Origin of the sequence: Paraburkholderia sp. J63 (assembly GCF_905220245.1) — a bacterium.
Classification (GTDB): Bacteria; Pseudomonadota; Gammaproteobacteria; order Burkholderiales; family Burkholderiaceae; genus Paraburkholderia.
On record NZ_CAJMZF010000026.1, the window covers coordinates 1 to 57,671 of the forward strand.

The window sequence follows — 57,671 nt, forward strand, 5'->3', positions numbered from 1 at the left end:
AGGTGTAGCCAGATACCGGCTTTCCTCAGAGCACCTTCTGGATACTGAAGACACCACCGATGCTGCGAGATCGGCGTCAAGCAGGTCGCGAATATGTGTTCCGATGCCCTTCACCTGACGTGTGGCGCAACGGACGTAAATATCGCGCCAGTCAGGTATGGATGGCGCCTTTGCAGCAAACGCAGGGGGGCGCTGGCCCACTCACGAGCATGCAGTGCAGCGTCGACGCGAGGCATCCAAAAAATCCGAAACGGCTCCCCGGCGTAGGTTTATGCGGAAAAAACGCGCCGCGCAGGTTTTCTCGCAACGGGAGAAAAACCTACGCCGAGATAGCAAGCCCGGATGGCGAAACGTGAAGTGAGACCCATTTGTCAAGCGTTCTCAGATGAGAAATAAATCCATTTAAACCAATACATTACAAACAAATAATTCAAATCCAGACCGCATCTGGTGAAGCCTTATATTTCATTTCCTTCATTCGCTCATTATTTTTAGCGATTCGAAAAATTCTGGCTATAGCGTCACTCAACACCCACATAAATTGTTATAAATCAATCACTTGCCCCTCCTAAATCAGGACAGCGTATCTCTATGCAATCCTAAACTACTCATTCTCTTCGAAGTAATGCCCGAACTTAACCTGCTTCGTGCGGATATAGCGCTCGTTTTCCTCGCGCATCGGAATCGCCAGCGCAACGCGCTCGATCACCGGAATACCGTGCTTCGAGAGCGTGTCGAACTTCTTCGGGTTATTGCTCATCAGCCGCACCGACGTGACCTTCAAAAGACGCAGGATCGCCGCCGCCGAATCGTATTCGCGCGCGTCGTCGGGCAGGCCGAGGTCGAGATTCGCCTCGACGGTGTCGCGGCCCTGCTGCTGCAACTGATAGGCGCGAATCTTGTTGGACAGGCCGATGCCACGGCCCTCGTGGCCGCGCAGATAGAGCAGCACGCCGCGCCCCTCGGCCGCGATGTAGCGCAGCGCGAGGTCGAGCTGCTCGCCGCAGTCGCAGCGGTACGAGCCGAACACGTCGCCGGTCAGGCATTCGGAATGCAGGCGCGCGAGTACCGGCTCGCCGCTCCCCACGTCGCCCATCACGAGCGCGACGTGCTCGGCGCCGCCGTCCTTGACCCGATAGACATAGGACTCGAACGTGCCGTAACGGGTGGGCAGCGTGGCGGCCGCGTCAAGCACGACGCATTCGTTGGCGTTATCGCCGTCCGCGCAGGACGACTCTTGAAGCGTAGGCATGATCTGGAACAAATGACTGGCATAAACCGGCCAACGGCCGGATCGAAGTTTGGAACCGGAGTGTACCGCCATTTGGCCCATCCCGCCCCGGTCCCCCCGGTTCTGCGTGCCGTCGCGCGCATATCCGCACGCCGCATCCGCCCCCATCCGCCTATACTGGTATGGCTTTCATGGCTTACTGAATGGCTGACTGAACGGGCACGAACGGCGCGCACCCCGCCCGTGCCACATCACGCAATGTCCGAACGACAAGAAGGACGAACAGGAGTCGCCCTATGACGAGCGTTGCCCAGGTACTCAAATCCAAGCCGGAACAGGTGGTCCATACGATCGCCGCAAGCGATTCCGTGTTCAACGCCATTCGCCTGATGGCCGACAAGCAGATCGGCGCGCTGGTGGTCACCGACGGCGAGGCGATCGTCGGCATCGTCACCGAGCGCGACTACGCGCGCAAGATCGTGCTGATGGACCGATCGTCCAAGACGACCGCCGTGCGCGACATCATGAGCCCGCACGTGCGCTTCGTGCAGCTCGATCAGACCACCTACGACTGCATGGCGCTCATGACCGAACGGCGCATGCGGCACCTTCCCGTCATCGAGGAAGGCAAGCTCGTGGGCATGGTGTCGATCGGCGACCTCGTGAAGGAGATCATCGCCGAACAGCAATTCACGATCTCGCAGCTCGAGCACTACATCACCGGTGGCCCCGGCACCTGACGGCGCGCGGCGCGCAAGGCGGCTTCCGGGCCAGGAGCGCCCGCCGATGCCTCGCATCGGCGTTTTGCTCGCTCAGCAAAAAAAGCCCAATCCGGGGCGGGTTGGGCGAAGCCACCTTCCGGCGGCGGAGGTTCCACGCATGAAAATCGTGCGGGCGCCTGCGAACCGGCGAGCTGTCAGGCGGGCATCGCCCGGCTGACAGCTCGCCGGTTCGAGGCGGGGGCGCAAGCTGCGCGCCCATCCGGGCTGGCTGAATCAGCGCTGACTAGCTAGCGCGCGAGGAATACTGGACACGAGGCGTCGGACGCGAAGCGCCAGCCGCATCGCGGCTGGCCTGCGCGCCGTGCCGGAACGCCGGGGTCAGTGACCGAAATAGACTGCCTGCGAAGGAGCCACGCGCATCTCCGGCTGGCCCGATTGCATCGTGCCTGCGGGCGCGCCGCCGTAGCCGGTGGTGTCGGCGGCCGGCAATTGCGTCTGGGCCATGCCTTCTTGCTGCGTCGCGCGCGCTTCGGCGGCCTGGATGTCACGCGGATAGGTGGCGTCGTCGGCGGTTGCCGGGTTGTAGCCGGCCTGCTCGAGCTGGATGAGTTCCTGACGCACTTCGGCGCGGGTCTTCGGTGCGTTCGTCTGGTCCTGCGCGAACGAGAGCGCCGGGGCGGCAAGGAGCGCCGCAACGGCTGCGGCTTGAATCAGGGTACGGGTCTTCATGATCACTTACCTCCATTGCTTGTTGTGGCCGGCCTGCAACGCCTGGCTGCGAACCGACAATTTCAGTTTATTGAGCCCGGAGATAAGGGCAAATACCTATTTCTCAAAAATACAGTTCCCACCCTCGCAACAATGCAATATGCAAAAAACCGGCCTCAGACGCCGCTCGTCAGCAGCTTGCGCGGGCCGCTGACGAAGGAGCTGCCCAGCTCGTAGAAGCGCAGCAGCCGGTGCGTTTCGCGCGAGAGGCCGATGCGCGTCGTTACGCCCACGGCGCGAGTCGTTTCCTGCTGTGGCGCGATTTGCAGGGGTTCTTGCACCGTTTTTTGCGGCGCTTTTCGCACCGCCTTTTGCCCCGTTTCGTCGAGGCGTCCGATCCATAGCCCTTGCCCGCTGCAAAGGTCGACGCCATCGAATGACGCGCCGATGCCATACGCCTGCGTGAGCCGCCCCGGTCCGCGCGCGAGGTCGCGCAGCGGCGCGCCACCGCGCCGCTGCGCCATGACCGCCAGCCCTTCGAGCGGCTCGACGGCGCGAAACAGCACGCCCGCGCCCACCTCCTCCGCCTCGCTCGACATGTTGAGCATCCAGGCGCTGCCGTAAGTGAGCCGCACGTAGGCATGGCCGCGCGCGAGGAACATCGACGCGTTCCAGGCGCGCCGGCCGATAAACGCGTGACTCGTCGAATCGCCAACCGGATAGGCTTCCATTTCGACGATGCGTCCCGCTAGGCGCGCGTCGTCGGCGCCTTCGCCGGAGTCGCGAACCAGATACTTGCCGACCATGAAGCGCGCGAGCTCGACGGTATCGACGGGCAGTTCCTCGCGGCGCAGCGCCACGATGGGCAATGCAACGGACGCGTCGATGGACGGCGTCCTCGCGCGGCTGGCTAACGTCGACATGGGGCAGCTCTCCGAGGTGGGCACGAGGTGGGCATTGTTCGGACGTGCCCGATCAATCGAAGGCCATACGCGATCGTTGTTCCGGCTCACGGCGCCTGGACGCATGCGGCGGCACGGTTACGGCCTTTCGGGGACCGGCCGAGTGTAGCGCCGCCGTCCGGCGCACGCACGCTAAGCCGCCGCCACACCCACACCGCATCAGAACCACGCGCGCCGCCTCGTTGCGCTACCATCGTCGGCATGGGCGCGCGCCATGCGGCCGCGCGATCTCCAACCCAATCCCGGAGCCGCCACAATGGATGAAACACGCGCAATCCAGTTTCTCTCCGAAGTCCGCAAACCGCTGCTCACTCTGCACAAGGCGATCCTCGACCACGAGCGCGCCGAGTACGAACGCGAGTTCGGGCCCACCACGCCGGCCGCCTTCCTGCAGGTGCTGATCAATGGCTCGGGGTTCCGCTGGCTCATGCCGCTCTCGACGGTGATCGCGAACGTCGACGAAACGCTCGACGCCAAGGACGCGAAAGCCGAAGACCGCGTGGGCGCCGCCGAAGGCGTGGCGGAGCTCTTCGCGGGCGAGGAATCGGTGGAGTTCTTCGAGCGTTATCAGGCTCTTTTGCAAAAGAGTCCCGAAGTGCTGCATCAGCACGGCGTGGTCGCGAAGCTGCTGAACGGGATCAAAAACTGAGGGCGCGATGAGGCCGGCGGCGCCTGCTTGCGCGTTATTCGTGCGCTATGCCTGACGCGCCGGCTTGCGCCGCGCAGATCCGCCGCCTTCCCCATTTCCGCCACCCCCGGCCGGGTTCGCCTTGGCGGCGTTCAGGCGCCGCCAAAGCGTCGTCTTGCTGATGCCGAGCTGCGCGCACACGCGGTCGCGGTCGCCGCCATGCGCTTCGAGTGCCGCGCGGATCTCGTCGGCTTCCACGGTCAGGCTGCGCTCGCGCAAGGTGAGCGGCTGATCGGCCAGGTCAGGCGCATCGGTCGCATCGTCCTGTAATGCCCCAGCGGCCCGCGCAATCATCGCCCGCGCCGCGCCGCCGCGCACCTCGAACACCTCCGGCGCGATCGCACGCAGCACCTCGGGCGTGAGCACGTCCACGTCCGAATCCGCGAGCTCCACCACCATCCGCTCCACCACGTTCTGCAATTCGCGCACGTTGCCGGGCCACGCGTGCCGAGCCAGCGCGTCGCCCACGGGCGCGAGCGCGCGCATCGCGTCGTCCTGGGTCCGGATGCGCAGCGCCACGCGCGGCTCGCGGCGCGCCGACTGCAGCAGCAGTTCGGCCGCGAGCGGCACGATGTCGGCGCCGCGTTCGCGCAGCGGCGGAATCGCCAGATTCAGAATGTTCAGGCGGTAGAACAGGTCCGCGCGGAACTCGCCCGACTCGATCTGCTCGGTGAGCGCACGGTGCGTGGCCGCCACCACGCGCACGTCCACGCGCGTGGGCTCGGTGGCGCCCAGACGCACCACCTCGCGTTCCTGGAGCACGCGCAAAAGGCGGCTTTGCAGCGGCAGCGGCATCTCGCCGATCTCGTCGAGAAAAAGCGTGCCGCGGTGCGCCGCCTCGATCAGCCCGACCTTGCCGCCACGCCGCGCGCCCGTGAACGCGCCTTCCTCGTAGCCGAACAGCTCGCTCTCGAGCAGCGCCTCGGGAAACGCGCCGCAATTGATCGCGACGAACGGGAAATCGCGCCGCGCGCTCTCGCGGTGGATGCCCTGCGCGACCATCTCCTTACCGGTGCCGCTTTCGCCGCGGATCAGTACGGTGGCGTCCGAGCGCGCGTAGCGCTGCGCGAGCTGGCGCACGCGCGCGATGCCCGGCGTCGCGCCGCTCAGGTCGGTGAGCCGGTAGCGCGCCACGAACTGCTGGGAGCGCTGGCGCGAGCGCAAGGTGCGATCGAGCCGTTCCACCGCGCGCGATTCCTGGAACGTGAGCACGGCGCCCGAGGTCACGCCGTTGTCGACGAGCGGTCCGCGATGCACGACATAGCTCACGCCGCGCACGGTTTCGAGCGATTCGCCGTCGGTGTCGGGCAGCGTGAAGGCGATGTCGGGAGCGATGTCTTCGAGCGAACGGCCCGACGCCATGGCCGGATCGATGCCGAGCACGGCGGCGAGGCGCTGGTTGATCGCCTCCACGCGCCCGTTGGCGTCGAGCGCCACCACTCCGTCGCGCAGATGCTGGAGCACGCTGTCGAGGCGCTGGCGCCGCTGCGTCTCGCGCCACGTGGCCTGCACGACTTCGAGCGCGTTGTCGAAGGCGAGACGCACCGAGGAGCGCGAGTAGACGAAAAACGGCGCGAGCCCGAGCCGCGCCGCGAGATCGTTCACATGACCCGGCCCCACGACCGCGCCCACGCCCCGGTCGCGCAGATCCAGCACGCAGGCCTCGGCGTCCTGCACGGTGCGGTATGAGGCGAACACCACGTCGATCCCATAGGCGCTCGCGAAGCGCCGCACTTCCGAGGGCGTCTCGCCATAGGTCACGAGCGCGACGAGATCGGCCTCGCGGCGCGCGCGCGCGAGCGCCTGCATCACGTCGAAGCCCGTGGGCTGCACGAGCACCACGGGCAGGTCGATGCGCGCCTTCAGCCAGGTGCCGTTCGAGCCCGCCGCCACGACCACGTCGGGCCGCTGATTCGGCCCCGCGGCGGCGATTTCGGCCGCGGCTTCCTCGAAGCCGCGCGGGACCACGCGCAGGTCGGCGAGGCCGTCGTATTCGCCGGCGATGTCGCGAAACAGGTCGCGCAGGCGGCTGATGCCCATGGCCCAGACGCGCGGGCGAAATTCGGAGGTAGAGGGAAAGCGGTTCATGGGACGTCGGTCCGTCGTTTCATCGTCGTTTCATTATCGCGCCTGGATTTCAGTTTTGAAATCGCAATTTCACGAGAGAAATCGGGGCCGAAGCGTCCCGCGGTCTATCCGACGCAAAATCAACGCATTAGCGACCGGCCTCCGCGCTGGCACGGTATCTGCAGTATTAGCGCCGATTCCTTCGGAGACTTCACGCATGAATACGAAATCCCCCGCAAGCGCCGGCGCGAAATTCCGCGCGGCCGTGGCCGCCGAACAACCGCTGCAGGTCGTGGGCGCCATCACCGCCTACGCCGCCAAGCTCGCCGAGCAGACCGGCTTCAAGGCCGTGTACCTCTCGGGCGGCGGCGTGGCCGCGAACTCGCTCGGTGTGCCGGACCTCGGCATCAGCACCATGGACGACGTGCTGATCGACGCGCGCCGCATCACCGACGCCGTCGACATCCCGCTGATGGTCGACATCGACACCGGCTGGGGCGGCGCCTTCAACATCGCGCGCACGATCAAGTCGTTCATCAAGGCCGGCGTCGCGGCCGTGCACATGGAAGACCAGGTGGGCCAGAAGCGCTGCGGCCATCGTCCGGGCAAGGAAGTCGTGCCCACCGACGAGATGGTGGACCGCGTGAAGGCCGCCGTGGACGCGCGCACCGACGAGAACTTCGTGATCATGGCGCGCACCGACGCGGCGGCCGTGGAAGGTATCGACGCGGCCATCGAGCGGGCGGTCGCCTACGTGGAAGCCGGCGCCGACATGATCTTCCCCGAAGCCATGAAGACGCTCGACGACTACCGCCGCTTCCGTGCCGCGGTGAAGGTGCCGATCCTCGCGAACCTGACCGAGTTCGGCTCCACGCCGTTCTTCACGACCGAAGAACTGAAGAGCGCCAACGTCGACATCGCGCTCTACTGCTGCGGCGCATACCGCGCGATGAACGCGGCGGCGCTGAACTTCTACGAGACGGTCAAGCGCGACGGCACGCAGAAGGCCGCCGTCTCGACGATGCAGTCGCGCGAGGACCTCTACAAGTACCTCGGCTATCACGCCTACGAAGACAAGCTCGACGCACTGTTCGCCGCGAAGAAGTAACGCTGCGCAACCATTCAATCATCTGCCAGATTAGAGAGAGGAAGGACGACACCATGAGCGAAACCGACAACACCACGCAAACCGCAGGCGGCTTCAAGCCGAAGAAGTCCGTCGCGCTGTCCGGCGTGGCGGCGGGCAACACCGCGCTGTGCACGGTGGGCCGCACCGGCAACGATCTGCACTACCGCGGCTACGACATTCTCGACCTCGCCACCGCGTGCGAATTCGAAGAAGTCGCCTACCTGCTCGTGCACGGCAAGCTGCCGAACACGGCCGAACTGGCCGCCTACAAGACCAAACTGAAGGCGCTTCGCGGCCTGCCCGCGAACGTGAAGGCAGCGCTCGAATGGGTGCCCGCTTCGGCGCACCCGATGGACGTGATGCGCACCGGCGTGTCGGTGCTCGGCACCGTGCTGCCGGAGAAGGACGACCACAACCTGCCCGGCGCGCGCGATATCGCCGACCGCCTGATGGCTTCGCTCGGCTCGATGCTGCTCTACTGGTATCACTACTCGCACAACGGCAAGCGCATCGAAGTGGAAACCGACGACGACTCGATCGGCGGCCACTTCCTGCATCTGCTGCATGGCCGCGAGCCGTCGAAGTCGTGGGTCGACGCGATGCACGTGTCGCTCAACCTCTACGCCGAGCACGAGTTCAACGCCTCGACCTTCACGGGCCGCGTGATCGCGGGCACGGGCTCGGACATCTACTCTGCCATCACGGGCGCGATCGGCGCGCTGCGCGGTCCGAAGCACGGCGGCGCCAATGAAGTCGCGTTCGAGATCCAGTCGCGCTATGAAACGCCGGACCAGGCGGAAGCCGACATCCGCCGCCGCGTGGAAGCGAAAGAAGTCGTGATCGGCTTCGGCCACCCGGTCTACACGATTTCGGACCCGCGCAACAAGGTCATCAAGGAAGTCGCGAAGAAGCTCTCGAAGGAACAGTCGAACCTGAAGCTGTTCGACATCGCCGAGCGCCTCGAATCGACGATGTGGGAAGTCAAGAAGATGTTCCCGAACCTCGACTGGTTCAGCGCGGTTTCGTATCACATGATGGGCGTGCCGACGGCCATGTTCACGCCGCTCTTCGTGATCTCGCGCACGGCCGGCTGGAGCGCGCACATCATCGAGCAGCGCATCGACAACAAGATCATCCGCCCGAGCGCCAACTATACGGGTCCGGAGAATCTGAAGTTCGCGCCGATCGGCAAGCGCTGATCTCGCGCGCCTTGCAGCATCGTTAGCCATTCGGCTAATGGGAAACGGAGACGATGCGTCGTAGAGTGACGACATCGTCTCCGGTCCCATGCAGCGCTCCCCGCTTACTACATCATTGGTCCCCACAGCCGTGAATACCGCCTACCGCAAGCCCCTACCCGGCACCCGGCTCGAATACTTCGACGCGCGCGAAGCCGTCGAGGCCATCGAGCCCGGCGCCTGGGACACGTTGCCCTACACCTCGCGCGTGCTCGCCGAAAACCTCGTGCGCCGCTGCGACCCGGCCACGCTCACCGCATCGCTTACGCAGCTCATCAAGCGCAAGCGCGACCTCGACTTCCCGTGGTTCCCGGCGCGCGTCGTGTGCCACGACATCCTCGGGCAAACCGCGCTCGTCGATCTCGCGGGCCTGCGCGACGCCATCGCGGACCAGGGCGGCGACCCCGCCAAGGTGAACCCGGTCGTGCCGGTGCAATTGATCGTCGACCACTCGCTCGCCGTGGAATGCGGCGGCTTCGACCCGGACGCGTTCAAGAAGAACCGCGCGATCGAAGACCGGCGCAACGAGGACCGCTTCGACTTCATCAACTGGACGAAGAAAGCGTTCAAGAACGTCGACGTGATTCCGCCCGGCAACGGCATCATGCATCAGATCAATCTGGAGAAGATGTCGCCCGTGATCCAGGCGCGCGACGGCGTGGCGTTCCCCGACACCTGTGTGGGCACGGACAGCCACACGCCGCACGTGGACGCGCTCGGCGTGATCGCCATCGGCGTGGGCGGCCTCGAAGCCGAGAACGTCATGCTCGGCCGCGCCTCGTGGATGCGCCTGCCCGACATCGTCGGCGTGGAGCTCACGGGCAAGCGCCAGCCCGGCATCACGGCCACCGACATCGTGCTCGCCCTCACCGAGTTCCTGCGCAAGGAAAAGGTCGTGGGCGCGTATCTGGAGTTCCGCGGCGCGGGCGCGTCGAGCCTCACTTTGGGCGACCGCGCGACCATCTCGAACATGGCGCCCGAATACGGCGCCACGGCCGCGATGTTCTTCATCGACAACCAGACGCTCGACTATCTGCGCCTCACGGGCCGCGAGGAAGAGCAGGTCAAGCTCGTCGAAACCTATGCGAAGACCGCGGGCCTCTGGGCCGATACGCTCGCCCATGCGCAATACGAGCGCACGCTGACGTTCGATCTCTCGAGCGTCGTGCGCAACATGGCCGGTCCGTCGAACCCGCACAAGCGCCTGCCCACCTCGGATCTCGCCGAGCGCGGCATCGCGGGCAAGTGGGAAGAAACGCCGGGGCAGATGCCCGATGGCGCGGTCATCATCGCTGCCATCACGAGCTGCACGAACACCAGCAATCCGCGTAACGTGATCGCCGCCGCGCTGCTCGCGCGCAACGCGAACGCGCGCGGCCTCACGCGCAAGCCGTGGGTGAAGAGCTCGCTGGCGCCGGGGTCGAAGGCCGTGGAGCTGTACCTCGAAGAAGCGAAGCTGCTGCCGGATCTGGAGAAACTCGGCTTTGGCATCGTGGCGTTTGCGTGCACGACCTGTAACGGCATGTCGGGGGCGCTCGATCCGAAGATCCAGCAGGAGATCGTCGATCGCGACCTGTACTCGACCGCCGTGCTCTCGGGCAACCGCAACTTCGACGGCCGGATCCATCCGTACGCGAAGCAGGCCTTCCTCGCCTCGCCGCCGCTCGTGGTTGCCTATGCCATCGCGGGCACGATCCGCTTCGACATCGAGCAGGACTCGCTGGGCACGGATCAGAACGGCAAGCCGGTGTACCTCAAGGACATCTGGCCGAGCGACGAGGAAATCGACGCCATCGTCGCGCAGAGCGTGAAGCCCGAGCAGTTCCGCAAGGTCTACGAACCGATGTTCGCGGCCACGGCCGCGAGCGGCGAGACCACGGACCCGCTCTACGACTGGCGCGCGCAAAGCACCTATATCCGCCGTCCGCCGTACTGGGAAGGCGCGCTCGCGGGCGAGCGCACGCTGAAGGGCCTGCGTCCGCTCGCCGTGCTCGGCGACAACATCACGACCGACCACCTCTCGCCGTCCAACGCGATCCTGCTGGACAGCGCGGCCGGTGAATACCTCGCGAAAATGGGCTTGCCCGAAGAGGACTTCAACTCGTACGCGACGCACCGCGGCGACCACCTCACGGCGCAGCGCGCGACCTTCGCGAACCCGACGCTCATCAACGAGATGGCCGTGGTGGACGGCGCCGTGAAGAAGGGTTCGCTCGCGCGTATCGAGCCCGAGGGCAAGGTCACGCGCATGTGGGAAGCCATCGAAACCTACATGGAGCGCAAGCAGCCGCTCATCATCGTCGCGGGTGCCGATTACGGCCAAGGTTCCTCGCGTGACTGGGCGGCCAAGGGCGTGCGGCTTGCGGGCGTGGAGGTGATCGTGGCGGAGGGCTTCGAGCGTATTCACCGCACGAACCTGATCGGCATGGGCGTGCTGCCGCTGGAGTTCAAGGCGGGCACGAACCGCACGACGCTGGGCATCGACGGCACTGAAACGTATGACGTAATCGGCGAGCGCACGCCGCGCGCCGACCTCACGCTCGTGATCCACCGCAGGAACGGCGAGCGCGTGGAAGTGCCGGTGACCTGCCGCCTGGATACGGCCGAAGAAGTGTCGATCTACGAAGCGGGCGGCGTGCTGCAGCGCTTCGCGCAGGACTTCCTGGAGTCCTCGCAAGCGGCATAACCGCGCTAGCCCCTCTCCCCATGGGGGAGAGGGGAAAGGGCAGAGGAAGCACGATGAACCAAACCCAGCGAGCCCGAGCACTACGCCAAAACATGACCGAAGCAGAACGACTGCTCTGGCACCACCTCCGCGCGCATCGTCTGCACGGTCAGAAATTCCGCCGGCAGCAACCCATCGGGCCGTATATCGTTGACTTCGTGCACTTCGGTGCGCGCCTCGTCATCGAAGCCGATGGAGGGCAACACAATGGCAGCGCCAGCGATGCAAGGCGTGACGCGTGGTTGAAGCACCAGGGCTTTACGGTGCTGCGCTTCTGGAACAACGACGTATTGCTGAGCATTGAAGCGGTACTTGAGGCGATCCTTGACGCACTCCCGCTCTCCCCCTCTTCCCTCTCCCCCGGCCCCTCTCCCTCTGGGAGAGGGGAGAATCTAGAGAATTGCATCCATACGGGATTTTCATGAGCCATCAACCCCAGATCAAAATCCCCGCCACCTATATGCGCGGCGGCACCAGCAAAGGCGTGTTCTTCCGACTCCAGGACCTGCCTGAAGCCGCGCAACAACCCGGCGTTGCACGCGACAAGCTGCTCATGCGCGTGATCGGCAGCCCCGACCCGTACGGCAAGCAGATCGACGGCATGGGCAGCGCCACCTCCAGCACGAGCAAAACCGTGATCGTCGCCAAAAGCACCAAGCCCGGTCACGACGTCGACTATCTGTTCGGCCAGGTCGCCATCGATCGCGCATTCGTCGACTGGAGCGGCAACTGCGGCAATCTCTCGGCGGCCGTGGGGCCGTTCGCGATCAGCGGCGGCCTGATCGACGCGAGCCGCATTCCCGACAACGGCGTCGTCACCGTGCGCATCTGGCAGGCCAACATCGGCAAGACCATCGTCGCGCATGTGCCCATCACGAACGGCCAGGTGCAGGAAACCGGCGACTTCGAGCTGGACGGCGTGACCTTCCCCGCCGCCGAAGTGCAGCTCGAATTCCTCGACCCCGCCGCCGAGGAAGAAGGCGCGGGCGGCGCGATGTTCCCCACCGGCCAGCTCGTCGACGACCTCGAAGTGCCGGGCGTCGGCACGCTCAAGGCCACGATGATCAATGCGGGCATCCCGACGATCTTCGTGAACGCCGAGGCCATCGGCTACACGGGCACGGAGCTGCAAGACGCGATCAATAGCGACGCCGAGGCGCTGAAGAAGTTCGAGACCATCCGCGCGTACGGCGCCTTGCGCATGGGCCTCATCAAGAGCCTCGACGAGATCGCCACGCGCCAGCACACGCCCAAGGTCGCCTTCGTGGCGAAGCCGCAGCCCTACACGGCGTCGAGCGGCAAGCGCGTGGAAGCCGGCGACGTCGATCTGCTGGTGCGCGCAATGTCGATGGGCAAGCTCCACCACGCCATGATGGGCACGGCGGCGGTGGCGATCGGCACGGCGGCGGCCATTCCGGGCACGCTCGTGAATCTCGCCGCGGGCGGCGGCGAGCGCAATGCGGTGCGCTTCGGGCATCCGTCGGGCACGCTGCGCGTGGGCGCCGAGGCAAGCGAGGAAAACGGCGAGTGGACGGTCAAGAAGGCCATCATGAGCCGCAGCGCGCGCGTGCTGATGGAAGGCGCGGTGCGAGTGCCGGGGGATGCGTTTTAAAGAAGAAGCAGAAGAAGCGCACTGCTCGCGCTGATTTAAACGACGCCCTGACGCTGCGATGCGTCAGGGCGTTTTACCTTAAGGCAGTGCTTTTTGACCAAACAACTGGACCGATCATGGAAGCATCGAAATCAGCATCACTTGATGCTATATTTTATGCCTCTACACCAAGAGGTAACTGTCATGCGCACCACCCTTGCTCTCGACGACGACTTGATCGCCAAGGCCCAGGCCTATACCGGTCTGGAAGAAAAGACGGCGCTCGTGCGCGAGGCCCTCAAAGCCCTTATCCAGCGCGAGGCAGCGCGACGGCTTGCGAACCTTGGCGGCAGTCAACCCGGCATCGTGGCCGCGCCGCGCCGCCGGACGGATGTCGAATGATTCTCGTCGACACATCGATCTGGATCGACCATTTCAACGCGGCCGATCCCCTGCTGGTCGGCCTGCTCACCGACGAGCGCGTGCTCGCGCATGCTTATGTGATTGGGGAAATCTCGCTAGGCAGCCTGCGCGAGCGCGATATCGTCCTCGGCGCGCTGCGCGACTTGCCGGCGGTGCCCGTCGCCACGCCGGAAGAGACGTTCTATCTGATCGAGCAGGCGAAGCTGGCCAATCGCGGCATTGGCTACGTCGATACCAGTCTGCTTGCGTCGGCCCGTCTGCAGCCCGGCGTCACGATCTGGACGCGGGACAAGCGGCTTGGAAAGGTAGCCGGCGAGTTCGGTCTTGCCGCGCAAGTCGGGCATTAAATCGGGCACTAGAATCGGCCATTAAAAGCGCGACGCCCTTGCGCCGCGATCCGGAACGGCGCGCTCAGCCCTGCGGCGACGACGGCAGATACGGCATCGGATCGACCGGCTTGCCATCGCGGCGCACCTCGAACAGCACCGCCACGCGGTCGTTGTTCTCGCTGCCCATCTCCGCGATCTGCTGGCCCTGGTGGACCATGTCGCCCGTCTTCACGAGCAGGCGCCGGTTGTGCGAATAGGCGGTCAGGAAGTCCTTGTTGTGCTGGACGATGATCAGGCTGCCGTACTCGTTGAGCCCGGTGCCCGCGTACATGACCTTGCCGTCGGCGGCGGCGATCACGGGGTCGCCGGCCTTGCCCGCGATCTCGATGCCGCGCGTCGCGCCCGGCTCGAACGGCTCCACGACCCGGCCCTGCGCCGGCCACACCAGCGCCACGCTGCGTGCATGGCGCTTGACCTCGGCCGCGACCTCGCGGCTCTGCGCGGCATTCGTGTCGGTAGCCGCTGCGGCATTCGCGCCGCCCGTCTGGGCAGGCGCGGCAGCTTGCACCGTGATCGTCTGCTTCGAGACCAGCTTGAGCGACTGGCCGGCGCGCAGGTGGCTGTCGGGCTTGAGGCCGTTCCACGCCGCCAGCTCCTTGACCGGAACCTTGTGGCTCGACGCGATCCGCAGCAGCGAATCTCCGCGGCGCACGCGCACCCAGGTGGTTTTCGTGACGACGCGCGTGACCGGCGCGCTGGCGGCCTGTTGCTGGCTCGCCGCCGCAGCGGCTGCGGCTGCCGTTGCGGCGGCACCCGACGCGGGGCTCACAGCCGCCGACGGGTCGGGCTGGGGCTGCGAAGGCGATGGTTGCTGCTGCTGGCTAACGTTTGCGCAAGCGCCCAGCAAAGCCGCCAGGCCGAGGCCTGCAAGACGCTGCCACACGCGGCGCGTCAGACCGCTGGCGCGTTGACCTGAACGATCCTCGAACATGATTGTTAATCTCCTGTCGACCGGAGTGGGTGCTTCAGCTGTCGGCCGGAGTTAGTGCTTCAGCACTTACTCCGGCCCCACGCAGAGCGCTTACTCCGATCCCATGCAAAGCCGTCCATTGCAGCGGGCTACAGCGCGGCCGGGTCTGCGGCGTCTAAAACGCGCTCCCGCTCCGCTCGCCAGCCGAACGCATGTACGCATCCGGCCCGCCTCCAATTGCATTCAAATTGCACGCTTTGCCTGACAAAATCCGCTACCGTCGCGCAAAAACGGCGACGGCATTTCCGCTTCTATCTCGAAAACGGTCAGGCATTGTAAAACGCAATTCACAAAGATCACGCAGGCAACAACACTTGGATACAAATCTTAAAAAGACGAATCTTCTGTTTTACGTGGAGACCGGCTGCTTGCCGAAATAGAGCCAGATCTACGCCTTATCCATTCGACATATCGGCAGGCTGAACCAGAACTTAAGTCATGCCGTCCACTGAAAGCTCTTTGAAACTCATGTAGTATTCCCCCCGTCAGGCGCAAGGCCCGGCTCCTGGGAACCTTGGCGCGTCAATTCAGGTCATTCCTGGGGCCGCCGTTATCGTTCCCTGCCGTGCTCTTGACGCTACATGCCGCTCCGGCTTTTAGAGGAGGCGGCGCTATCGCGGCCCCGGCGCTTGCGCCACACAGGCTTCATTGGGGCTTAATTCGAAGCTTCATTCAGGGCTTCATCCGTCGCTGCCCGAGGGTTTTGCCCGAACGGCAACGCCAGGCACTGCCGCCGTCGAGCATCGCGCTCCGGCAGCGCGCCATGGCAGCGACTTTTTTGCACGCGCCAGCCCGGCCGTGCGCGCCACCCGGCCGTTTCCGGCCCATCCGGCGCGCCGTCCGGCTGACGCCGGATCCATGTCACAGTCACCCAATCGTCTCGTCGAACTCGACTTTTTTCGTGGCCTTGTCCTGCTGATCATCGTCGTCGATCACATCGGCGGCAGCATCGTCTCGCGCGTCACGCTGCACGCCTACGCGCTGTGCGACGCAGCCGAAGTATTCGTGTTCCTCGGCGGCTTCGCCACGGCCACCGCGTGGGCCGCGCTCTGCGCGCGCCGCACCGAGGCCGCCGCGCGTCAGCGCTTCATCAAGCGCGCGTTCGAGATCTACCGCGCCTTCGTGGTCACCGCGCTGCTCATGCTGCTCGTGACGGCGATCCTCGTCGCCTGCAACGTCGACGCGCCGAACCTCGCCACCACCGATCTCGACGACCTCGCGCTCGCCCCCGCCGCAGCGCTGCGCGACATCGTGCTGCTGCGCCGCCAGCCCTACCTCGCCGGCGTCCTGCCGATGTACGCGTGCTTCGCGCTGGCCGCGCCATTCGCGCTGCCGCTCGCGCGCACGCGACCGTGGCTGCTGGCCGCGATCAGCCTCGCGCTGTGGGGCATCGCTCCGCATCTCGGGCCGTGGCTGCCGCACGTCGCCGACGTCAACTGGGACTTCAATCCGTTCGGCTGGCAGCTGCTGTTCGTGGCGGGCGTGATCGCGCAGACGCAGCCGGTGTTCCAGCGCGTAACCGCGCAGCGCAAGCTCGGCACCTTCGTGACGGCGCTCGCGCTCGCCGTCGTCGTGGCGGCCGCCATCTATCGCCTGCATCTGGGCAACACCGCGCTCGACGGCGAATTCAAGCGCAATCTCGCGTGGTTCCGCGCGATCAACTTCTTCGGCGTCGCGTGGCTCACGGCCCATGTGATCCGGCTCGGCTGGGCCAGGAAACTCGCCGCCGCGCTGCCATGGGTGGGGCTCGTGGGCCGCAAGGGGCTGCTCTCGTTCGTCGCCGGCGCGGTCATTTCGCTGACGGTCGACTCGCTGCTCTACTGGTACACGGACGGCTATCTGAACGTACCGCTCGGCCTCGCCGCCGATGCCTTCGCGCTGACCGCGCTGCTTCTGGTTGCGCGCGCATCCGATCCGCTCAAGCGTCTGCTGCCTTCGCGCGCGAAGGTGTCGGCCTGAGCGGCGCCGCCGCGCTTCCGGCACGCACGGCCCGCTGCTAGCATGATCACCCCGCGCCGCCAACGCGCCTTCCTGACCGGCTCCCCTGCCATGCGCAGACACCCCCGCATCGCGCTGTTCGGCCCGCCCTTCGCTTCGCCCCGCGCGGCGCGCGGCGCAGTCCGCTTCATGGCCAATCAGGTCTTCAGGATCTTCAAGCGCGCCGCGGGCATCGAGAGCCTTCCGCAGGCTGCACACACCGTGCTCCGCGCGACGCTCGCCGCCCTCTCGGTGCTCACAGCGCTGGCCGCATTCGCCACGCCCGCCGCGGCCAGCACGGTCGCCATGCACAGCTTCCACGCGACGGCGCTCGGTCGCGACTGGTCGTACGCGGTCTACCTGCCCACCGGCTATCGCCCCGACGCGCCGCGCTACCCCGTGCTCTATCTCCTGCACGGCAACAATGGCGACGCAATGGACTGGGTCACGCAAGGCGATCTGCAGAGCACCGTCGATACGCTGATCGCCCGCCGCGAGATTCCCCCGGTGGTGATCGTGATGCCGCAAGGCGGCACCGAGTGGTACGTCGACCGCAGGGAAAAGATGGAGACGGCTTTCTTCGCCGACCTGATACCGGAGATCGAGTCGCACTTCGCCGTCGGGGACGAACGCGGCGGGCGCGCGATCGGCGGTGTCTCGATGGGCGGCTTCGGCGCGCTGCGCTACACGCTCGAGCACCCGGAGATGTTCTGCGGCACGCTGCTGCTCTCGCCGGCGATCTACTCGGGCGAGCCGCCGCCGGCGTCATCGGCGCGGCGCGTGGGCGTATTCGGCGAGCATCAGTTCGATCCGCACATCTGGCACGCGCTCAACTACCCGGCGCTCTGGAGCAGCTATTTCGGACGGCCCTGGCGCGTCCCGTTTTTCATCGCCTCGGGCGACGACGATCTCGTGATCCAGGCCGAGTCGTCGCTGCTCTACACGCGGCTGCGCGAAGCGGGCAATCCGGCGGCGCTGCGCATCGTCGACGGCGGCCATGTCTGGCCCGTCTGGCGCGAACTGCTGCCCGCCGCGCTCAAGTACACGCTCGCCTGCGTGCACGAATAGACGCGCCGGGCCCGTGCGGGCCCGATGTCACGGCCACCATCGGGACGCGGACATAAGCGGGCGTCGGGCGGCCTCACTCGGCCCAGTTCGCCCACAGCACCATTAGCACGGTCATGAGCGCCGGGCCGATGAAGATGCCGATCAGCCCAAAAGTCGTCGCGCCGCCGAGGATGCCGAACAGCACGAGCAGGAAGGGCAGACGCGTCGAATTGCCGATCAGCACGGGCCGCACGAAATGCTCGGCGACGAACACCACCACGAAGCCCCACACGGCAATCGCAATAGCCGCGACGACCGAGCCTTGCACCACGAGCCAGAGCGCCGCGCAGCAGAACACCACGGGCGCGCAGAACGGCAGCATCGCCGCAATCGCGGTGACGGTGCCGAGCAGCGCCGCATGCGGCAGGCTGGTGAACATGTAGGCGATGCCGAGCAGCACGCCCTCGCCGAGCCCGACGACCACGAGGCCTGTCACCGTCGCGCGCACCGCCGAGGCCATGCGCTGCAGCAGTTGCGCGCCGTCCGCGCCGAACGCGCGGCGCGCGCCGCGCATCACGGTCGCGGAGAGCCGCGGCCCCGCCTGGAAGATCACGAACAGCGTGACGAGCATGAAGCCGAAGATCATCGACGCGTGCAGGGCGCGCGCGCCGAAATGCCGTCCGAACGTGACGATGGCGTCGCTGTGCAGGTTCTTCATCGCGGGCGAGGCCTTGAGCGGCTGCGCGAGATTCTCCTGCCACCAGGCGCTCACCTGATGGCTGCCCACCGGCAGTTGCGCGACGAAGTCGGGCACCGGCACGCCGTTCTCCTGGGCGTCGTGCAGCCATTGATAGAGCTCGTGGGCCTCGCCGCCCGCCTGGATCGCCGTGACCGTGATCGGCAGCACGACCAGCAGCGCGATGGCCACCGTGAGCAGCGTGGCGAGCCAGGTCGTGCGGCAGCGGAACCAGCGGTGCCGCTCGATGGCCTGATAGGCCGGCCACAGGACGATGGCGACCACGCATGCCCACGCCACCGCAGGCAGGAACTCGCGCACGACCCACAGCGCGAGCAGGACGAGCGCGGTGAACAACGCGGTGGAGGCGAAGCGCTGGATTTTTTGCTCGTTTGCGGAGTTCGGAGCGGGCGGGCGATGAATCATGTAACCTCGTGAAAATTCGACAAAACGGTCCGTGCGGCGCAGCAAATCTCGCCGCGCCGAAAGCAGAACCGTGGCGCCTTGCGGTTCCGCCTGGCGCAAGTACCGCTCCAGACCGACCCGACGGCCCGCCAGCATAAGCGCGGCGCACCGAAAACGCGAACTTCGGGCCACTGCCTCAGGCCGCTTTTTCTCTGATTCGCGCGGGCTCCCGGCGTTCCATCCCCGTCTCCCAGGCCGATTTCCGTGTCGCGCTTCGCACAACACTGCGTTGCACAAATCCGGCATGTCGCGCCTTGATCGCCCGCAAACCCCCATTCGTTCGTTAACCGCAATGTGTCGCAGCGGGATTGTTGCCGTTTGTGGAATGGTGTTTCAACGGCGACACAATGGCACTTGGCGGCGCACAGGAATACAGTCCGGGCAAACCCCACTTACGGAGCCGACAATGAAAAAGAAGGCGTGTCTCGCGCTTGACGGAGCCAACGGTGAACGCATCGAAATCCTCGAACAAACGGATTCAGCGCTCGTGATCCGCTGGGTGGAACCCGGCCGCTGCCACTACGGCGAACAGCGCTGGCGCCGACGCTCGGCGCATACCTCGGGCACCTGCGCCGTCTCGCGCCGCAAGATCCGCCGCGGCGACGCCGTATTCAAGCCGGCCGAACGGCCGGCGCCGCTCAATGCCTCGGTGATGATCGCCGCCGAAGTGTTCGGCGACCTCGTCGCCAACGTGCCGTTCAGCGAAGCGGCCTGAGTACGGCCTGGTACTCGCTTTAACGCGGCCCCGCCCCTCCCGCGACCCCGAGCCGCGCTGTCAGACACGCGCGCTGCCGCTGCGGTAAGGTTGTAAAAGATGGCGCCGGCCGCGCACGACACGCGCCGCGGCGCCTCGTCCCGCAACCGCCGCCACGCTCATCGCCATCCCTGTTCCCGTCAAGCGAGGCGCGGCGCCCCGAGAGGACCCGGCCATGGCTGAAAACACGCCCCCGCTCCCGTTCGCTTCAAAGCCCGCTGTCCAGCCTTTCTCGCTCGACGTGATGCTCGAAAAGTACGCCAAGGGCGACGAGCAGACCGCCGACGACATCTATCGCCGCGTCGCCCGCGGCGTCGCGCAGGCCGAGCCGCCCGCGCAGCGCGCCGAGGTGGAAGCGCGCTTCGTCGACAACCTGCGCCACGGCGCGCTGGGCGCGGGCCGCATCATGAGCGCGGCGGGCGCCGGCATCGAGGCCACGCTCATCAACTGCTTCGTGCAGCCCGTAGGCGACAGCATCCAGGGCGTGGACGACGAAGGCCGCCCCGGCATCTACGTCGCCCTGCTGCAGGCCGCCGAGACCATGCGGCGCGGCGGCGGCGTGGGCTACAACTTCTCGGCGATCCGTCCGCGCGGCGCGTACGTCCACTCGACGGGATCGAGCGCCTCCGGGCCGTGCAGCTATATCGACGTATTCGACGCCTCGTGCCGCACCGTGGAAAGCGCGGGCTCGCGGCGCGGCGCGCAGATGGCCGTGCTCGACTGCGATCACCCCGACCTGCCCGAATTCATCGAAGCCAAGCATTCGAAGGGCCGCTGGAACAACTTCAACGTCTCGGTGGCCGTGACCGATGCGTTCATGCGCGCCGTCGAAAACGACGAAATCTGGCCGCTCGTGCATCGCGCCGAACCCTCGCCCGCGCTGCGCGCGGCGGGCGACCTCAAGCAGCGCGAAGACGGCCTGTGGGTCTATGCGGAAAAGCGCGCCCGCGCGCTCTGGGACATCATCATGCGCTCGACCTACGACGTGGCCGAGCCCGGCGTGGTGTTCATCTCGCGCATGAACGAGGACAACAATCTGCGCGCCGTGGAAAGCATCCGCGCGACCAATCCATGCGGCGAGCAACCGCTGCCCGCCTACGGCTGCTGCAATCTTGGCCCGCTCGACCTCACGCGCTTCGTGCGCGAGCCGTTCGCGCAGTTGCGCGGCGGCCAGCCCTCGTTCGACTGGGACGCGCTCGCAGCGCGCACCGCGACCCAGGTGCGCTTTCTCGACGACGTGCTCGACGTCACGCTCTGGCCGCTGCCCGAGCAGCAGGCCGAAGCGGCAGCCAAGCGGCGCATCGGCGTGGGCTTCACGGGGCTCGGCGACACGCTCGTGATGCTCGGCATCCGCTACAACTCGGAAGACGGCTGCGCGTTCGGCGCGCAAGTGGGCCGCACGATGCGCGACGCGGCGTACCGCGCGTCGGTGGCGCTCGCGCGCGAGCGCGGCGCGTTCCCGCTGTTCGACGCGAACGCCTATCTCGCGAGCGGCACCTTCGCCTCGCGGCTGCCCGAGGACCTGCAAGCCGAGATCCGCGCGCACGGCATCCGCAACAGCCATCTGCTTTCGATCGCACCCACGGGCACGGTGAGCCTCGCATTCGCCGACAACGCCTCGAACGGCATCGAGCCCGCGTTCTCGTGGACCTATCAGCGCACGCGCCGCATGGCCGACGGCAGCAACGAGAGCTTCACGGTCGAGGACCACGCGTGGCGCGTCTATCGCGAACTGGGCGGCGACGTCAATGCCTTGCCCGATTACTTCGTGAGCGCGCTGCAGATGAGCGCGCAGGAGCACGTGGCGATGATGGCGGCCGTGCAGCCGTTCGTGGACACCTCGATCTCGAAGACCGTGAACGTGCCCGCCGACTATCCGTTCGACGCCTTCGAGGACCTCTATCTCGACGCATGGCGGCGCGGGCTCAAGGGCCTCGCGACCTACCGGCCCAACGAAACGCTCGGCGCGGTGCTGCAAACGCTGCCCGCCGCCGCGGACACGCTCGACGACGCCCAGAGCGACGCCCTGCTCGACCCCTTACGCGTGGCGATCGACCATCGGCCCAAAGGCGAGCTGCCCGCCGTGATCGAGAAAATCGAATACCTCACGCAGACGGGCAAGGTCTCACTCTACGTGGCCGTCTCGTTCCTCGAAGTAACGGGCCAGGTGGGCGGCGAATCCTTGACGATCGAGCGGCCCATCGAATTCTTCATTCCCATTGGCCAGCGCGACGAGTCGCAGCAATGGATCACGGCGACCATGCGCTCGCTCTCGCTCGCCGCGCGCGGCGGCTTCGTCGCGCGCAATCTGCAGGACTTGCGCAAGGTCTCGTGGGACCGGGGCCAGGTGCGCTATGGGCAGACGCAGCGGCTCGACGGCAAGCGCACGCCGCTATGGCACGACTCCGAGGTGGCCGCCATCGCCTATGCGATCCAGCAGATCCTGCACCGGCGCGGCTTTCTGGATGCCGAGGGACGCCAGGTGCCGTCGCGGCTGCTGGCTCAGCGGCGCGCCGAAACGAGCGCGAGCGGCGCGAGCGGTTTGAACGATTCGAGCGAAGCCGACGCCGCGAGGCGAGCCGGCGACCAGGTGCTGGACGGCCCCAACGCCCTGCCCGCCGACGCGGCCCTCGCGGCGCCCCACGCGATGCTCGGCCGCAAATGCGGCTCGTGCGGCGCGAACGCCGTGATCCGGCGCGACGGCTGTGACTTCTGCACCGCGTGCGGGGAAATCGGGACCTGCGGCTAGGGAAGGTTTCCGGGGTCGCGCGTTGAACCGATCTGGTCTACTCTCTCGTTAAATCATATGAACTGACCGAGGAGACCCCGTGCTCACGTCCGCTCAGGGCGACAAGGCCTGGACCGTTGGCCTTGTGCGGCGCATTTACGTGCTCAGGGCCCTCGGTTACGCGATGGGCACGCTGCCCGTGCTGTCCTTGCTGCATCTGCAGCACGAGCCCGTATGGCTCCTCCTGAGCGTGCTGGCCGTCTGCCTGATCTGGCCGCATGTCGCCTGGCGGCTCGCGCACCCCAGCCGCGCCGATGCACCCCGCAGAGAGCGATGGAACATCCTCGTCGATTCCGCGTTCGGCGGCTGGCTCGTCGCGGTGGTCCATTTCGAGCCCGTCGCGACCGTTGTCATCGTGCTGATGTTCGCCCTCGACAACATGGCGATCGGCGGCTGGCCACTCTTCATCGCGGGGATGGGCGCCGGTGCCGTGGGTCTCATGGCCGGAGCGGCAAGCTTTGGCCTCGCCTTCTATCCGCTCAATGCGCGGATCGCGCCGATCTGGCTGCCCATCGTCTTCATCTATCCGCTCCTCTTCGCCAAGACGACACATGACGTCTCGGTGAAGCTGCTCGATCGCTCGCGCCGTCTGCGCGAGCTGAGCGAATGCGACAGCCTGACCGGACTCGCGAATCGCACCGCGGTCAGCGCGAGATTGCAGGCCCTGCTCACCGATCCCGGCCGGAGCCGCGAATCCGTTCATGTCGTGTTTCTCGATCTCGATGCCTTCAAGACCGTCAACGATGCGCTCGGGCACAGCGTCGGCGATTTGTTGCTCATGGAAGTGGCCGCGCGTCTGCGCGCCTGCACGCGCCCCGGCGACATTGTCGGTCGCTACGGCGGCGACGAGTTCATCGTCGTGGCGCCCGGCGCGTGGGACGACCCGGCGCGCCTCGATCTGCCCGAGGCCGTGCTTGCGGCCATGGCGAAGCCCGTGCTCATCGACGGGCATGAGCTCGTCATCAGCGCGAGCGTCGGCGTGAGCGTGTATCCCGCCGATGCCGGCGACGCGCAAACGCTGATCCCCTGCGCGGACATGGCGATGTACGCGGCCAAGAATCGCGGCCGCAACTGCTGGGAGCGCTACCGGCCGGACATGCGCGCGGACGCCGACGCGAAGCTCATTCTTTCGGCGCGTCTCAGACGGGCCATCGAAGCCGGCGCGCTGCGGCTGCATTACCAGCCGCTGGTCGACATGCGCGACGGCCGCGTGCTGGGCGTCGAAGCGCTCGTGCGCTGGTACGACGAGATTTATGGCGAGATCGCTCCGGCGGAGTTCGTGCCGATTGCCGAAACGTCGGGATTCGTCGCGAAGCTCGGCGAGTGGGTGCTCCGGGAAGCTTGCCGTCAGTCGGCCCTTTGGCGGCAGATGGGCATTGCGCCCCTGCGCATATCGATCAATTTGTCGCCGCTCCAGTTGCAGCGCCCCAATATCGTCGAGACGTTTCAGACTATCCTGCGCGAGACGGGCGCCGATCCGACCAGGCTCGAACTCGAGGTCACCGAAACCGCGCTGATGCAGCAGCCCGAGGTCGCCGTGCGCCGCCTTCACGAGTTTCGCTGCGCCGGTATCGGCGTGGCCGTCGACGATTTCGGCATGGGCTACTCGAGCCTGAGTCAATTGCGGGCGCTGCCCGTCGATCGCATCAAGATCGACCGCGCGTTCGTGCATAGCGTCGACGAAAGCGACACCGGCGCGATCGTGAAGGCGATCGTGACGCTGGCGAGGGCGCTTGGTTTATCGGTCATCGCCGAAGGCGTCGAAACGCTCGCGCAGCAGGAGTTTCTGCTGGCGCTCGGCTGCGTGGAGGCACAGGGGTATCGCTTCAGCAAGCCGCTCGACGCCGAGAGCATCACGCGCCTGCTCGCCGACGGCGGCCCGCTGCCGAAGCCGTCGCTCGCCGCGCGCGGCGATCAGGTCATCGTGTGAGGCGGCGGGCTGCTATGGGCTCACGCGAGCCGGCGCCGCCAGATATCCCGAGAACCCCTGCACGATGGCATCCGTCTCGCCCGCGCGCACCAGCTTGAGCACCTGCGATTCATAAGGATTGCTAGCTAACGGCCGGAACACCGCGCGCTCGCCACCCATATTGCCGAGCGCCGCAGGCACGAGCGCGATGCCCATGCCGAACTCCACCATCGTCACCACGGTCTGCCAGAGCCTTGCCTCGTGGCGGATCTGCGGACTGAAGCCGGCCTCCACGCAAGTCGCGATGATCTGATCGTGATAGTGCGGCGACACCGAGCGCGGAAACAGAATGAACGGCTCGCGCGCGAGCGTGGCGAGCTCGATGCGCCGGCGCCGCGCGTAGCGGTGCCCCGCCGGCAGGCAGCAGAGAAACGGCTCGGAGAACAGCGGCTCGGACTGCACCTCGGCCGGAAACCGCCCCCAGTGCGCGAAGCCCAGATCGATCTGCAAACGCTGAAGCGCATGTACCTGCTCGATGGTGTTCATCTCGCGCAGCACGACCTCCACGGCGGAATGATCGGCCTCGAAGCGCCGGACCGCCTCGGGCAATCCACGATAGAGCATCGAATTCACGAAGCCGATGCGCAGCCGCCCCGCGAGCCCATGCGCCGATCGCGCCGCGATACGCCGCACCTCGTCGGCCTGCTCCAGTAGCCGTCGCGCCTCCCCGAGCAGCACGTAGCCCGCGTTCGTGAGCGCGACGGCCTTGTTGGTGCGCTCCAGCAACTGCACGCCCAGTTGCTCCTCGAACTTGCGGATGTCGAAGCTCAGCGCGGGCTGCGAGATGAAGAGCCGGCGCGCCGCGCGGCCGAAGTGCAGCTCCTCGGCCACGGCCACGAAATAGCGCAATTGCTTGAGTTCCATTCCGGTGTCTCCGTCCTGATCGCTTGCCGGATCGTTGTGCTGATCGCCGGTTCGATCTTCTTCGTGGGGTTATCGATAGATACTGCTTATCGTACAGGACATCGTTTGTATTGGACCGTTATCGTCGCGCTGCCTAAGCTTGGTCCCATTGCGGCGCCCACGAGCGCCGATCCGAACAAGCCCCCTGGAGACAACCCGATGAGCGATCTTCCCGCCGTCGCCGCGCAGGCCGACGGCTCGGCCAATATTCCCGATAGCCGCGGCATCAACTTCTTCACGAGCGACCCCGGTCTGGCCCCGCTGCTGCGCAGCTATCTCGGCGACGCGGCCTACGCCGCGATCGAGCCCCAGCTCGTCACGCTCGGCCAGCGCGCCTCGGACGAGCTCGACGCACTGGCGCTCGTCGCCGACCGCAATCCGCCCACGCTGAAGCAGCGCACGCGCCGCGGCGAGCCGTTCCAGAGCCTCGAAAAGCACCCCGACTACGTCGCGCTCGAACGCGTCGCCTATGCCGAACTCGGCCTCGCAGCGATGAGCCATCGCGAGAACGCGCCCGCTCCGCTCGTGAAGTACGCGCTCACCTACCTCTTCGTGCAAGCCGAATTCGGCCTGTGCTGCCCCGTGAGCATGACCGACTCGCTCACGCGCACGCTGCGCCGCTTCGGGACGCCCGAACTGATCGCACGCTATCTGCCGATGCTCGCCTCGCGGGACTTCGACACGCTCTATCAGGGCGCGATGTTCATGACCGAGCAGGCCGCGGGCTCGGACGTCGCGCGCATCGCCACGCGCGCCACGAAAGAGCGCGGCGCGAACGGCGAAGACGTCTGGCGTCTTTATGGCGACAAGTGGTTCTGCTCGAACGCCGACGCCGATCTCGCGATGGTGCTCGCGCGCGCCGACAATGCGCCCCCCGGCATCAAGGGCCTCGCGTTGTTCCTGTTGCCGAAGACGCTGCCCGACGGCACGCGCAACGCCTATCGCATCGTGCGCCTGAAGGACAAGCTCGGCAGCCGCTCGATGGCGAGCGGCGAGATCGTGCTCGAAGGCGCGCAGGCGTATCTGATCGGCGAAGTGGGCCGCGGCTTTCATCAGATGGCCGACATGATCAACATGTCGCGTCTGTCGAACGGCGTGCGCGCGGCGGGTCTCATGCGCCGCGCGCTCACCGAAGCGCTGCACGTGGCGCGCTATCGCGAAGCATTCGGCCGCAAGCTGATCGAGATGCCGCTGATGCAGCGTCAACTGCTCAAGATGATGCTGCCCGCCGAGCAGGCGCGCACGATGTTCATGCAGATCGCCACGCTGCTCACGCGCGCCGACCGCGGCGACGAACTCGCCGCGAAGTGCGTGCGCATCCTCACGCCGCTCATCAAGTTCCGCGCGTGCCGCGATGCGCGCCGCGTGACCGGCGACGCGATGGAAGTGCGCGGCGGCGTGGGCTATATCGAGGAATGGAGCGACCCGCGCCTCGTGCGCGATGCGCATCTGGGCTCGATCTGGGAAGGCACGAGCAACATCGTCGCGCTCGACGTCGCGCGCGCGGCCAAACGCGAGGGCGCACTCGATGCGCTCGCGCGCTACGTGCGTGCGCAGCTTGCGGAAAGCGGCCTGCCCGAGGCGAGCGCGGCGCTCCTGCGTGCCGCCTTCGAACGCGCGGGCGCGGCGCTCGAAAGCGTGGCCGAATGCGGCCGCGACGAATCGGTGCGCCAGGCCGCGAGCGCGCTCTACCACGCCACCACGGCCGCCTTCATGGCGTGCGAGGCCGCGCAGGTCTCGCGCGGCGCTGAGGATTACCGGCGCCTCGCGCTCGCCCATCTGATCGTGCGCCACAAGCTGCTGCCGCGCGATCCGCTCGCACTCGACGAACGCGACGCCGACGCCGCGCAACTGCGCGCGCTCGTCGACGAACAACCGCTGCCGCTCGCCGATGCGATGCAGTTTCTGCCCGCACAGTGAGGCCCGAGCGATGAATATCGATCAGCGATCCGAAACATCGGCATCGACGAAGGTCAACGGCGCGCTGCACGGCCTGCGCGTGATCGACCTGAGCCGCGTGCTGGGCGGCCCGTACTGCACCCAGGCGCTCGCCGACCACGGCGCCGAGGTCATCAAACTGGAACCGCCCGTCGGCGACGAAACGCGTGGCTGGGGCCCGCCGTTTCTCGACGACACCGCCTGGTACTACGTGGGCGTGAACCGCAACAAGCAAGGCATTGCCGTGGACCTCTCGCGCGACGAAGGCCGCGCGATTCTCTGGCAACTGCTCGAAGGCGCCGACGTGCTCGTCGAGAATTTCAAGCCGGGCACGCTCGCGCGCTGGGGCATGGATTACGAACGCGATCTCAAGCCGCGCTTTCCGCGCCTGATCCATTGCGCGATCTCCGGCTTCGGCCCGGACGGCCCGCTCGGCGGCCTGCCCGGCTACGACGCCGTGATCCAGGCGATGGCCGGCCTCATGAGCGTAAACGGCGAAAGCGACGGCCCCGCGCTGCGTATCGGCCTGCCCATCGTCGACATGGTCACGGGCCTGAACGCGCTCGCCGGCATCCTGCTCGCGCTCGCGGAACGCGAAAAGAGCGGCCAGGGCCAGTCGGTCGACATCGCGCTTTACGACTGCGGGGTCTCGCTGCTGCATCCGCATCTGCCGAACTTTTTCGGCAATGGACGCACGCCGCAGCGCAGCGGCAACGCGCATCCGAACATCGCGCCCTACGACAGCTACGCGACCGGCACCGCGCCGATCTTCCTCGCCGTGGGCAACGACCGCCAGTTCGCGAAGCTCTGCGCACATCTGGGCGTCCCCGAACTCGCCGACGACGCGCGCTTCGCCGACAACCGCAGCCGCTGCGCGCATCGCCCCGAATTGAAGGCGGCGCTCGAAGCGCGGCTCGCGCAGCACGAATGCGATTCGCTCGCACGCGACCTGATCGCCGCGGGCGTACCGTGCGGCCCGGTGCAGACGGTCGATGCCGTGGCCGCGCATCCGCATACGCAGCATCGCCGCATGCTCGTGGAGATGGACGGCTATCGCGGCACGGGCGCACCCGTCAAGCTCTCGCGCACGCCGGCCACCTATCGCACGCCGCCGCCCGCGCTCGGCCGCGATACGCGCGCGGTGCTCGACGCGCTCGGCATCGATGCGGCCACGCAGCAGAAGCTATTCGACGCGGGCGTGGTGAAGGGATAGCGAACGCGACCTAATCAGGATAACGAAGCATCAACGGGAAGAAGACCGGCCCAAGCCGGCTCGACCGGATGGACTCGGACCCGGCACCCACGCCGGGTCCGGCCGCAAAAAGGAGACAACTATGACGAGCACTTCCGTGCGCCAACCCGCGCGCGCTTCACTGGCCGCCTTCGTCGGCACGACGATCGAGTGGTACGACTTCTACATCTACGCCACGGCGGCGGCGCTCATCTTCGGCAAGCTGTTCTTCCCGTCGAACGAGCCCTTCTACAGCACGCTCGCGTCGTTCGGCACCTTCGCGGTGGGCTTTTTCGCGCGGCCGCTCGGCGGTCTCGTATTCGGGCATCTGGGCGACCGCATCGGCCGCAAGAAGGCGCTCGTCGCCACGCTTTCGATCATGGGCGTGGGCACCGTGGGCATCGGCTTCCTGCCCACCTACGCGAGCGCGGGTGCGCTCGCGCCAGCCCTGCTCGTGGCGCTGCGCATCGCGCAGGGCATCGCCATCGGCGGCGAATGGGGCGGCGCGGTGCTGATGGCGGGCGAACATGCGCCCAAGGAAAAGCGCACCTTCCTCGCCTCGTTCGCGCAACTCGGCAGTCCCGCCGGACTCATTCTCGCGCTGCTCGCGTTTCGCAGCATCGCACATCTGGACCACGCAGCGCTCTTTTCGTGGGGCTGGCGTCTGCCGTTCATCGCGAGCGCGGTGCTGCTCGTGGTGGGCCTGCTGATCCGCTCGGGCGTGGGCGAATCGCCCGAGTTCGAGGCGGTCAAGTCTCCGCGCCGCACTGCCACGCTGCCGATTCTCGACGTGCTGCGCGATAGCTGGCGCGTCGTGCTGCTGTGCCTCGGCGCCAACGTGATCGGCGTGGCGGGCGCGTGGTTCGTCAACACCTTCATGCTCAACTACACGACGCAGACGCTCGGCCTCGACCGCGCGCTGATCCTCGACTGCCTGTTCGTCGTCGCGTTCATCCAGCTCTTCACGCAGCTCGCCTCGGGCTGGTTCGCGCAGCGCGTGGGCGCGGGCCGCTTCCTCACGCTCGCCGCGGCGCTCGCGATGCTCTCGCCTTATCCGATGTTCGTGCTGGTGTCGACCGGCAAGCCGGCTGCCATCGTGATCGGCATCGCCATCGCCGTGATGTGCATGTCGAGCTCGTATGCGGTGATGGCGGGCTTCATGACGAACGCTTTCCCGGTGCGCGTGCGCTATTCGGCTATTTCGATCTCCTACCAATGTTGCGCGGCGCTCGCGGGCGGCCTCACGCCGCTCATCGGCACGCTGCTCGCACACGACTTCCCCGGCCAATGGTGGCCGCTCGCGCTCTTCTATAGCGCGCTCGCCGCCGTGTCGCTCGTGTGTATCGCGGTGCTGCAGCGCCGGCAGCCGGCCGCGGCGTCCACGGACGTCGCCATCGCATTGCCGGAGTAAGGGACGCCCCGCTCAGTGCGTGTGCGACGGCACGGGCTCGGGAACGCGAGCCTCGTGCGCCGTCGCCGCGATCGTGCTCATGAGGCGATCGCGCGCGGCGCGCCACGCGTCGCTCTCGCGGCCGCCGTCGAGCAATGCGCGCAGCAGATCGCGCTGGAGCGCGTCGCGCGCCTCGCCCGCCGGAAGCACGTCGCCGAGCCCCACGAGCGACTCGACTAGCGGCGTGCTCGCGACGAACCCGGCCGCCTTCAGCAGATCGCGCGCCGCGCCAGGCGCCGCCGCGATCATGAGCACGCGCTCTTCCCAGACCACGAAGCGCGCGAGCCGCGTCAGCACGCTCTCGCCCGCACGCGCGCCGGGCGTCTCGCGCGCCTGGGCGCCGGCCAGCCAGCCGGGCAGTTGCGCGCCCGGCATGGGCCGCGCGATCACGTAGCCCTGCGCGCCGTCCACGCCGAGTATCGCGAGCGCCGCCAGCAGATCCGCCGAATCGACGCCCTCCGCCAGCACGAGCTTGCCGAGCGATTGGCCGAGACGCGTGACCTGATACACCACGCGCAATGCGTCGAGCGCGGTGTCGCCGTCGAGATGGGCGATCTCGCGGTCGATCTTGATCCAGTCGAACGGCAGTTCGCGCAGCCGCGCGAGTCCGCTATGCCCCGAGCCCAGATCGTCCTGCGCGAGCAGCACGCCCAGCGCGCGAAACTTCGCGAGGATCGAATGCTGCCCCTCGTTCAGCGAAAATGCTTCGGTCTCCAGAACTTCCAGCGTGAGCTGCGCGCTCGGGCACGCGTGTGCCTGAAGCGCCTCGCGGGTCGCCTCGAAGTAGCGGATGTCGTTGAGCGCGGCCGGCGGCAGATTGATCGATATTTCCAGATCGTGTCCCGCCGCGAGCCATTGGCGGCGCTCGGCCAGCGCCTGATGCAGCCCGCGCGCGAACAGTTCGAGCAGATCGTCGGAGGCCAGCGAGAAAAGAAACTCGTCGGGGGTGAGCAGCCGCTCGCCGTCGCGCAGGCGCGCGAGCGCCTCCACCTTGCCGCAACGGCCCGTCGCCAGATTCAGCAGCGGCTGGTAGTGCATCTGCAGCGCGCCCGTGCGCACGAGTGCGGCCCAATGCTGGCGCACGCTCACCGGCACGGCGGCGCCGGGCATCCCCTCGTGGGTCTGCAGGCGCGCGACGGCGCAGCCGAGCAGCGTCTGCAAGAGCTCGACGAACGCCACCTGGTCCGGCCCGACGAAGCCGCCCGGCCAGGCGCTGTAGAGCATCAGGATCGCGATCGGCGGCTGGCCGCGCGCGGCCAGCGGCAGCGCGACGGCGGAGCGCAAGCCCTCGCGCGCGGCCACGTCGCGCCAGCACGCAACGAGCGGATCGGTCTGATAGTTCACCACGCGCTCGGCCTTGCCACTGCGCCAGGCGCGCCCGACGGCGCCCTGCCCGTCCGGATGATCGGCGCGCACGCTGATGTCGTGGCCCTGGATCGTCAGCGCGTCGAGCAACGCGGCGCCGTCCTGACCGCTGCTGCCGCCCGCGCCCGCCTCGAAGTGGAAGATACCGGCCGGATCGGGACGGCCGATCGCGCACGCGGTCAACTCGTCGTGGACCGCGAGCGCGGCAATCACCTGATCGATGAAATGCGTATAGCTGCCCGCCTCCCAGACGATGCGCGTGATGCGCTGAAGCACCGCCTGCTGCGAATCCTCCACGGCCTGATAGGCCTTGAGCTGCCAGGCGGTGTCCGAGGTCAGGCGCCGCGCGTAAAGCGAAAGCGCCTGGCTGCTCACGCTGCGCCCGATCTGCTTGTAGATGAGCTCCTGGAGGATGCCGCGGCTGCGCACGAGCTCTTCCTTGTCGAGCCCGACGATGGCGTGGATGCGCCCGATGCGCATCGCCATCTCGGCATGTTCCTGCGCGTTCAGGGCCGGCTGCGCGAGCGCGAGCAGGTTCTGCACCTGGCGAGCCTTGAGATGCGCGAGCTCCTGCGCCGACAGCATTTCGAGGATGCGTCGGGACTTGGGCAGGCGCGCCAGTTCCTCATAGAAGTGGCTCACCACGAGGTCGGCGGTTCGTTGCAATGCCTCGATCAATGTTTGCATGGGTCACGTCTCATGGCTCCCGGGACCGGGAAGTCGGCCGCCCGTGCGCGGCGCGCAAGGCGGTGAGCGAGACCTCGTCGCTCAACGGGAGATGATACGGCATGCATAAAGGCGCGGAGGGCCGGCACGGTGGAGAGTTCCGTCGGGACGTGGTCCAGCGTACATAGCCGGACGGCGGCAGCGGCGATCCGCGGCGCGGGAAGGATTATCCGGGGGCCTGTTCGGCTTAAAGTACCTTGGCGTAGCTTATGCGGACCTTAAGCGTCGCCCGGAGCCGCCCGAAGCGGCGTGAGCAACGGCTCGCCCGCAAAACAGCGCTCGGCGTTCTCGATGAAGTGACGAATGCTGGCCGCGCGTACGTCGGGCGACGTGCCGGCCACGTGCGGCGTGAGCACGATGTTCCCGAGCGCCACGAGCGCCTGCGGCGGCGCGGGCTCGCCCTCGTAGACGTCGAGGCCGGCGCCGCCCAGCCTGCCCTGCGCGAGCGCATCGGCGAGCGCCGCCGTGTCGACCACGCTGCCGCGCGAGACGTTGACGAGAAACCCCTCGGGCCCGAGCGCGTCAATCACCGCGCGGTCGATCAGATGCCGCGTTTGCGCGCCGCCCGGCGTCGCCACCACGAGGCAGTCGCTCCACTGCGCGAGCGCGAGCGGCGTGTCGAAATAACGTGCGCTCACGCCCTCGCGCGGCGAGCGGTTGTGATAGCCAATCGCCATCTCGAAGCCCGCCGCGCGCCGGGCGATCTTCGCGCCGATCTGCCCATAGCCGAGAATCCCGAGGCGCCGGCCCGTGAGCGTGGGCCGCATCGGCAGCGCGTCGCGCCAGATGCCCGCGCGGCACGCGGCGTCGAATTGCGGCACCGCGCGCACGGCGGCGAGCAGGAGCGCCATCGCGTGATCGGCGACGCAATCGGCGTTCACACCCGCCCCGTTGCACAGCGCGATGCCGCGCGAACGCGCATGATCGAGCGCGAGATTCTCGTAGCCCGCACCCAGCGCGCCCGCGAGCTCGAGCGCGGGCATGGCGTCGATTTCGTCGGCCGTGAGCCCGGTCGTGCCGTTCGTGAGCACCGCGCGCACCGTCGAGCCCTCGCGGGCCACCGCCTGCGCGCGCTGGGGCGCGTCGGGCGCATAGAGCACGTCGAAGTGCTCCGCGAGCGCGGCGCGGTCGGCGCCGGTGAGCGGGATCAGCACGAGCAGGCGGGGCTTCACGGCCAGGTTCATGACGGCATCATCCATTCGTTATGCGAAGCAATTTTCATGCGCTCGCGGCGCGCTGGCTCAGACCGCTGTCACGTAGCGCGCGGGCACTTCCACGCGCGGTGCGGGCACTTCGACGGCGCCGCGCGCGCGGCGCATTTCGTCGGCGGGCGTGCAGCCGAACAGGCGCTTGAACTCGCGGCTGAACTGCGAGGCGCTCTCGTAGCCCACGCGCGTGGCCGCCGCGCTCACGTTCATGCCGTCATGCGTGATCAGGAGACGCGCGTGATGCAGGCGCGTGGTCTTCACGTACTGCATCGGCGAAGTGGACGTCACCGCCTTGAAATGCGCATGGAACACCGCGAGGCTCATGCCCGCCTCGGCGGCGAGCGTGACCACGTCGAGATCGCCGCGATAATCGGTGTGAATGCGGCGCAACGCCTTCGCGATACGCCCGAAGTGCTGCTGATGCGTGAGCGCCGCGCGGATCGCGTCGCCCTGCTCGCCCGTGAGCACGCGATAGCAGATCTCGCGCACGATCGACGGCCCGAGAATGCGCGCGTCGCAGGGCTCTGCAAGCGCCTCGAGCAGACGCAGCACGGCGTTCGAAAGCGGCGCGTCGAGCGGCGTGGCGTAGATGCCCGCGGGCTCGGAGACGGCGCTGCCGCGTGTGTCGTTAAGCGCCATCAGCAGCTCGGCGACCATCGTCAGATCGACGCGGATCGAGATCGCGAGCAGCGGCTGCTCGGGCGACGCCTCGGTCTCGCACTCGAACGGCAGCGGCACCGAGAGCACCAGATACTGCTGCGCGTCGTAGATGAACACCTGGTCGCCGAGAAAGCCGCGCTTGCGGCCCTGGCAGACGATGAAAATGCTCGGCTCGTACATGACCGGCTGGCGCGGATGGCTTTTGCTGCCGCGAAAGACGCGCACGCCGTCGAGCGGCGTCGGATGCGCGCCGTCGCGCTGCGTGAGCTGCATGAGCAGCTCGACGGTGCGGCGCTGCGTGGCGTCGTCCACGTGCGCGGACGGCGCCGACTTCGCGCGCGAGACGAGCGGCGTGGAAACGGATGGCGTGGCGGGCGCGAGTGCGAGGCCCGCGGAATGTGCACTTTTCATGACAGTAGCGCCTCTGGATTCATCGAAAGAAGCGGAGAAACAGGCTTGCCAATCTATCACCGAACGCCCCGGCGCGCTGCCCGCCAGGAGAATCAGGCAAGTCTTCGATAGCTTCAGGTATTCCCTGGGTAGAGCGCGATCCTTAGCATGGGAACCCTGCCGCAACACCCATCGACCCAGCGCTTCGTGTCCCTCGCGCGCTGCGTTCCGGCGTTTGCGCGCGCTTTCTTTGCAAGCCCCTTCAGCTTCAATTCAGGAGTCATCGCCCATGTACCCGACTTACGGATATGCCGCCAGCGACGCCGCCTCGCCGCTCGCCCCGTACGAATTCCAGCGTCGCGACCTGCGCGAACTCGACGTGCGCATCGACGTGCAGTTCTGCGGCGTGTGCCACTCCGACCTGCACCAGGCCCGCAACGAATGGCGCAACACCCTCTATCCGGTCGTGCCGGGCCACGAGATCGTCGGCCGCGTGACCGAAGTGGGCAACGGCGTCACGCGCTTCAAGGTGGGCGAGCTCGTGGGCGTGGGCTGTCTCGTCGACTCGTGCCGCACCTGCGCGAGCTGCGCGGAAGGCCTCGAGCAGTATTGCGAGAACGGCTTCGTGGGCACCTATAACGGCATCGACCGCGTGAGCGGCGACATCACCTACGGCGGTTATTCGACGCAACTCGTGGTGGACGAAGCCTTCGTGCTGCGCATGCCCGACAACCTCGACCCCGCGGGCGCCGCGCCGCTCCTGTGCGCGGGCATCACCACGTATTCGCCGCTGCGCACGTGGGGCGCGGGCCCCGGCAAGAAGGTCGGCATCGTGGGCTTGGGCGGCCTCGGCCACATGGGCGTGAAGCTCGCGCATGCGATGGGCGCGCACGTGGTGCTGTTCACCACGTCGCCCTCGAAGATCGCGGACGGCAAGCGCCTCGGCGCCGACGAAGTCGTGATTTCGAAAGACCCGGAGCAGATGAAGGCGCACGCCAACAGCTTCGATCTGATCGTCAACACGGTGGCCGCGCAGCACGATCTGAACCCGTTCATCGAGCTGCTCAAGCGTGACGGCACGATGACGCTGGTGGGCGCGCCCGAGCACGATCACCCGTCGCCGCAAGTGTTCAACCTGATCTTCAAGCGCCGCCGTCTCGCGGGCTCGCTGATCGGCGGCATTGCAGAAACGCAGGAAATGCTGGACTTCTGCGGGCAGCATGGCATCACGTCCGATATCGAAACGATCAAGATGCAGGACATCAACGCCGCTTTCGAGCGCATGCTCAAGAGCGATGTGAAGTACCGCTTCGTGATCGATATCGATTCGCTGCGCCAATAAGCGGCTTTCGAGTGCGCTTCGGCGCCTGACGTTACCTCCTGCTCCCCGCCGGGCCGTCCATTCCGGACGGCCCAACCAGCCTCTTTCGTGCCGGGGCCGCGCTGTTCCGGCCTCACGTAGTTTTTCGATCTGGATTGCTAACCATTGCCGCGCGCCCATTCCGCGAGACGCCGGCACCGCGATGCGCCTTTGCCACCACCGCAAGCGTCGCGGCTCACCCTTTTCTGCCGTAGCGCGGATTTCGTTCCAGCCGTTTTAGCCCGAGTTTAGGCCCGATAACCAGGAGCTCGCCCGTGATCGACCGCATCCAGGCGATGCGTACCTTCGTTCGCATCGTCGATACCAACAGTTTCACCAAAGCCGCGCAATCGCTCGACATGCCGCGCGCCAGCGCGACCACCTTGATGCAGAACCTCGAAGCGCTGCTCGGCACGCAATTGCTCGTGCGCACCACGCGCCGCCTTTCGCTCACGCCCGAAGGCGCCGCGTACTACGAGCGCGCCGCGCAAATTCTCGCCGACATCGACGATGCCGAAGCGAGCGTGCGCCAGTCGCCCGGCGCGATCGGCGGCCGGCTGCGCGTGGAAATGCCGGGGCTGATCGCCAACGCGATCGTGCTGCCCGCGCTCGACGATTTCCACGAGCGCTATCCGCAGATCGATCTCGTGATCGGCGTGAGCCTGCGCAACGTCGACCTCGTCGGCGAAGGCGTGGATTGCAGCATCCAGCTCGGCGAATTGCCCGATTCCGGACTCGCCGCGCGACGCCTCGGCGTGCTCGAGCACGTGACCTGCGCGAGCCCCGCGTACCTCGCGCGCCACGGCGCGCCGCATTCGCTCGACGATCTCGCGCGGCACCCCGTGGTGAATTTCCTTTCGCCGCTCACGGGCCGCCCGTTCGAGTTCGATTTCGAAGTGGACGGCAGCGCGACCAAGGTGAAGGTGGACGGCTTCGTGCACGTCTCCGACGAGTTCGCCTACCTCACCTGCGGCCTGCAAGGATATGGCCTCGTTCAGCCGCCGCTGCTCGCGGCGCAGCCGTATCTCGACAACGGCGCGCTCGTCGAGGTGCTGCCGCAATGGAAGCCGCTGCCCACGCCGGTCTCGGTCGCGTTCGTGAAATCGCGTCAGGTCTCGCCGCGCGTGCGCGTATTCATCGACTGGCTCGCGGCGCTGTTCGAGGACGCGGGCGCGATCAATCGCGATCTGTCTCGTGTGCGGCAGTTGCTTGGGGGGTTGCAGCCGGCTTGATGTAGGGAGGCGCGGCGCCTGCACACCCTCTAACGCACGGCGCTCACGCCACCCGCGTCAGCGCCATCCCCCGCCGCGCATGAAACCTCGCGACGGTTTCATAAGGCAGCCACGCATCCGCCTGATACGGCGCGACGCCCGAGGGATTGTGAAACCACACACCGCCGTCGCTGCGTCCGTGCAGCAGGATCAGATGGCCGCCCTGGCGCGCGTTCTCACGATCGGGATAGCGGATCTCCGGGCTCACGGAGACAATCGCGAGCGTCTCGGCGTCCAGGCGCGCGGCGCTGGCCTCTATGTCCTCGTCGGTCATCACCGCCACGCGCACGCCGAACGCCGCCTCGGCCCATATCGCGAACGGCCGGTAGATCAGCCCGTCCACGCCGCCGTCCTCGCGCAGGCGGTAGACGCCGTGGCGCAGCGCTTCTTCGAGCAAGCCGGCGCGCGACGCGTGGGCGATGCCCCAGTAGTCGAGCGCCGATTCGAAGCAGGTCAGCCCGCACAGCCGTTTGGCCCAGAAGCGGTAGTCGCCGGGCAGTGCGAAGCCGCTCGCGCGCCAGCCCGGATCGTCGCACGGGTCCGCGCCCTCTTCGACGATGCGCGCCACCCAGTCCGGGCTCCCCCATTGGCTGTAGTACGGCACGCCACGATGGCGGATCGCGTGCGCCAATGCGTCGCGCCCGTCATGCGTTGTCTGGTCGTCCGCCGGGTCTTCCGTCGAACTCTCCGCAGGCTTCCTCGTGAATGCGTTCAATCAGTCGTTCCTCACGGCATCGGCGCATGGGCGGCATCGTCCCGCTAGCGGACAGACCCGCCTCCCGCATCCGGTAATTCGCGTAAAACGACCATTGTCGCAAATACGCGAGCGTTCGCACGCAGGCTCCCGCGCACGCCGCCGGCCCGGGAACGGCCATTGCATCCCCGTTGCGCGTCGATGCGTGGCCGTCATCGTATGTTGTCAAACAAAAGCTTTCACCGCTGTAAAGTTATGCGTTTAGAATATTGTGCGCCCACGCCTCGCAAGATTTATTTCTTCCTGCGGGTGCGCCGCGGCACGAGATAATTAGCCCAAATCCACCTTCGATCCTCCCCCATTTGCAGCATGTCGAACGTTGAACACTCAACCGACGCGGCCGCGGTCGCAGAACGCGTACGCGAGCTGATGAGCCGGCACGGCATCGGCAAACGTCAGCAGACGACGGAGCTGTGCCGGATCCTCGATCTGAGCTTTTCGCAGGGGCACCGCAAGCTGCGCGGCAACAGCCCGTGGACGCTCGCGCAAATCAAAAAGGTGGCCGAAGCGTTCGGCGAGCCCGCCGGGCAACTGTTCGGCGCGCAATTGCTCGACCCCGGCATGGTGGGCGCGACGGCGCAGGAGGCACTCTTGTGCGTGAGCGCCGTGGAGCTCGCCTGCACGGCCTGGATTGGCGCGCCCGTGGAGCCGGGCAGCCGCCCCGACTTCGTCGCTTACGAGAAGCAGGGCCAGTGGCGCGTGGTGCGTCCCGACGGCGCGCTCTACCAGAACGCGCGCGAGGTTCACAAGATCGAGATCTACCCGCGCCGCGCCGAATCGGACAAGCCGCTCATCGCTGTGGTGGACGACGACCAGGCCTCGGCCGACAACCTGCGCGACTACCTCGAACATTGCGGCTACGCGGCACACGCGCTCTATGGTCTCGCCGCGTTCAATCAGGCGCTGGAGAACAACGTGTTCGACGGCGTGGTGATCGACTGGCTGTTCGGCACCCAGACCTCGGCCGAGGCGATCCGCAAGGTGCGCGCCTCCGAGAACCCCGACGCGCCCATCTTCGTGCTCACGGGCGAGCTGCTGACGGGCAAGGCGAGCGAGTCGGAGATCAGCCAGGTGGTGCGCCACTACAACGTGGCCTGCTACGAAAAACCGGCGCGCATGGCGATTCTCGTCGCCGATCTGGCCAAGCGGCTCAATCGCGGCTGAGGCAACGCGCTGACGTTCGCAACGCTGACGTTCGCCATCTTGCCAGGCTGGCGCGCCTCCTGTGCGCGCCGCCGCCGGTAAACCTCCCTTCCCCTAAAACGCTCCGCCCGCTCAGGTCCCCAGTTTTTCGCGCGCGTCGACGCAAACGTGCTGCGGACTCTCCCGCACGGGCGGCGCATCGAGCGCGCGCAGCAGCGCCATACGCAGCACTTCGTAGTGCACCGGCTTGGGCAGCAGATCGAAGAACGGACTCCCGCTGTCGGCGGCCGCGGCGGCGAGCGCGGCCACATCGGCGCTCACCGCGATCACGCGCGGGCGCTCGCCCGTCCCCGTCCCCGCGCGCGCCTCGAGCCCCGCCACGAAGGCGTAGCCGTCGCGGCCCGGCATGTGCAGATCGAGCAGCACGACGTCGCACGGCGTCTCGTCGAGGCAGGCCAGCGCGGTGTCCGCGTCGGCGGCGGCGAGCGGCGCATAGCCCATGTGCGCGACCATTTCGCAGAGCGATTCGCGCACGAGCGGATTGTCGTCGACCACCAGCACCGGCGGCTGCGCCTCGTCGCGAGCGTGCGGCGCGAGCACGTCGGCGACCGGCTCCGCGAGCGTCGTGACCGGAATCGTCACCGTGAAGGTCGTGCCCCGGCCCACGCGGCTATCGGTTTCGATCGTGCCGCCGAACAGGTCGACGAGCCCGCGCACGATCGCGAGTCCCATGCCGGCGCCTTCGTAGCGGCGCGAACGCGAACTGTCGAGCTGCGTGAACTCCTGGAAGATCAGCGGGATCTGCGCGGCGGGCACGCCCGGCCCGGTGTCGCTCACGATGATCGCCAACGTTTGCGCGAGCGGCGCGCGGCCGGGCGCCGCCGCGCCCCACGCGAACTCGATGCACACCGAGCCGCTCTCGGTGTAGCGGATCGCATTGGTCACGAGGTTGTTGGCGATCTGGCGAATGCGGTGCGGATCGGCCACGAGCCGCTGCTGGGCGCCGTGGCAGGCGTACTCGAACGCAAGGCCCCGAGCGCGCGCGGCCTGCTCGTTTTCATCGACGATCGACTGCAGCAATTCGCGCGGATCGAACGCTTCCTGACGCAATTCGAGCTTGCCCGCGCCGAGACGCGCGTAATCGGTGAGGTCCTTCATCTGCGCCTCGAGCTGGCGCGCGGCCGTTTCGAGCCGCTGGATCACCTTGCTGTCCGAATCCGAATGCGCGTTGAAGCCGAGCAGTTCGATCGACGAGACGATCGCGTGCAGCGGCGTGCGCAGCTCGTGGCTGATCATGCCGAGGAACGCATCCTTGGCCATGCTCGCCTCGCGTGCGGCGCGGCTCGCCTGGGCCTCGGCCTCGAGCGCCGCGTGCTGCTGCCGGATGAGGCGCGTGCGCCGATAGCCGTTCATCACGAGCAGCACCGCCGCCGCCGCCGAAAGCATCAGCAGCACGAGACCCGCCGCGAACAGCTCGCGGCGCTTCGCGATGAAGTCGCGCCGGATGCCCTCGCGCTCGGTCACGTCGGCAAAGCGCCGCGAGAGCGCGAGATCGGTCACCTGGGCCCATTGCGTGTCGAGCATCATCAGCATGGGCACCGCGCGCTCGGGATTCTCGGCGAGCGTCGCGATCTCGGCGTCGAACGGCGCGATGGCGGCATGGATCGCGGCGAGATCGGCCTGCTGACGCCGCATGAGATCGGGCTTGCTCGCGAGCGTGCGCGTCGTGCTCTTCATCACGTTGAGCTTCGACTGCAGGACTTCGTAGCGCAGGCGCACCTTGTCGAGGTCGCGGTCGAGGCCGTCGGCATAGATCAGCAACTGGCTTTCGAAGCGCGCGTAGGCGATCTGCATCTGCGCGGCGTCCCAGTAGAGGCCGTCGTAGTTGCCGGTCAGGCGCTGCACCACATTGGGATTGAGCAGGTTCGCGTAGAGCAGGTAGCCCACGGCCACCACCGGCGGGGCCAGCGCGGCCACCCAGATCAGCACATGCAGCAGGCGCCGCAGCGGACGTCGCATCACCTTCTCACTGCTTGATGGTCATCGAAACGATCTGCCAGGCGAACTTGGCGTCGCCCGCCGCGCCGTCGAGCTCCATCGGGAACTGGTCGCGCGGATAGATCAGGAATAGCGGACCGAAATTGCTAACCTTCAGGCGCTTGCCGTTCATCTCGTAGGCCAGCACCGCGCCGTAGCGCGTGGCGTCGGACGCGGGCACGACACAGGTATAGTCGTCGATGGTATGGATTTCGATCTGGCTGCCGTACGCGCCCACGGTATTGAGCACGTCCGAGAGCAGCGGCCCCGAGAAGGTCGAGCGCGGCGTCCAGGTGGTGGACGTCACGATCGAATGCACCGGCAACTCGAGCAGCGCCGCCTTGCTGAAATGATAGGCCGTGTGCGCGGCGTCGTTGGTCACGTGCACTTCGCCGTCCACGTCGAGCTGGAGCGAGCCGTCCGCTCCATCCGAGGTGGCCAGGGCGAGCCGTGGCGCCGCAGCCACCGCCAGCAAGCCCGCCAGCGCAGCCGTAAAACGCCGGCGCTCGCGGCGTGCGGGCCGGTCTTCGTGCCGGCCATCGTGGCAGGCAACAGGATCATCCTGCATTCCTCTCGCTCCCCTGGCGCAAAATTCGTTGTGTGGCCGTGTCGCAGCCTTGCTTGCGCAGTCCCCTGCGCGCGCTGCGATATGGCCCTTTGCGTGATCGCACCGTGCCGGTCTGCATGAGCCGGCCAGCATAGGCATAATATCGTCAAACATTAATCCGACAATAGATGTCTTCTTCGCCTACGCGCGTGCGCACGCATCGGCCGCGGGGCGCGTCGGACCGTCATCGCACTGTCACTCCCGTCCCATGAACAAACCCGTCGTTCCGCTCACCTACGAACAGCTCGACCATTGGGTCGAATCGCTGCAGCCGTTGCTGATCGAAGAGGATTTTGCCGCCGTCGTCGGCATCCTGCGCGGCGGCGCGCCGCTCGCGCTGATGGTCTCGCACGCGACCGGCGCGAGCGTCGCGTTCCTGCGCTACACGCGCGAGACGCGCGAGGTGCGCTGGGACTCCACGCTGCCGATGCCCGAGCCGGGCTCGAAGGTACTCGTGTGCGAGGACATCGCCGGACGGGGCCACACGCTCGTCGACTGCATCGCGTTCCTGCGCGAGCACGGCCTCGTGGTGCGCACGCTCACGGGCGCCTATGACGACCTGAGCCGGCTGCGCCCCGACTATTCGATCGACGCGAGCGGCTATTTCGCGCTGTTCCCGTGGGAGCGCCAGGCCTACACCGACCGCTATCGCGCCGACTGGGCGCGCGAAGGCGGACGCGAAGGCACGGGCATGGCCGACGATCACGACTACGCCGTCTATGCGATCGACCTCGACGGCATCCTGCTGCCCGACATTCCGCTCTCGCGCTACGACGAGAATCTCGAAGCGGCGCTCGCCGAGCGCGACGCACTGCTGCCGCTCGAACGCATTCCCGACATCGACCTGAAGCACGCGCGCGCGATCATCACCGGCCGCCCCGACATCGACCGCGAGCGCACCCAGGCGTGGCTCGACCGGCACGGCTTCGGGCATCTGGAGTTGATGATGCGCGCGCCGGGCGAGCACGACGACACGCCCTCGGGCGCCGCCGCGCACAAAGCCGCCGCGGCGGTACGCTGCGGCGTGACGCATTTCATCGAGAGCGATCCGGTGCAGGCGATCTATATCGCGCGGCTCGCGCCGCTGTTGCGCGTGATCTGGTGGAACGCGCAGGCGCGCGCGGGCACGCTGATCGGCGCTTCGGTCTGGGGTTGAGGCGCGGGGTTCGGGCTTTTGGCTGTTTTTCGAGCCGCTGTTGCGGCGGCTGCACCTGACGCCTCAGCGCTTCTCGCGCGCCGCTATCGCGCCGTGCACAACGCTCTCGCCGGCCGCCATCGCCGGATCATGGCCCATCGCCTGCGCGGCGCGCGCCGACGCCACCACGATCAGCTTCATGGTCGCGCGCGTCGCGCCCACGAAGAGCTTGCGCGCCGTGCGCTCGTCGAGCGCGTCGAAGTCGACGTCCGTGAGGATCACGCAGGGCGCCGACTGCCCCTTGAAGCGATAGATCGAATCGAGCAGCACATCGCCCTCGCGATACTGCGGATTGCCGAACAGGTCGTACTGCCCCGTGAAACTGCGCAGCCGATGCGGGCCCAGATGGTCGAGCGCCGTGAAATGCGAGTGCTCGCGGCCCCGGAACGACAGCACCACGATGTCCTGCTTGCGAAAGCCGAGCGAGAGCGCCTGCGTGATCGCGCGCTTGGTGGCCGCCACCACGGCCGGCTCCTGCGCGCCTTGCGCCGCCCCATCGGCCGACCTGGTTCCCGCCTCCGCTGCGGCGCGTTCGTCCCAGACAGCGAGCGTGACCTCGGAACCGTCGAACGGGCTGCCCGCCGCATGCAGCGCGAGCGCGGGCGCGGCGTCCGCCGCCGCCTCGCGCAAGAACGCGAGGATGTCACGCGGGCTACGGTAGTTGGTGGTCTCGCGCAGCACGGTCCAGCCCGGCAAGGCCACGGGCTCGCGCATATAGAGGTTCTGCAGCGGGTCTTCGAGCCACCACCAAGCCGCGCCCGGGCGCAGCAGCCGCGCGAGCGCATCGACCCACGCAGGCTGAAAATCCTGCCCCTCGTCGACGATCACCACGTCGAATTTCCAGCGCGCGTCGATCGGCGTCTGCACGAAGCGCCGCTCGAGATCTTCGAAAACCTGCGTGCCCTCGAAGTCGGGCACATGGCCGCCGTCGCGCGAGACCCAATCGCAGAGCTGATGGTAGTTGGCCACTTTCGCCTCGGGCGGCGCGACCTTCGCGATGTGGTCGGCGAGCGGCCGGTTGAAGCACACATAGAGCGTGCGCGCGCCGCGCGCGAGCGCGTCCTTCATCACCTGGAGCGCGAGCTGGGTCTTGCCCGAACCCGCCGTGCCGATCACGCGCAGACGAAACGGCTCGAACTCGAGACGCCGCGCCCAGGTGGCGAGACCGCCCGCAAGACGCGTGACGAGCGTGCCCGCCGCGCCCACCAGCGCGCTGGCGTCGGGCGTGAGCGAGAGTTCGTCGGCGAGAAAATGATGGATCTTCGCGGCGCACGGCAGACGCGGCTCGTCGGCGGGCAACGCCTCGCGCACGATGGCCGCGAGCTGCGATTTGCGCGTGGCGTCGACGATGCGCGAGGGCTGCACGCCCGCGATCGCGGGCTCGCGCACCACGTGGTCGGGGCAGTAAAAGAGCGCGTCGAGGCCGTAATGGCCCACGCCGAACGCGGCCGTGAAGCGCCGGTGCAACTCTTCCACCGTGCGCGCGAGCCCGACCGCGACGTTGCGCTCGGTTTGCAGATACGCCTTCACGAGACCGTTTTTCGTCTCGCGCAGGAAGCCGGTCTTCTGCTCGACGATCAGCGCGCGCCCGGACGGGCTCACGATCACGAAGTCCGCCTCGCCGAACACGGAGAACCCCTCCGTGAGGCGCGTCCAGTGCACGCCGTGATAGACGGTGTAGCCGGCAGGCAGGCCGCGCTCGAGGAGCGCGAGCGTTTCGCGTTCGCGCGCGGCGGCGCCGGTCGCTTCGAGGTGCTGCCAGTCGTCGGGGACAATGCGGGCCATGGACGGTCCTCGTCGTGGTGTGTGCCGGGGTAAGCCACGTTCAGCCCGGCTGTGCAGCGGCTATTCTACGTATCTGCGCCGGGCCGCAGGTTCAAAAAAACCGCCCGGATCGTGTATCGTTGCGATCCCGGCCCCGCATCGAATGGGCCGCGCCGCCCGCGCCGGATGTCCCGACGCATCGCGCGCCAATTTTTGCTGCAAAGGAGAGAGCACCGGATGATCAAAATCTGGGGACGCCCCAACTCGGTGAACGTCCAGAAAGTGCTGTGGTGTTGCGACGAACTCGTGCTGCCGTTCGAGCGGATCGACGCGGGCGGCCCGTTCGGCCATCTCGACGACCCGGCTTACCTCGCGATGAACCCGAACGGCAAGATCCCGACCCTCGTGGACGGCAATTTCGTGCTGTGGGAATCGAACGCGATCCTGCGTTATCTGGCGATGGAGTACGGCCCCTCGAGCCTGCTCTACCCGGCCGATCCGAAGGTGCGCGCCTCGATCGAGCGCTGGCTCGACTGGTCGATCGGCACGCTCGCGCCGGCCGAGCGGCCGCTCTTTCTCGCGCTCGTGCGCACGCCGCCCGAGAAGCGCGACCCCGCGAAGATCGCAGCCGACGTGCAAAGCGTGGCCGCGCTGTGGACGCTGCTCGACCATCATCTGCAAGGCCGCTTCTTCCTCGAAAACGAGCGCTTCTCGCTCGCCGACATCGTGCTGGGCGCGTTCGCGCGGCGCTGGTTCGGGCTCGAAGGCGTCGAGCGGCCCGCGTTGCCGAATCTCGAACGCTGGTATCAGCGCCTCGCGCAGCGTCAGGGCTTTCGCAAGTACATCGACCTGCCGCTGACCTGAGCGGCGCCCACGACGCCTCACCCGAAGCGCCGGGGCACGCCAGCGCAGGCACGGCGTGCCCCGTATAATCGCGGCATGAAGACAGCAAAACCGTCCCCGGACACCGCGGCCCCGCACGGCCACGCGCATGATCACGATCACGCCCACGAAGCGCACGATCATCGTCATGGCGAGAGCGGGGTCAATGGCGTAGTTGGCGCGCAAGGCGCCGGCGGCGCGTCGCTCGAAAGCGCGCTCGCGATGGCCGAGGCCTACTGCCGCGAACGCGGCGAAAAACTCACGCCGATCCGCCGCAAGGTGCTCGAACTGCTGCTCACCTCGGGCCGCGCGACCAAGGCCTATTCGCTGCTCGACGAAATGCGCCAGATCCATCCGGGATCGGCGCCGCCCACGGTCTATCGCGCGCTCGACTTCCTGCTTGCGGCGGGACTCGTCCACCGCATCGAATCGATCAACGCGTTCGCCGTCTGCCACGACCTCACGCAGTGCCAGCACGGCATCCTCGTCGTCTGCCAGCAATGCGGCAACGTCACCGAGCTGCACGAGCCCAAGCTGCGCCAGGCGCTGGTTGCGCAGATCGAAGCCGCGGGCTACCGGCTCTCCGGCGACGGGATCGAACTCAAGGGGGTTTGTGCGCAGTGTCAGGCGACGGAGCGGACTGGCGCCGAAGATAACGCACCGAACGCGAAAGCTGCCGCACCTTCGTGATCGGCGGCCCGCAGCAGCGGCGTTCGAAGCATGTCTGACCGGAGTGTGGCGCGGTGCATAGAAGGCGCCGCTTCAATAAAGGGTTTAAGGGTTAGGGAACGCTGGCACGAAGACGGTCCAGGAACGTCGGCGGAATCTTGATTTGACCGGAGTCGCCGTTTGCCCCCTCGAATAGCACCGCACTATCGTCAAACATAAACTCAGGCTGTCCGCCCTCCATCGAATCAAAGCTCACCCGCGCAACCGGCGCCCCACCGCGAGTTGTGTACAGTTTGCCGACGTAAAAAAGAAGATTTCCATCTCCGCCGGTTACGCACGACTCGGCTCGATAAAGTCCGCTGTGAGACGTTACAGAAATACATTCCTTCGCTGTCTCGCGCTTCCAGGCATTGAAGGCGTACTGAATACCGATGATGAAAATGACAATGGCGGTGATAACCACCCAGGAGCGTCGAAATCGGCGAGTTCTCGTCATTTTCTCACCCTGAATTTGATTGGCTCGATCTTTACCACACGAAAATCAGAGAACAGGATCATATCGCCGCCGGCGTTATGGGTATCTTGCCAGCGTCGAAAAGCACGATTATGAACCGGCCAAAAGGTGCGCCCATATGGACCTTCTGGTTGGATGATGTAATTGCTCCAATTCCCTAAATTTCCACGCTGCGCGACGTAACCTTCTGGCACAAGGCAAATTCCGTCTTTGTTCCAATGGCCCAGATACTGTGATCCTTCTCCTTCGTCATCGAAGAATGAATAGGGATTTTTCACGTATATCGCTATTTTCGTCACCTCGACATCCATTCCACCCCAAAAGGCCGGTTTGAATTGTGCCTCGGCAATCGCAGCGCACATGGCCCCCTAATGCACCTAAAACCCATTCAAGCGAGATCGTTTGAAGGTCGACACGGTCATCCGGGTAGGTGCCCGATCCATCCTGGTTAAAACCATGTGCCTTCTGGTAGCTGTTCACTGCCTGATTCTTCGGAGCATAGGGCGCCCGGTATCTCAGTCACTTCGAACCGTTCGCGAACTGGAAGAAGCCGAGCCGGCGCAGCCACGCCCGGCCCGCTATCGCCGCAATCGATACACCGAATATTTCCAGTCCTTGCGCGCTCATACGACTCCCTTTAACGAACCGAAGGGAAACTTCGTATCCCTTCCCGCTCAGCCGGTGATTGAGCGCCATCAAATATAGGGCCGAATTACGGTTCGTCGCCTCAGGAAGCTGGATTCAAGGCCGTGCGCATCCCGCGCGGCACCGAGGTCGCGCTCAGATGGCGAAGTACAAATCTGCCGCCGGGCAGCAGCCGCGCCTTCAAAGCCCCTGACGCGCATCGATTGCGTCGCTCAGCAACGCAACCAGTGCCTCAGGCCTCGCCGGCTTGGTCATGAAGTGCTGAAAGCCTTCGCCGATGCTGCGCAGACGCCAGCTCTCGTCGGTATGACCCGTGAGCGCCACTGCGACAGCCGGGGCATGATCGCCGCGAATCTCGTGGTCGCGCAGACGCTGGATCAGGTAGAAGCCATCCATCGCGGGCAGGTCCAGGTCGCAGACCACCGCGTCGGGCATGAGGCTGAGCGCCGCTTCGACGCCCGCTTCGGCGTCCTCCACCGCAACCACATGGGCTCCCTCCGCTTCCAGCAAGGAGGTCAGGGAATCCCGGCTTTGCGGGTCGTCTTCGACCAGCACGATGGTCGTCTGGTCGAGCTTGTGTACTGCGTTCATTGTGTTTGCTTGAGTGCCGTTCTGTCTGTTTGGCTTGCCGCGCGGCGCGATGGGCGCGCGGCGAGCCGCGGGCAACACACTACGTGCAACGCGCCCAATCGCCCAATTAGAGCAATCCCGATGCCGGACGTTCCAGCCCGGCGCCGCGCACGATAGCCGCAGTCGAGGTCACGCCGATGACAGCCGCGCATCTCGTCATGCCGATGCGAATCGGCTAAACCGGCTCGTTTGCGCGCCTGCCTTTGCCGCCTCAATCGTCCCCTTTTTGCGCGGCGCCCGTGGACTTGCCTCCCGATTTGTCCCCTGCTTTGCCCCTCGCTTTGCCGGTCTTCGCGAACGCCTCTAGCGCCCGCGCGCGCGCCGCCTCGTGCGCGACGACCGGCATCGGATAGTCGGTGCCGAGCCGCAAGCCCGCCGTCTCCAGGTCTTGCGGGCCCGCCTTCCAGGGCTGATGGATCAGCCGGTCGGGCAACGAGGCGAGCTCCGGCACCCATTTCCTGATGTACGCGCCACGCGGATCGAACTTCTGGCCCTGCAAGACGGGATTGAAGATGCGAAAGTACGGCGCCGCGTCCATGCCCGAGCCGGCGACCCATTGCCAGTTGGCCGGATTGCTGGCTGGATCGGCGTCGACGAGGGTGTCCCAGAACCACTGCTCGCCCGCGCGCCAGTCCAGCAGCAGATGCTTCGTCGCGAACGATGCAGTCACCATGCGCACGCGATTGTGCATCCAGCCGGTGTGCCAGAGCTCGCGCATGCCGGCGTCGACGAACGGATAGCCCGTCAGGCCGCGCTGCCATGCGCGCAGGTTGCGGGCGTCGCGGCGCCAGGGCATGGCATCGAACGCCGGACGCAGATTGCGCCGTGCCAGATCGGGGTAGTGATAGCGCTGGTAATGGCAGAACTCCCGCCATCCCAGCTCGCTGGCGAATTTTTCGGCGCTGGCCTCGCGGCGCGCGGGCGAGCCCACCGCTCCGGCGTGCCATGCATGCCGATCGTGCTGCGCCGCCTGCAGCGCCGCATAGACCTGGCGCGGCGAGAGCGCGCCCACGCTCAGATACGGTGAAAGACGGCTGGTCGAGGCCAGTTCCGGCGCGTCGCGCTCGCCTGCGTAGGCCTCGAAATCATCGGAGAAAAATGCGCGCAGCCGTTCGAGCGCGGCCTCCTCGCCCGCCGGCCAGGCCTCGCGCAGGCCGCCGGCCCAGTCGGGCTGGCGCGGGGCGAGGCCGAGATCGTCGAGCTTCGAGGCGAGTTGCGTAAGTCCTGCCGGTAGCGATTGAAAATTCCACCGTCGCGGCGCGGGGGCCGGTGGCGGCGGATCGCCGGCGCGCTGGCATGCGCGCCAGAAGGCCGAGAACACCTGGAACGGCTCGCCGGACTGGTTGAGCACCGTCCACGGCTCGTACAGCAGCGTGCCGTTGAAGCTCTCGGCCACGAGCCCCTGCTCGCGCAATTGCGCCTTCAATCTGGCATCGGCGTCGCGTTCGTTGCCGCCGTAGCGGCGGTTCCAGTACACGGCGCTGGCGCCGCTCGCCTCGATGCACGCCTGAAGCGTCTCGCTCCCGGCGCCCTGCATCAGCAGGAGCCGGCCGCCCCGCGCGCGCAACGCGGCGTCGAGCGCCGCGAGCGTGACGTGCCGCCACCAGCGCGCCGCGCCGCCGGGCGCACGCTCGCCGGCCGCCTGCGGATCATGGATATAGAGGCAGATCAGCGGCTGCCCGGTGGCCGCTGCATGGGCAAGCGCGGGCTGATCGGCGAGGCGCAGATCGTCGCGGAACCAGACGACGACAGGGACATGAACGGGCTGTGCGGAAGTCAGGATGGACCTCGACCGGATGGATAGGACCGCGGTGCGTCGTGCCCTGACGCGAAAACACGCGAAACGCGCGAAACGCGAGGCTAACACTCGGGCTTGAGTGGCGAGGCAGGCCGTATGCCTTGCGTAATCAGCGCGACGGCATGACGCGCGATTTCCTCGGCGCCGACGCGGCGCGGCACGAGGTCGTTGCGCCACACCTGCGCCGTGGCGAGCGGCAGCAGCGTGAGCCCGAGCAGCGACTGGAACAGCAGTGACGGCTCCAGCGCCGCATTGAGCTTGCCATCGCGCTGCCAGCGCGCGATGGCCTCGTGCGCCGCGCGCTGATGATCGTGCCCGAAGCGCTCGTGCATGCGCTGACGCAGCAAACCGCCCTCGCTGATCACCTCGCGTATCCACAGCGGCGCGAACCACGGATGCGCCTGCCCCACTTCCACGAAGCGCAGCGTGAGCGCCGTGAGCGCGGCCACGGGATCGTCGGGATGGGCCTCGAACACGCCGCCCATGGCCGAGCGCAAGGGCAGGAAGCGCTCGTCGATGAGCACGTCGATCAGCTGGTCGCGCGTCTTGAAGTAGTAATGGACCATCGCGGGCGTGACGCCCGCCTCGCGCGCGATGGCGGAAAGCGTGGTGTCGACGATGCCCTGGCGCGCGAACAGCGCGAGCGCAATGGCAATCAGGCGCTCGCGCTGCTCGGCGCCGCCCGCGCCGCCGCTCGGCCGGCCAGGCCGGCGCGGCGCGGGCTTTGCGGCGGCGGAATCGGCTGCTGAGGCTGACGTTTCGGGTGTTTTAGCCGGATTTGCGGCAGATTTCGGGGCGGATCGACGGACTTGCGGGGTCGCCCCCCGCGCATTGGTCTCTTTCATCTGGTTACGTTTTCAGCCTTTGACGGTGGTCGAGAATTATCCTAATATTAATCTTCAAGTTAATTAATTTCAAGATCGAAGGCGATCTCGAAACCATCGAGAAAAAGCTGGAGAGTCCCGATGCAATCCCCCACACAAGACACCACCCAGACCACGCAAGGCGCCGCACCCCATGTGGCGGCGGCCGGGCATCCGCCGATCCGGCTGCTGTTCCCCGCGCTGCTGCTCGTGATGCTGCTCGCCGCGCTCGACCAGACCATTGTCTCGACGGCGCTGCCCACCATCGTCGGCGAGCTGGGCGGGCTCGACCGGCTCTCATGGGTCGTCACCGCGTACCTGCTCACGTCCACGATCGTCGTGCCGCTCTATGGCAAATTCGGCGATCTGTACGGCCGCAAGATCGTCCTGCAGACGGCCATCGCCATCTTCCTGCTCGGCTCCGCGCTGTGCGGCGTGGCGCAGAACATGGAGCAGCTCATCGCGCTGCGCGCGCTCCAGGGCGTGGGCGGCGGCGGCCTCATGGTCGTGACGATGGCGGCCATCGGCGACGTCATTCCGCCCGCGCAGCGCGGCAAGTACCAGGGCATGTTCGGCGGCGTGTTCGGGCTCGCGACCGTGGTCGGGCCGCTGCTCGGCGGCTTTCTCGTCGAGCATCTCTCGTGGCGCTGGATCTTCTACATCAACCTGCCGCTGGGCGCCGTAGCGCTCGCCGTGATCGGCGCCGTGTTCAAGCCACGCGTCGCGCAGGTGAAGCACGTGATCGACTACATGGGCGCGGGCTGGCTCGCTGCCGCGCTCACCTGCCTGATCCTGTTCACGAGCGAAGGCGGCTCGCTCCTGCCGTGGAGCTCGCCCACGCTCTGGCTCACGCTCGTGCTCGGCGTGGTGTCGGTGGCGGGCTTCATCCACGAAGAAAAGCACGCGGCCGAGCCCATCATGCCGCTCGAGCTCTTCCGCGAGCGCACCTTCGTGCTCTCGAGCCTGATCGGCTTCATCGTGGGCGTTTCGCTGTTCGGCTCGGTCACGTTCCTGCCGCTCTATCTGCAGGTCGTGAAGGGCTCGACGCCTTCGCAGGCCGGCATGCAGATGCTGCCGATGATGGGCGGCGTGCTGACGATGTCGATCATCTCGGGCCGGCTCATCAGCAAGATCGGCAAGTACCGCATGTTCCCGATCATCGGCACCGCGCTCGTGGCCGCCGCGATGATGCTGCTCGCGCAATTGCGCATCGAAACGCCGCTCACGCGCATGTATCTCTACATGGGGCTGCTCGGCTGCGGCCTCGGCATGGTGATGCAGGTGCTGATACTCGCCGTGCAGAACACGGTCGCGTTCAGGCATATGGGCGTGGCTACCTCGGGCGCGACGCTGTTTCGCTCGATTGGCGGCTCGGTGGGCGTGGCCGGGTTTGGTGCGGTGTTTTCGCATGGGCTGCATGCGCGCCTCGCGAAGCTGCTGAGCGGCGGCGTCGAACTGCCCCAGCCGCTCACGCCCGATGCGATCCATCATCTGCCGCCCGCGGTGCTCGCCCGGTATCTCGATGCCTTCGCGGGGGCGCTGCATACGGTCTATTTTTCGGCGGCGTGCGTGGTGGTGCTGGCGTTCACATTGGCGTGGCTGCTGCAGGATGTGCCGTTGCGCAAGCATCCCTGAGATCCGAGGCGGCGCGCTAATACTACTGACTTCTTCGGCGCGCCGCGCGCCCTCCCTCCAGCCTCTGCGGGCTCAGCCCCGCTCCGGCGCCCCACGTGCCTCGCATGCAGGCGCCAACCTTACATTTTCTGGCAAAAACATTACGATTAGCTAAAATTCTGTAGCCGCGCACCTGACAGGGCGCGCTGCGCATACGCACGCGACGCTCACACAGCCGTCGTGCCCCAAAAAGCGCACCACCTAGGCGCACTACACAGGAAAAGACCCACCCATGGACGTCAAGACCGAGCCAGCCGTGCACGACGCGCACGACACCCGCAGACGCGTGCTCGCCATCGTCGGCGCCTCTTCGGGCAATCTCGTCGAGTGGTTCGACTTCTATATCTACTCGTTCTGCGCGCTCTATTTCGCGCCCGCGTTCTTCCCGAGCGGCAACACCACGACGCAGTTGCTTAACACCGCTGGTGTGTTCGCGGCGGGCTTCCTGATGCGCCCGATCGGCGGCTGGCTGTTCGGCCGCATCGCCGACCGGCACGGCCGCCGCGCCGCCATGATGATCTCCGTGCTGATGATGTGCGGCGGCTCGCTCGTGATCGCGGCTCTGCCGACTTATGCGCAGATCGGCGCGTTCGCACCACTGATGCTGCTGATCGCGCGACTGTTCCAGGGGCTTTCGGTGGGCGGCGAGTACGGTACGAGCGCGACCTATATGAGCGAGGTCGCGCTCAAGGGCCGGCGCGGCTTCTTCGCCTCGTTCCAGTATGTGACGCTGATCGGTGGCCAGCTCTGCGCGCTGCTCGTGCTCGTGATCCTGCAGCAGACGCTCTCGACCGAGGAGCTCAAGGCGTGGGGCTGGCGCATTCCGTTCGTGGTGGGCGCGGCTGCCGCGCTGATTTCGCTGTATCTGCGCAAGTCGCTCGACGAAACCTCCACGAGCGAGTCGCGCCACAAGAAGGACGCGGGCACGATCCGCGGCGTGTGGCAGCACAAGGGCGCGTTCCTCACGGTGGTGGGTTTCACCGCGGGCGGCTCGCTGATCTTCTACACGTTCACGACCTACATGCAGAAGTACCTCGTGAACACGGCCGGCATGCACGCGAAAACCGCCAGCAACGTGATGACCGGCGCGCTGCTCGTCTACATGCTGCTGCAGCCCGTGTTCGGCGCGCTCTCGGACAAGATCGGCCGGCGCATGTCGATGATCATGTTCGGCTCGTTCTCGGTGCTCGGCACGGTACCGCTCATGCATGCGCTCAAGGACGTGTCGAGCCCGCTGGCCGCGTTCGCGCTCATCGTGGTCGCGCTCGCGATCGTGAGCTTCTATACGTCGATCAGCGGCCTCATCAAGGCCGAGATGTTCCCGCCCGAAGTTCGCGCGATGGGCGTGGGCCTCTCGTATGCGGTGGCCAATGCCATCTTCGGCGGCTCGGCCGAGTACGTGGCGCTGTGGTTCAAGTCGATCGGCAGCGAGTCGACGTTCTACTGGTACGTGACGGCGCTCTGCGCGATCTCGCTGATCGTGTCGTGGCGCATGCGCGACCCGAGCAAGGAAGGGTATCTGCGCCACGAGCCTTGATGGGGCGAAGCACGAACGAAGGCCCCCCTCAAACAGGCTCGGCCTTCGCCTCCACGGCCCGCTCCATTGCCCGCTGCAGCGTCTCATAGACCTTCGGTCGATTGCACTGCGAAACATTGAAGCGCAGGAAGCTGCCAGCGCCGCGCGACACGCTGAACACGTTGCCCGGCGCGAGCACGACGCCCTGCGCGAGCGCCTCGCGCGCCACGCGCGCGGCGTCGAGTCCATCGGGCAATTGCGCCCACACCAGCATGCCCGCCTGCGGACGCGTCCACGCCGTGACGCCCGCCGCAGCGAGGCGCCGCAGCGTCTCGCCCATCGCGTCGGCGAGCTTCGCGCGCAGGCCGTCCAGATAGCGCCGATAGGTGCCGTCCACGAGCAGCCGCTGCACGAGATCCGCGGCCAGTTCGCCATTGCCGAACGACACCGAGAGCTTCAGGTCGACGAGCGGCTCGATCCAGTCGGCGCGCGCCGCGATATAGCCGCAGCGCGCCGCCGCCGTCATCGTCTTCGAGAAGCTGCCGATGGCCACCACGCGCGCGAGGCCGTCGAAGGCCGCGAGACGCGGCGCCGGATCGGTTTCGAAGTCGGCGAAGATGTCGTCCTCGACGATCAACAGATTGTGCTGCTCGGCGAGCTTGAGCAGCCGATGCGCAACGGCAGGCGCGAGCGTCGCGCCGGTGGGGTTGTGGATCGCCGAGTTCGTCACGTAAAGACGCGGCCGGTGCTCGGCCAACACGCGCTCGAACGCCGCGAGATCAGGGCCCGTGGGCGTATAGGGCACGCTCACGACGTTCACGCGATGCACGCGCAACAGCGCCTGGAAATTGAAATAGCACGGGTCGTCGACCACCACCGTATCGCTGGGCTCGAGCAGAAAGCGGCACAAGAGGTCGAGCGCCTGGCTGCCGCCGTCGGTGAGCACGATCTGCTCGGGCGCGGCCTCCACGCCGTGCTGCGCGAGCCGCCACGCCAGTTGCTGGCGCAGCGCCGGCAGGCCGAGCGGCGTGGCGTAGTCGGTGAGCTGGGCGTGCGGGTCGCGCGCGATGGCGCGCAGCGCGCGCCGCACCGCATCCTGCGGCAGCCACGACGCGGGCAGCCAGCCGCAACCGGGCCGCAGCGCGCGCGCATCGGTTTCGAGCGACTGGCGCGTGAGCCAGAGCGGGTCGATCTCGCGGTCGAGGCGCGGGCCCGGCGCGCCCATCGGCCCGCGCGCCGCGAAGGCGCCGTATGTGCCGTAAGCGCCGGCGCCCGGTGTTCCATGAGCGCCCGGCAGCGCATGTCCCGCCACGAAGAAGCCGGAGCCGCGCCGCGCGATGAGCGTGCCCTCTGCGACGAGCCGTTCGTACGCCTCCACCACCGTCGACTTCGAAACGCCGATCTGCTCGCTCATCATGCGGATCGACGGCACGCGCGCGCCCGCCGCCAGCGCGCGCGAGGCGATGCGCTCGCGCAGCGCCTGCATCACCTGCTCGACGCGCGTGAGCGCGAGAGTCCCTGTCTGCCGGGTGTCTTCCATCTGTACTGCTCCGTGTTCAATACAGTTTGCCCATATTGTACTGATCCTTGGCTTACCGGTTTGCCGCCGCGCGCGCATGATGACCCGTCCGGCACCGTCCCTTCCCGACTCCACCCTCCATGCGCAAACCCCTCGATTCCACCACCGACGGCTGGCTCTGCGGCCTCGCAGGCGTCCTCATCTTCAGCGGCTCGCTGCCCGCCACGCGTCTGGCCGTGCTCGGTCTCGATCCGCTCTTTCTCACCGGCGCGCGCGCCACGCTCGCGGGCGCGCTCGGCGCGCTGCTGCTGCTCGTCCTGCGCGCGCCGCGGCCCGAGCGGCGCGAGGTCGGGCCGCTCGTGATCGTGGCGCTCGGCGTGGTGGTGGGCTTTCCGCTCCTCACCGCGCTCGCGCTGCGCCATGTGAGCTCGGCGCACGCGATCGTCTTCGTCGGCCTGTTGCCGCTCGCCACGGCGATCTTCGGTGTGCTGCGCGCCGGCGAGCGTCCGCAGCCGGCGTTCTGGGTCTTCTCGGCCATTGGCAGCGGCGCCGTGGTGGCGTTCGCGCTGCGCCACGGCGTGGACGCTTCGCCCGTGGGCGACGCGCTGATGCTGGCCGCCATCGTCGCCTGCGGTCTGGGCTATGCGGAAGGCGCGCGGCTCTCGCGGCACCTCGGCGGCTGGCAGGTGATCTGCTGGGCGCTCGTGATTTCGCTGCCCGTGATGGCGCCGCTCGCCTGGTGGTGCCTGCCCGCCTCGTTCGCGGCCGTGGGCGCGGCTTCGTGGTGGGGGCTCGCCTATGTGTCGCTGTTCAGCATGCTGATCGGCTTCGTGTTCTGGTATCGCGGCCTCGCGCTCGGCGGCATTGCGGGCGTGGGCCAGTTGCAATTGCTGCAGCCGTTCTTCGGCTTCGTGCTCGCCGCCCTGCTGCTGCACGAGGCGGTGCCGCCCGCGATGATCGCCGTGACCGTGGTGGTCATCGCCTGCGTGGCCGGGGCGCGCCGTTTCGGGCGCAACGCTTCGGCACCGAGCCGCGCGCCGCAGGCGCAGCGCGGGTGAGGTTGACGAAGCGCAGCCGAAGCCGCCTCGCCGAGCGGCGCCATTTTTGACTCGCTTCATTTCATCGTGCGTCCACGGCATAGTGAGCAGCGTTGCCGCGCCATGCATCGCTCCCGATGCGCACCTGATCCGCGCGGCGCCCACGAACCCGCACCTACCTCATGAATCCACCTCGCATCGCCGCGCCTGTCCTGCGCGACGCCACGCCCGCCGACTTCCGCGCCATCGCGGCCATCTACGCCCATCACGTGCTGCATGGCGCGGCCTCGTTCGAAGAGACGCCGCCCTCGCAGGACGAGCTGCTGCGCCGCCATGCCGCCGTGCGCGAGCAAGGCTTGCCGTGGCTCGTCGCCGAGATCGCCGGCCGGGTGGCCGGCTATTGCTACGCCACGCCCTACCGGCCGCGCGCGGCCTATCGCTACACCATCGAAGACTCGATCTATATCGACGAAGCGTTTCGCGGACGCGGCCTCGGCCGCACGCTGCTCGAAGCGCTGATCGCGCGTTGCGAAGCCGGCCCGTGGCGGCAGATGATCGCCGTGGTCGCCGACCCGAAAGGCGGCTCGCTCGCGCTGCACGAAAGCCTCGGTTTCGAGCTGGTGGGCACGCTGCGCGCGGTGGGCTTCAAGCACGACGCCTGGCGCGACACGACGCTCATGCAGCGTGCGCTCGGCGAGGGCCAACGCACCATGCCGTCCAACCCTCGCGGATAAGTCAGCCCCCATCGCCGCGCCCAGCCGCGCGAACCTGAGCGCAAAGCGCGCACCGTGCGGCTCGATGCGGCACGCGCGCCCTTACAATACGTCCTCCAGGCAGACCGGCCGCGCGCCGGTCCGGCAGACTTCGAGAACTTCGCGCTTATGGAATCCCTGTTCAACCATGTTCACCCGTCCAACTGGAATTTCCTGTGGGACGCCCTCACCAGCTTCGCGCTGCGCCTTTGCGCGGCCGCCGCGATCCTCTGGATCGGCTGGTGGATCGCGCGGCGCGTCGGCAACTGGCTCTCGCGCCAGGACAGCATCGACGCCACGCTGCGCCCCATCGTGCGCGACTCGTCGCTGTGGGGCGTGCGGCTCATCGCGATCGTCGGCGCGCTCTCGCAAGTGGGCGTGCAGACCGCGAGCATCGTGGCCGTGCTCGGCGCCGCGGGTCTCGCCATCGGCCTCGCGCTGCAAGGCACGCTGCAGAACATCGCCGCGGGCATCATGTTGCTGCTGCTGCGGCCCTTCAAGGTGGGCGACTATATCGACGGCGGCAGCGGCGTCAGCGTCGCGGGCACCGTCGAAGAAGTGAACCTCTTCACGACGCGCCTCACGAAACCC

Annotated in this window: 47 protein-coding genes and 1 pseudogene (1 of these 48 running past the window's edge); 28 read left to right on the forward strand and 20 right to left on the reverse strand. The window is 67.1% G+C overall.

What is annotated here, in order from left to right; translation table 11 throughout:
* Window positions 1-604: 604 nt before the first annotated feature.
* Entirely contained in the window at window positions 605-1,252 is a 648-nt protein-coding gene (gene ribA, locus U5775_RS24650; protein ID WP_322060717.1) for a GTP cyclohydrolase II, read from the reverse strand.
* Window positions 1,253-1,527: 275 nt separating this feature from the next.
* Between ribA and U5775_RS24655 the strand changes: the two genes are divergently transcribed.
* A complete protein-coding gene (locus U5775_RS24655) occupies window positions 1,528-1,971 on the forward strand; it encodes a CBS domain-containing protein (protein WP_322060718.1) in 444 nt (147 codons plus the stop codon).
* A gap of 360 nt (window positions 1,972-2,331) precedes the next feature.
* On the opposite strand, the gene U5775_RS24660 is transcribed toward U5775_RS24655, so the two are convergent.
* Entirely contained in the window at window positions 2,332-2,682 is a 351-nt protein-coding gene (locus tag U5775_RS24660; protein ID WP_322060719.1) for a DUF4148 domain-containing protein, read from the reverse strand.
* 155 nt (window positions 2,683-2,837) lie between these two features.
* Complete coding sequence (locus tag U5775_RS24665; RefSeq protein ID WP_322060720.1) at window positions 2,838-3,584, reverse strand: DNA-3-methyladenine glycosylase; 747 nt, start codon at window positions 3,582-3,584, stop codon at window positions 2,838-2,840.
* Between the two features lie 295 nt (window positions 3,585-3,879).
* On the opposite strand from U5775_RS24665, the gene U5775_RS24670 reads away from it, so the two are divergent.
* Complete coding sequence (locus U5775_RS24670; protein ID WP_322060721.1) at window positions 3,880-4,272, forward strand: hypothetical protein; 393 nt, start codon at window positions 3,880-3,882, stop codon at window positions 4,270-4,272.
* Between the two features lie 45 nt (window positions 4,273-4,317).
* Here the strand turns inward: U5775_RS24670 and prpR are convergent, their stop codons facing one another.
* The gene (prpR, locus tag U5775_RS24675; protein ID WP_322060722.1) at window positions 4,318-6,399 is read right to left on the reverse strand and encodes a propionate catabolism operon regulatory protein PrpR; all 2,082 of its coding nucleotides are present in this window, start codon (window positions 6,397-6,399) and stop codon (window positions 4,318-4,320) included.
* Between the two features lie 196 nt (window positions 6,400-6,595).
* Between prpR and prpB the strand changes: the two genes are divergently transcribed.
* The 7 genes from prpB to U5775_RS24710 all read left to right on the forward strand — a co-directional run bounded on the left by prpB (window position 6,596) and on the right by U5775_RS24710 (window position 13,831).
* The gene (prpB, locus tag U5775_RS24680) at window positions 6,596-7,486 is read left to right on the forward strand and encodes a methylisocitrate lyase (protein ID WP_322060723.1); all 891 of its coding nucleotides are present in this window, start codon (window positions 6,596-6,598) and stop codon (window positions 7,484-7,486) included.
* A gap of 53 nt (window positions 7,487-7,539) precedes the next feature.
* Window positions 7,540-8,706, forward strand: a complete 1,167-nt coding sequence (gene prpC / locus U5775_RS24685; protein WP_322060724.1) for a 2-methylcitrate synthase — start codon at window positions 7,540-7,542, stop codon at window positions 8,704-8,706.
* 130 nt (window positions 8,707-8,836) lie between these two features.
* Entirely contained in the window at window positions 8,837-11,431 is a 2,595-nt protein-coding gene (gene acnD, locus U5775_RS24690; protein WP_322060725.1) for a Fe/S-dependent 2-methylisocitrate dehydratase AcnD, read from the forward strand.
* Window positions 11,432-11,484: 53 nt separating this feature from the next.
* Window positions 11,485-11,895, forward strand: a complete 411-nt coding sequence (locus U5775_RS24695) for an endonuclease domain-containing protein (RefSeq protein ID WP_322060726.1) — start codon at window positions 11,485-11,487, stop codon at window positions 11,893-11,895.
* The gene (prpF, locus tag U5775_RS24700; RefSeq protein ID WP_322060727.1) at window positions 11,892-13,082 is read left to right on the forward strand and encodes a 2-methylaconitate cis-trans isomerase PrpF; all 1,191 of its coding nucleotides are present in this window, start codon (window positions 11,892-11,894) and stop codon (window positions 13,080-13,082) included. Before U5775_RS24695 ends, prpF begins: the two co-directional genes overlap by 4 nt.
* Before the next feature lie 183 nt (window positions 13,083-13,265).
* Window positions 13,266-13,463, forward strand: a complete 198-nt coding sequence (locus U5775_RS24705; RefSeq protein ID WP_322060728.1) for a type II toxin-antitoxin system VapB family antitoxin — start codon at window positions 13,266-13,268, stop codon at window positions 13,461-13,463.
* Window positions 13,460-13,831, forward strand: coding sequence for a type II toxin-antitoxin system VapC family toxin (locus U5775_RS24710; protein ID WP_322060729.1), 372 nt, complete (start codon window positions 13,460-13,462; stop codon window positions 13,829-13,831). Before U5775_RS24705 ends, U5775_RS24710 begins: the two co-directional genes overlap by 4 nt.
* Window positions 13,832-13,895: 64 nt before the next feature.
* Here U5775_RS24710 and U5775_RS24715 read toward each other — a convergent pair whose 3' ends face one another.
* A complete protein-coding gene (locus U5775_RS24715) occupies window positions 13,896-14,804 on the reverse strand; it encodes a peptidoglycan DD-metalloendopeptidase family protein (protein ID WP_322060730.1) in 909 nt (302 codons plus the stop codon).
* 897 nt (window positions 14,805-15,701) lie between these two features.
* Between U5775_RS24715 and U5775_RS24720 the strand changes: the two genes are divergently transcribed.
* Together U5775_RS24720 and U5775_RS24725 are read left to right on the forward strand one after the other, a co-directional pair.
* Window positions 15,702-16,802, forward strand: coding sequence for an OpgC domain-containing protein (locus U5775_RS24720; protein WP_322060731.1), 1,101 nt, complete (start codon window positions 15,702-15,704; stop codon window positions 16,800-16,802).
* A 324-nt stretch (window positions 16,803-17,126) separates the two neighbouring features.
* Entirely contained in the window at window positions 17,127-17,888 is a 762-nt protein-coding gene (locus U5775_RS24725) for an alpha/beta hydrolase (protein WP_322060798.1), read from the forward strand.
* Between the two features lie 73 nt (window positions 17,889-17,961).
* Here U5775_RS24725 and U5775_RS24730 read toward each other — a convergent pair whose 3' ends face one another.
* Complete coding sequence (locus tag U5775_RS24730) at window positions 17,962-19,029, reverse strand: AI-2E family transporter (RefSeq protein WP_322060732.1); 1,068 nt, start codon at window positions 19,027-19,029, stop codon at window positions 17,962-17,964.
* A 445-nt stretch (window positions 19,030-19,474) separates the two neighbouring features.
* On the opposite strand from U5775_RS24730, the gene U5775_RS24735 reads away from it, so the two are divergent.
* From U5775_RS24735 to U5775_RS24745, 3 genes are all read left to right on the forward strand, one after another.
* Complete coding sequence (locus U5775_RS24735) at window positions 19,475-19,783, forward strand: DUF3331 domain-containing protein (protein WP_065059471.1); 309 nt, start codon at window positions 19,475-19,477, stop codon at window positions 19,781-19,783.
* A 214-nt stretch (window positions 19,784-19,997) separates the two neighbouring features.
* Window positions 19,998-22,571, forward strand: a complete 2,574-nt coding sequence (locus U5775_RS24740; RefSeq protein ID WP_322060733.1) for an adenosylcobalamin-dependent ribonucleoside-diphosphate reductase — start codon at window positions 19,998-20,000, stop codon at window positions 22,569-22,571.
* A 79-nt stretch (window positions 22,572-22,650) separates the two neighbouring features.
* On the forward strand, window positions 22,651-24,540 hold the full coding sequence (locus U5775_RS24745) for a putative bifunctional diguanylate cyclase/phosphodiesterase (RefSeq protein ID WP_322060734.1): 1,890 nt from the start codon (window positions 22,651-22,653) through the stop codon (window positions 24,538-24,540).
* A 12-nt stretch (window positions 24,541-24,552) separates the two neighbouring features.
* On the opposite strand, the gene U5775_RS24750 is transcribed toward U5775_RS24745, so the two are convergent.
* Window positions 24,553-25,443, reverse strand: a complete 891-nt coding sequence (locus U5775_RS24750; RefSeq protein WP_322060735.1) for a LysR family transcriptional regulator — start codon at window positions 25,441-25,443, stop codon at window positions 24,553-24,555.
* Between the two features lie 198 nt (window positions 25,444-25,641).
* Between U5775_RS24750 and U5775_RS24755 the strand changes: the two genes are divergently transcribed.
* From U5775_RS24755 to U5775_RS24765, 3 genes are all read left to right on the forward strand, one after another.
* Window positions 25,642-27,402: an acyl-CoA dehydrogenase family protein gene (locus U5775_RS24755; protein ID WP_322060736.1), complete on the forward strand. Its 1,761-nt coding sequence runs from the start codon at window positions 25,642-25,644 to the stop codon at window positions 27,400-27,402.
* Window positions 27,403-27,412: 10 nt separating this feature from the next.
* Window positions 27,413-28,633, forward strand: a complete 1,221-nt coding sequence (locus tag U5775_RS24760; protein ID WP_322060737.1) for a CoA transferase — start codon at window positions 27,413-27,415, stop codon at window positions 28,631-28,633.
* A 121-nt stretch (window positions 28,634-28,754) separates the two neighbouring features.
* Window positions 28,755-30,062, forward strand: a complete 1,308-nt coding sequence (locus U5775_RS24765) for an MFS transporter (RefSeq protein ID WP_322060738.1) — start codon at window positions 28,755-28,757, stop codon at window positions 30,060-30,062.
* 12 nt (window positions 30,063-30,074) lie between these two features.
* Here U5775_RS24765 and U5775_RS24770 read toward each other — a convergent pair whose 3' ends face one another.
* The 3 genes from U5775_RS24770 to U5775_RS24780 form a co-directional block, all read right to left on the reverse strand.
* Window positions 30,075-32,153: an EAL domain-containing protein gene (locus tag U5775_RS24770; protein WP_322060739.1), complete on the reverse strand. Its 2,079-nt coding sequence runs from the start codon at window positions 32,151-32,153 to the stop codon at window positions 30,075-30,077.
* A 257-nt stretch (window positions 32,154-32,410) separates the two neighbouring features.
* Entirely contained in the window at window positions 32,411-33,364 is a 954-nt protein-coding gene (locus U5775_RS24775; protein ID WP_322060799.1) for a 2-hydroxyacid dehydrogenase, read from the reverse strand.
* A 69-nt stretch (window positions 33,365-33,433) separates the two neighbouring features.
* The gene (locus tag U5775_RS24780) at window positions 33,434-34,471 is read right to left on the reverse strand and encodes an AraC family transcriptional regulator (protein WP_415913644.1); all 1,038 of its coding nucleotides are present in this window, start codon (window positions 34,469-34,471) and stop codon (window positions 33,434-33,436) included.
* A 268-nt stretch (window positions 34,472-34,739) separates the two neighbouring features.
* Between U5775_RS24780 and U5775_RS24785 the strand changes: the two genes are divergently transcribed.
* The gene (locus U5775_RS24785) at window positions 34,740-35,792 is read left to right on the forward strand and encodes an NAD(P)-dependent alcohol dehydrogenase (protein WP_322060740.1); all 1,053 of its coding nucleotides are present in this window, start codon (window positions 34,740-34,742) and stop codon (window positions 35,790-35,792) included.
* Window positions 35,793-36,085: 293 nt separating this feature from the next.
* Entirely contained in the window at window positions 36,086-37,042 is a 957-nt protein-coding gene (locus U5775_RS24790) for a LysR family transcriptional regulator (RefSeq protein WP_322060741.1), read from the forward strand.
* Window positions 37,043-37,085: 43 nt separating this feature from the next.
* On the opposite strand, the gene U5775_RS24795 is transcribed toward U5775_RS24790, so the two are convergent.
* Window positions 37,086-37,700 carry a C39 family peptidase gene (locus tag U5775_RS24795; protein ID WP_322060801.1) on the reverse strand — a complete coding sequence of 205 codons (615 nt, stop codon included), beginning with the start codon at window positions 37,698-37,700 and terminating at the stop codon, window positions 37,086-37,088.
* A 444-nt stretch (window positions 37,701-38,144) separates the two neighbouring features.
* On the opposite strand from U5775_RS24795, the gene U5775_RS24800 reads away from it, so the two are divergent.
* Complete coding sequence (locus U5775_RS24800; protein WP_322060742.1) at window positions 38,145-38,999, forward strand: helix-turn-helix domain-containing protein; 855 nt, start codon at window positions 38,145-38,147, stop codon at window positions 38,997-38,999.
* Window positions 39,000-39,110: 111 nt separating this feature from the next.
* Here U5775_RS24800 and U5775_RS24805 read toward each other — a convergent pair whose 3' ends face one another.
* Both U5775_RS24805 and U5775_RS24810 read right to left on the reverse strand, forming a co-directional pair.
* Window positions 39,111-40,997 carry a hybrid sensor histidine kinase/response regulator gene (locus U5775_RS24805; protein ID WP_322060802.1) on the reverse strand — a complete coding sequence of 629 codons (1,887 nt, stop codon included), beginning with the start codon at window positions 40,995-40,997 and terminating at the stop codon, window positions 39,111-39,113.
* A gap of 7 nt (window positions 40,998-41,004) precedes the next feature.
* Complete coding sequence (locus tag U5775_RS24810; protein WP_322060743.1) at window positions 41,005-41,583, reverse strand: molybdopterin-dependent oxidoreductase; 579 nt, start codon at window positions 41,581-41,583, stop codon at window positions 41,005-41,007.
* 247 nt (window positions 41,584-41,830) lie between these two features.
* On the opposite strand from U5775_RS24810, the gene U5775_RS24815 reads away from it, so the two are divergent.
* Entirely contained in the window at window positions 41,831-42,778 is a 948-nt protein-coding gene (locus U5775_RS24815; protein WP_322060744.1) for a phosphoribosyltransferase, read from the forward strand.
* A 63-nt stretch (window positions 42,779-42,841) separates the two neighbouring features.
* Here the strand turns inward: U5775_RS24815 and U5775_RS24820 are convergent, their stop codons facing one another.
* Window positions 42,842-44,602, reverse strand: coding sequence for an ATP-binding domain-containing protein (locus U5775_RS24820; RefSeq protein WP_322060745.1), 1,761 nt, complete (start codon window positions 44,600-44,602; stop codon window positions 42,842-42,844).
* A gap of 216 nt (window positions 44,603-44,818) precedes the next feature.
* Between U5775_RS24820 and U5775_RS24825 the strand changes: the two genes are divergently transcribed.
* Complete coding sequence (locus tag U5775_RS24825; RefSeq protein WP_322060746.1) at window positions 44,819-45,445, forward strand: glutathione S-transferase; 627 nt, start codon at window positions 44,819-44,821, stop codon at window positions 45,443-45,445.
* A 75-nt stretch (window positions 45,446-45,520) separates the two neighbouring features.
* Window positions 45,521-46,153: a Fur family transcriptional regulator gene (locus tag U5775_RS24830; protein ID WP_322060747.1), complete on the forward strand. Its 633-nt coding sequence runs from the start codon at window positions 45,521-45,523 to the stop codon at window positions 46,151-46,153.
* A 91-nt stretch (window positions 46,154-46,244) separates the two neighbouring features.
* Here the strand turns inward: U5775_RS24830 and U5775_RS24835 are convergent, their stop codons facing one another.
* The 5 genes and pseudogenes from U5775_RS24835 to U5775_RS24855 form a co-directional block, all read right to left on the reverse strand.
* The gene (locus tag U5775_RS24835) at window positions 46,245-46,595 is read right to left on the reverse strand and encodes a hypothetical protein (protein ID WP_322060748.1); all 351 of its coding nucleotides are present in this window, start codon (window positions 46,593-46,595) and stop codon (window positions 46,245-46,247) included.
* A 29-nt stretch (window positions 46,596-46,624) separates the two neighbouring features.
* Window positions 46,625-47,268: pseudogene (locus U5775_RS24840) on the reverse strand (DUF6402 family protein); the annotation flags it as partial.
* Between the two features lie 203 nt (window positions 47,269-47,471).
* Entirely contained in the window at window positions 47,472-47,882 is a 411-nt protein-coding gene (locus tag U5775_RS24845) for a response regulator (protein ID WP_322060749.1), read from the reverse strand.
* 250 nt (window positions 47,883-48,132) lie between these two features.
* On the reverse strand, window positions 48,133-49,704 hold the full coding sequence (locus U5775_RS24850; protein WP_415913648.1) for a cryptochrome/photolyase family protein: 1,572 nt from the start codon (window positions 49,702-49,704) through the stop codon (window positions 48,133-48,135).
* A 77-nt stretch (window positions 49,705-49,781) separates the two neighbouring features.
* Entirely contained in the window at window positions 49,782-50,564 is a 783-nt protein-coding gene (locus tag U5775_RS24855) for a TetR/AcrR family transcriptional regulator (RefSeq protein ID WP_322060750.1), read from the reverse strand.
* 120 nt (window positions 50,565-50,684) lie between these two features.
* Here U5775_RS24855 and U5775_RS24860 point away from each other — a divergent pair, with 120 nt between their 5' ends.
* Window positions 50,685-52,217 (forward strand): MDR family MFS transporter, encoded by a 1,533-nt coding sequence (locus U5775_RS24860; protein WP_322060751.1) that lies wholly within the window; start codon window positions 50,685-50,687, stop codon window positions 52,215-52,217.
* A gap of 271 nt (window positions 52,218-52,488) precedes the next feature.
* Window positions 52,489-53,793 carry an MFS family transporter gene (locus U5775_RS24865; RefSeq protein WP_322060752.1) on the forward strand — a complete coding sequence of 435 codons (1,305 nt, stop codon included), beginning with the start codon at window positions 52,489-52,491 and terminating at the stop codon, window positions 53,791-53,793.
* Window positions 53,794-53,821: 28 nt separating this feature from the next.
* Here the strand turns inward: U5775_RS24865 and U5775_RS24870 are convergent, their stop codons facing one another.
* A complete protein-coding gene (locus U5775_RS24870; RefSeq protein ID WP_322060753.1) occupies window positions 53,822-55,312 on the reverse strand; it encodes a PLP-dependent aminotransferase family protein in 1,491 nt (496 codons plus the stop codon).
* A gap of 119 nt (window positions 55,313-55,431) precedes the next feature.
* On the opposite strand from U5775_RS24870, the gene U5775_RS24875 reads away from it, so the two are divergent.
* From U5775_RS24875 to U5775_RS24885, 3 genes are all read left to right on the forward strand, one after another.
* Window positions 55,432-56,349 (forward strand): DMT family transporter, encoded by a 918-nt coding sequence (locus tag U5775_RS24875; RefSeq protein WP_322060754.1) that lies wholly within the window; start codon window positions 55,432-55,434, stop codon window positions 56,347-56,349.
* A gap of 161 nt (window positions 56,350-56,510) precedes the next feature.
* Entirely contained in the window at window positions 56,511-57,062 is a 552-nt protein-coding gene (locus U5775_RS24880) for an N-acetyltransferase family protein (RefSeq protein WP_322060755.1), read from the forward strand.
* A 147-nt stretch (window positions 57,063-57,209) separates the two neighbouring features.
* Window positions 57,210-57,671, forward strand: the 5' portion of a protein-coding gene (locus tag U5775_RS24885) for a mechanosensitive ion channel family protein (protein ID WP_322060756.1). It continues 453 nt past the right edge of the window; the window shows 462 of its 915 coding nt (coding positions 1-462); the start codon lies at window positions 57,210-57,212; the stop codon falls past the right edge of the window.

Coding starts and splice junctions, on each gene's coding strand:
- ribA (WP_322060717.1), bottom strand. CDS start 1,252: ATGCCTACGCTTCAAGAGTCGTCCTGCGCGGACGGCGATAACGCCAAC.
- U5775_RS24655 (WP_322060718.1), top strand. CDS start 1,528: ATGACGAGCGTTGCCCAGGTACTCAAATCCAAGCCGGAACAGGTGGTC.
- U5775_RS24660 (WP_322060719.1), bottom strand. CDS start 2,682: ATGAAGACCCGTACCCTGATTCAAGCCGCAGCCGTTGCGGCGCTCCTT.
- U5775_RS24665 (WP_322060720.1), bottom strand. CDS start 3,584: ATGTCGACGTTAGCCAGCCGCGCGAGGACGCCGTCCATCGACGCGTCC.
- U5775_RS24670 (WP_322060721.1), top strand. CDS start 3,880: ATGGATGAAACACGCGCAATCCAGTTTCTCTCCGAAGTCCGCAAACCG.
- prpR (WP_322060722.1), bottom strand. CDS start 6,399: ATGAACCGCTTTCCCTCTACCTCCGAATTTCGCCCGCGCGTCTGGGCC.
- prpB (WP_322060723.1), top strand. CDS start 6,596: ATGAATACGAAATCCCCCGCAAGCGCCGGCGCGAAATTCCGCGCGGCC.
- prpC (WP_322060724.1), top strand. CDS start 7,540: ATGAGCGAAACCGACAACACCACGCAAACCGCAGGCGGCTTCAAGCCG.
- U5775_RS24695 (WP_322060726.1), top strand. CDS start 11,485: ATGAACCAAACCCAGCGAGCCCGAGCACTACGCCAAAACATGACCGAA.
- prpF (WP_322060727.1), top strand. CDS start 11,892: ATGAGCCATCAACCCCAGATCAAAATCCCCGCCACCTATATGCGCGGC.
- U5775_RS24705 (WP_322060728.1), top strand. CDS start 13,266: ATGCGCACCACCCTTGCTCTCGACGACGACTTGATCGCCAAGGCCCAG.
- U5775_RS24710 (WP_322060729.1), top strand. CDS start 13,460: ATGATTCTCGTCGACACATCGATCTGGATCGACCATTTCAACGCGGCC.
- U5775_RS24715 (WP_322060730.1), bottom strand. CDS start 14,804: ATGTTCGAGGATCGTTCAGGTCAACGCGCCAGCGGTCTGACGCGCCGC.
- U5775_RS24720 (WP_322060731.1), top strand. CDS start 15,702: ATGTCACAGTCACCCAATCGTCTCGTCGAACTCGACTTTTTTCGTGGC.
- U5775_RS24725 (WP_322060798.1), top strand. CDS start 17,127: ATGCACAGCTTCCACGCGACGGCGCTCGGTCGCGACTGGTCGTACGCG.
- U5775_RS24730 (WP_322060732.1), bottom strand. CDS start 19,029: ATGATTCATCGCCCGCCCGCTCCGAACTCCGCAAACGAGCAAAAAATC.
- U5775_RS24735 (WP_065059471.1), top strand. CDS start 19,475: ATGAAAAAGAAGGCGTGTCTCGCGCTTGACGGAGCCAACGGTGAACGC.
- U5775_RS24740 (WP_322060733.1), top strand. CDS start 19,998: ATGGCTGAAAACACGCCCCCGCTCCCGTTCGCTTCAAAGCCCGCTGTC.
- U5775_RS24750 (WP_322060735.1), bottom strand. CDS start 25,443: ATGGAACTCAAGCAATTGCGCTATTTCGTGGCCGTGGCCGAGGAGCTG.
- U5775_RS24755 (WP_322060736.1), top strand. CDS start 25,642: ATGAGCGATCTTCCCGCCGTCGCCGCGCAGGCCGACGGCTCGGCCAAT.
- U5775_RS24760 (WP_322060737.1), top strand. CDS start 27,413: ATGAATATCGATCAGCGATCCGAAACATCGGCATCGACGAAGGTCAAC.
- U5775_RS24765 (WP_322060738.1), top strand. CDS start 28,755: ATGACGAGCACTTCCGTGCGCCAACCCGCGCGCGCTTCACTGGCCGCC.
- U5775_RS24770 (WP_322060739.1), bottom strand. CDS start 32,153: ATGCAAACATTGATCGAGGCATTGCAACGAACCGCCGACCTCGTGGTG.
- U5775_RS24780 (WP_415913644.1), bottom strand. CDS start 34,471: ATGAAAAGTGCACATTCCGCGGGCCTCGCACTCGCGCCCGCCACGCCA.
- U5775_RS24785 (WP_322060740.1), top strand. CDS start 34,740: ATGTACCCGACTTACGGATATGCCGCCAGCGACGCCGCCTCGCCGCTC.
- U5775_RS24800 (WP_322060742.1), top strand. CDS start 38,145: ATGTCGAACGTTGAACACTCAACCGACGCGGCCGCGGTCGCAGAACGC.
- U5775_RS24805 (WP_322060802.1), bottom strand. CDS start 40,997: ATGCGACGTCCGCTGCGGCGCCTGCTGCATGTGCTGATCTGGGTGGCC.
- U5775_RS24810 (WP_322060743.1), bottom strand. CDS start 41,583: ATGCAGGATGATCCTGTTGCCTGCCACGATGGCCGGCACGAAGACCGG.
- U5775_RS24815 (WP_322060744.1), top strand. CDS start 41,831: ATGAACAAACCCGTCGTTCCGCTCACCTACGAACAGCTCGACCATTGG.
- U5775_RS24820 (WP_322060745.1), bottom strand. CDS start 44,602: ATGGCCCGCATTGTCCCCGACGACTGGCAGCACCTCGAAGCGACCGGC.
- U5775_RS24825 (WP_322060746.1), top strand. CDS start 44,819: ATGATCAAAATCTGGGGACGCCCCAACTCGGTGAACGTCCAGAAAGTG.
- U5775_RS24830 (WP_322060747.1), top strand. CDS start 45,521: ATGAAGACAGCAAAACCGTCCCCGGACACCGCGGCCCCGCACGGCCAC.
- U5775_RS24845 (WP_322060749.1), bottom strand. CDS start 47,882: ATGAACGCAGTACACAAGCTCGACCAGACGACCATCGTGCTGGTCGAA.
- U5775_RS24855 (WP_322060750.1), bottom strand. CDS start 50,564: ATGAAAGAGACCAATGCGCGGGGGGCGACCCCGCAAGTCCGTCGATCC.
- U5775_RS24860 (WP_322060751.1), top strand. CDS start 50,685: ATGCAATCCCCCACACAAGACACCACCCAGACCACGCAAGGCGCCGCA.
- U5775_RS24865 (WP_322060752.1), top strand. CDS start 52,489: ATGGACGTCAAGACCGAGCCAGCCGTGCACGACGCGCACGACACCCGC.
- U5775_RS24870 (WP_322060753.1), bottom strand. CDS start 55,312: ATGGAAGACACCCGGCAGACAGGGACTCTCGCGCTCACGCGCGTCGAG.
- U5775_RS24875 (WP_322060754.1), top strand. CDS start 55,432: ATGCGCAAACCCCTCGATTCCACCACCGACGGCTGGCTCTGCGGCCTC.
- U5775_RS24880 (WP_322060755.1), top strand. CDS start 56,511: ATGAATCCACCTCGCATCGCCGCGCCTGTCCTGCGCGACGCCACGCCC.